Annotated in this window: 38 protein-coding genes and 1 pseudogene; 24 read left to right on the top strand and 15 right to left on the bottom strand. The window is 71.2% G+C overall.

What is annotated here, in order from left to right:
* The first annotated feature begins 425 nt into the window (after positions 1 to 425).
* On the top strand, positions 426 to 1454 hold the full coding sequence (locus AOK17_RS01195) for a LacI family DNA-binding transcriptional regulator (protein ID WP_055610346.1): 1029 nt from the start codon (positions 426 to 428) through the stop codon (positions 1452 to 1454).
* Between the two features lie 55 nt (positions 1455 to 1509).
* Here AOK17_RS01195 and AOK17_RS01190 read toward each other — a convergent pair whose 3' ends face one another.
* The 3 genes from AOK17_RS01190 to AOK17_RS01180 are packed head-to-tail and all read right to left on the bottom strand — an operon-like array spanning position 1510 to position 3496.
* Complete coding sequence (locus AOK17_RS01190; protein ID WP_055610345.1) at positions 1510 to 1977, bottom strand: GNAT family N-acetyltransferase; 468 nt, start codon at positions 1975 to 1977, stop codon at positions 1510 to 1512.
* The gene (locus AOK17_RS01185) at positions 1974 to 2492 is read right to left on the bottom strand and encodes a hypothetical protein (RefSeq protein WP_055610344.1); all 519 of its coding nucleotides are present in this window, start codon (positions 2490 to 2492) and stop codon (positions 1974 to 1976) included. Before AOK17_RS01185 ends, AOK17_RS01190 begins: the two co-directional genes overlap by 4 nt.
* Before the next feature lie 38 nt (positions 2493 to 2530).
* Positions 2531 to 3496, bottom strand: a complete 966-nt coding sequence (locus tag AOK17_RS01180) for an LLM class F420-dependent oxidoreductase (protein WP_055610352.1) — start codon at positions 3494 to 3496, stop codon at positions 2531 to 2533.
* Between the two features lie 81 nt (positions 3497 to 3577).
* Here AOK17_RS01180 and AOK17_RS01175 point away from each other — a divergent pair, with 81 nt between their 5' ends.
* From AOK17_RS01175 to AOK17_RS01155, 5 genes are all read left to right on the top strand, one after another.
* The gene (locus AOK17_RS01175; protein WP_055610343.1) at positions 3578 to 5074 is read left to right on the top strand and encodes a metallophosphoesterase family protein; all 1497 of its coding nucleotides are present in this window, start codon (positions 3578 to 3580) and stop codon (positions 5072 to 5074) included.
* Between the two features lie 167 nt (positions 5075 to 5241).
* Entirely contained in the window at positions 5242 to 5607 is a 366-nt protein-coding gene (locus AOK17_RS01170) for a cupin domain-containing protein (protein WP_055610342.1), read from the top strand.
* Between the two features lie 226 nt (positions 5608 to 5833).
* Positions 5834 to 8182 (top strand): serine/threonine protein kinase, encoded by a 2349-nt coding sequence (locus tag AOK17_RS01165; RefSeq protein ID WP_169801887.1) that lies wholly within the window; start codon positions 5834 to 5836, stop codon positions 8180 to 8182.
* Positions 8179 to 9393 carry a hypothetical protein gene (locus AOK17_RS51185; RefSeq protein ID WP_169801886.1) on the top strand — a complete coding sequence of 405 codons (1215 nt, stop codon included), beginning with the start codon at positions 8179 to 8181 and terminating at the stop codon, positions 9391 to 9393. Before AOK17_RS01165 ends, AOK17_RS51185 begins: the two co-directional genes overlap by 4 nt.
* Positions 9390 to 10676: an extracellular solute-binding protein gene (locus AOK17_RS01155; RefSeq protein ID WP_245696969.1), complete on the top strand. Its 1287-nt coding sequence runs from the start codon at positions 9390 to 9392 to the stop codon at positions 10674 to 10676. The genes AOK17_RS51185 and AOK17_RS01155 overlap by 4 nt, the downstream gene beginning before the upstream one ends.
* Before the next feature lie 25 nt (positions 10677 to 10701).
* Here the strand turns inward: AOK17_RS01155 and kstD are convergent, their stop codons facing one another.
* On the bottom strand, positions 10702 to 12435 hold the full coding sequence (gene kstD / locus AOK17_RS01150) for a 3-oxosteroid 1-dehydrogenase (protein WP_055610341.1): 1734 nt from the start codon (positions 12433 to 12435) through the stop codon (positions 10702 to 10704).
* Positions 12436 to 12896: 461 nt separating this feature from the next.
* Here kstD and AOK17_RS01145 point away from each other — a divergent pair, with 461 nt between their 5' ends.
* The 3 genes from AOK17_RS01145 (at position 12897) to AOK17_RS01135 (ending at position 15932) form a co-directional block, all read left to right on the top strand.
* The gene (locus AOK17_RS01145; RefSeq protein WP_055610340.1) at positions 12897 to 14135 is read left to right on the top strand and encodes an NlpC/P60 family protein; all 1239 of its coding nucleotides are present in this window, start codon (positions 12897 to 12899) and stop codon (positions 14133 to 14135) included.
* Between the two features lie 144 nt (positions 14136 to 14279).
* Positions 14280 to 15029: a 2-phosphosulfolactate phosphatase gene (locus AOK17_RS01140; RefSeq protein ID WP_055610339.1), complete on the top strand. Its 750-nt coding sequence runs from the start codon at positions 14280 to 14282 to the stop codon at positions 15027 to 15029.
* Between the two features lie 381 nt (positions 15030 to 15410).
* On the top strand, positions 15411 to 15932 hold the full coding sequence (locus AOK17_RS01135) for a hypothetical protein (protein ID WP_055610338.1): 522 nt from the start codon (positions 15411 to 15413) through the stop codon (positions 15930 to 15932).
* Positions 15933 to 15990: 58 nt separating this feature from the next.
* Here the strand turns inward: AOK17_RS01135 and AOK17_RS01130 are convergent, their stop codons facing one another.
* Entirely contained in the window at positions 15991 to 16251 is a 261-nt protein-coding gene (locus AOK17_RS01130) for a hypothetical protein (RefSeq protein ID WP_157881260.1), read from the bottom strand.
* A gap of 271 nt (positions 16252 to 16522) precedes the next feature.
* On the bottom strand, positions 16523 to 17173 hold the full coding sequence (locus AOK17_RS01125) for a DUF4360 domain-containing protein (protein WP_055610336.1): 651 nt from the start codon (positions 17171 to 17173) through the stop codon (positions 16523 to 16525).
* A gap of 578 nt (positions 17174 to 17751) precedes the next feature.
* On the opposite strand from AOK17_RS01125, the gene AOK17_RS01120 reads away from it, so the two are divergent.
* The gene (locus AOK17_RS01120) at positions 17752 to 19398 is read left to right on the top strand and encodes an alkaline phosphatase D family protein (protein WP_055610335.1); all 1647 of its coding nucleotides are present in this window, start codon (positions 17752 to 17754) and stop codon (positions 19396 to 19398) included.
* Positions 19399 to 19410: 12 nt separating this feature from the next.
* On the opposite strand, the gene AOK17_RS01115 is transcribed toward AOK17_RS01120, so the two are convergent.
* From AOK17_RS01115 to AOK17_RS01100, 4 genes are all read right to left on the bottom strand, one after another.
* A complete protein-coding gene (locus tag AOK17_RS01115) occupies positions 19411 to 19863 on the bottom strand; it encodes an SRPBCC family protein (protein ID WP_107102264.1) in 453 nt (150 codons plus the stop codon).
* A 67-nt stretch (positions 19864 to 19930) separates the two neighbouring features.
* The gene (locus AOK17_RS01110) at positions 19931 to 20464 is read right to left on the bottom strand and encodes a GNAT family N-acetyltransferase (RefSeq protein ID WP_055610334.1); all 534 of its coding nucleotides are present in this window, start codon (positions 20462 to 20464) and stop codon (positions 19931 to 19933) included.
* Between the two features lie 7 nt (positions 20465 to 20471).
* A complete protein-coding gene (locus AOK17_RS01105; protein WP_063997151.1) occupies positions 20472 to 21347 on the bottom strand; it encodes an SRPBCC family protein in 876 nt (291 codons plus the stop codon).
* A 114-nt stretch (positions 21348 to 21461) separates the two neighbouring features.
* Complete coding sequence (locus AOK17_RS01100; RefSeq protein WP_063997150.1) at positions 21462 to 22421, bottom strand: LysR family transcriptional regulator; 960 nt, start codon at positions 22419 to 22421, stop codon at positions 21462 to 21464.
* 217 nt (positions 22422 to 22638) lie between these two features.
* Here AOK17_RS01100 and AOK17_RS01095 point away from each other — a divergent pair, with 217 nt between their 5' ends.
* The 8 genes from AOK17_RS01095 to AOK17_RS01060 all read left to right on the top strand — a co-directional run bounded on the left by AOK17_RS01095 (position 22639) and on the right by AOK17_RS01060 (position 31252).
* Positions 22639 to 23532 (top strand): FAD binding domain-containing protein, encoded by an 894-nt coding sequence (locus tag AOK17_RS01095; RefSeq protein WP_055610331.1) that lies wholly within the window; start codon positions 22639 to 22641, stop codon positions 23530 to 23532.
* Between the two features lie 5 nt (positions 23533 to 23537).
* On the top strand, positions 23538 to 24038 hold the full coding sequence (locus tag AOK17_RS01090; protein ID WP_055610330.1) for a (2Fe-2S)-binding protein: 501 nt from the start codon (positions 23538 to 23540) through the stop codon (positions 24036 to 24038).
* The gene (locus tag AOK17_RS01085; RefSeq protein WP_055610329.1) at positions 24035 to 26416 is read left to right on the top strand and encodes an aerobic carbon-monoxide dehydrogenase large subunit; all 2382 of its coding nucleotides are present in this window, start codon (positions 24035 to 24037) and stop codon (positions 26414 to 26416) included. The genes AOK17_RS01090 and AOK17_RS01085 overlap by 4 nt, the downstream gene beginning before the upstream one ends.
* The gene (locus tag AOK17_RS01080; protein ID WP_055610328.1) at positions 26413 to 27372 is read left to right on the top strand and encodes an XdhC family protein; all 960 of its coding nucleotides are present in this window, start codon (positions 26413 to 26415) and stop codon (positions 27370 to 27372) included. The genes AOK17_RS01085 and AOK17_RS01080 overlap by 4 nt, the downstream gene beginning before the upstream one ends.
* Positions 27369 to 28268 (top strand): AAA family ATPase, encoded by a 900-nt coding sequence (locus AOK17_RS01075; protein ID WP_055610327.1) that lies wholly within the window; start codon positions 27369 to 27371, stop codon positions 28266 to 28268. The genes AOK17_RS01080 and AOK17_RS01075 overlap by 4 nt, the downstream gene beginning before the upstream one ends.
* Positions 28265 to 29524 (top strand): vWA domain-containing protein, encoded by a 1260-nt coding sequence (locus tag AOK17_RS01070; protein WP_055610326.1) that lies wholly within the window; start codon positions 28265 to 28267, stop codon positions 29522 to 29524. Before AOK17_RS01075 ends, AOK17_RS01070 begins: the two co-directional genes overlap by 4 nt.
* Positions 29525 to 29574: 50 nt before the next feature.
* Positions 29575 to 30363, top strand: coding sequence for a DeoR/GlpR family DNA-binding transcription regulator (locus tag AOK17_RS01065; RefSeq protein WP_055610347.1), 789 nt, complete (start codon positions 29575 to 29577; stop codon positions 30361 to 30363).
* Positions 30364 to 30436: 73 nt separating this feature from the next.
* Complete coding sequence (locus AOK17_RS01060) at positions 30437 to 31252, top strand: DUF427 domain-containing protein (RefSeq protein ID WP_055610325.1); 816 nt, start codon at positions 30437 to 30439, stop codon at positions 31250 to 31252.
* Positions 31253 to 31296: 44 nt separating this feature from the next.
* Here AOK17_RS01060 and AOK17_RS01055 read toward each other — a convergent pair whose 3' ends face one another.
* Both AOK17_RS01055 and AOK17_RS01050 read right to left on the bottom strand, forming a co-directional pair.
* Positions 31297 to 32001: a response regulator gene (locus AOK17_RS01055; protein ID WP_055610324.1), complete on the bottom strand. Its 705-nt coding sequence runs from the start codon at positions 31999 to 32001 to the stop codon at positions 31297 to 31299.
* Entirely contained in the window at positions 31986 to 33368 is a 1383-nt protein-coding gene (locus AOK17_RS01050) for a sensor histidine kinase (RefSeq protein ID WP_055610323.1), read from the bottom strand. The genes AOK17_RS01055 and AOK17_RS01050 overlap by 16 nt, the downstream gene beginning before the upstream one ends.
* 278 nt (positions 33369 to 33646) lie before the next feature.
* Between AOK17_RS01050 and AOK17_RS01045 the strand changes: the two genes are divergently transcribed.
* Both AOK17_RS01045 and AOK17_RS01040 read left to right on the top strand, forming a co-directional pair.
* Positions 33647 to 34339, top strand: a complete 693-nt coding sequence (locus AOK17_RS01045) for an ABC transporter ATP-binding protein (protein ID WP_055610322.1) — start codon at positions 33647 to 33649, stop codon at positions 34337 to 34339.
* Entirely contained in the window at positions 34336 to 36720 is a 2385-nt protein-coding gene (locus AOK17_RS01040) for an ABC transporter permease (protein ID WP_055610321.1), read from the top strand. The genes AOK17_RS01045 and AOK17_RS01040 overlap by 4 nt, the downstream gene beginning before the upstream one ends.
* A 95-nt stretch (positions 36721 to 36815) precedes the next feature.
* Here AOK17_RS01040 and AOK17_RS01035 read toward each other — a convergent pair whose 3' ends face one another.
* The 3 genes from AOK17_RS01035 to AOK17_RS01025 all read right to left on the bottom strand — a co-directional run bounded on the left by AOK17_RS01035 (position 36816) and on the right by AOK17_RS01025 (position 39472).
* A complete protein-coding gene (locus AOK17_RS01035) occupies positions 36816 to 37004 on the bottom strand; it encodes a YbdD/YjiX family protein (protein ID WP_055610320.1) in 189 nt (62 codons plus the stop codon).
* Positions 37001 to 39169, bottom strand: coding sequence for a carbon starvation CstA family protein (locus AOK17_RS01030; RefSeq protein WP_055610319.1), 2169 nt, complete (start codon positions 39167 to 39169; stop codon positions 37001 to 37003). The genes AOK17_RS01035 and AOK17_RS01030 overlap by 4 nt, the downstream gene beginning before the upstream one ends.
* 81 nt (positions 39170 to 39250) lie before the next feature.
* The gene (locus tag AOK17_RS01025; RefSeq protein WP_055610318.1) at positions 39251 to 39472 is read right to left on the bottom strand and encodes a DUF3311 domain-containing protein; all 222 of its coding nucleotides are present in this window, start codon (positions 39470 to 39472) and stop codon (positions 39251 to 39253) included.
* Positions 39473 to 39640: 168 nt separating this feature from the next.
* Between AOK17_RS01025 and AOK17_RS01020 the strand changes: the two genes are divergently transcribed.
* The 4 genes and pseudogenes from AOK17_RS01020 to AOK17_RS51505 form a co-directional block, all read left to right on the top strand.
* On the top strand, positions 39641 to 41203 hold the full coding sequence (locus AOK17_RS01020; protein ID WP_055610317.1) for a sodium:solute symporter family protein: 1563 nt from the start codon (positions 39641 to 39643) through the stop codon (positions 41201 to 41203).
* On the top strand, positions 41200 to 41895 hold the full coding sequence (locus AOK17_RS01015) for a SigE family RNA polymerase sigma factor (protein WP_055610316.1): 696 nt from the start codon (positions 41200 to 41202) through the stop codon (positions 41893 to 41895). Before AOK17_RS01020 ends, AOK17_RS01015 begins: the two co-directional genes overlap by 4 nt.
* Positions 41892 to 42203 (top strand): hypothetical protein, encoded by a 312-nt coding sequence (locus AOK17_RS01010; protein ID WP_055610315.1) that lies wholly within the window; start codon positions 41892 to 41894, stop codon positions 42201 to 42203. Before AOK17_RS01015 ends, AOK17_RS01010 begins: the two co-directional genes overlap by 4 nt.
* Before the next feature lie 94 nt (positions 42204 to 42297).
* A pseudogene (locus tag AOK17_RS51505) lies at positions 42298 to 42615 on the top strand (alpha/beta hydrolase family protein); the annotation flags it as partial.

Raw genomic sequence — 42615 nt, 5'->3', positions numbered from 1 at the left:
CGTCGCACTGCTTGCCGCCGCCCGAGTCGTCTTCCCCCGATCCGCATGCGGTGACCAGGCTCGCGGCGGCAAGCAGTGCGACGGCACCGGTGACGAGGCGGCGTGTGTGTCCAAGCGGTCCGGCCGTGCTCCCCATGGTCGATCCCCCTCGTGTGCGGCGGGCCCAGGGCGGGCCGGCCGGTCGGGACGATGGATGTGGTGGCACTGAACTCTGCGAAGAACCCCGTGAAGGAAACAAAACCGAAAAGGTTTTCTGCGACGCTAGGACGCGACTCACGACCCGTCAATCCCCTTGCAAGTAACGGCTTATGGGGATTCGTCAAACCCGGGGAAGCATCGGGACCGAAACGGTTTCGCGTACTGTTTTCCGGGCGGCGTGCACCCTCAACGGCGTCGGCACGTGACGCGAGACAGGAGTAACCCCCATGGCACAGGCCACCGGCCCCTCTCGTTCGCAGCCCGCCACGCTCAGCGACGTCGCGAGGCTGGCGGGCGTGTCCATCGCCACCGCTTCCAAGGCCCTCAACGGCCGCAGCCAGGTGCGGGCGGAGACGAGACAGCGGGTGATCGAGGCGGCCGAGCGGTTGTCGTTCCGACCCAATCAGGTGGCGCGTGGTCTGCTGGCCGGGCGGACGGGCACGGTCGGGCTGCTCACCAGCGACCTGGAGGGCCGGTTCAGCATCCCGATCCTCATGGGTGCCGAGGACGCGTTCGGCGCCGGCGAGGTCGCCGTGTTCCTCTGCGACGCCCGTGGTGACGCGATCCGTGAGCAGCACCATGTCCGCGCGCTGCTCGGCCGCCGGGTCGACGGTCTCATCGTGGTGGGCAGCCGGACCGATCCGCGTCCGTCACTGGGCCGCGAACTGCCCGTCCCCGTCGTCTACGCGTACGCGCCGTCCGAGGATCCCGCGGATCTGTCGATCGTCCCGGACAGTGTGGGCGCCGGGCGGATCGCGGTGGAGCATCTGCTCGCCTGCGGTCGTACGCGGATCGCGCACATCACCGGTGACCCCGGGTACCTCGCCTCGCAGGAGCGGTCCGAGGGTGCCCTGGCCGCACTCGCCGACGCCGGCCTCGCCCTCGTCGGCGAGCCTCGGTTCGGGGTGTGGTCGGAGGGCTGGGGCCGGGCGGCCACCGCGATGCTGCTCGACCAGCACCCTGACGTGGACGCCGTCCTGTGCGGAAGCGATCAGATCGCGCGCGGTGTCATGGACGTACTGCGCGAGCGCGGCCACCGTGTGCCGGAGGAGGTGGCGGTCATGGGCTTCGACAACTGGCAGGTCCTGACCTCCGCGTCCCGACCGCCCCTGACGAGCGTCGACATGAACCTGGAACAGGTGGGCCGTGCCGCCGCGCACGCGCTGTTCACCGCGATCGCCGGGGCGCAGCGCTCGGGGGTCGAGACCCTGCCCTGCAGGGTGGTCATCAGGGGGTCGACGGCGCCTCTGTCCTGAGCAGGAAGAGTCCGCCCGCGGCGGGCGCGGACGGACGCTTCGGCGACTCGGCGGCTCAGCCCTGCACCGGCAGGAAGTAGCGGAGTTTCTCCTTGGCGCGTGCGCCGAGGCGGTCGTAGAAGCGGATCGCGCCCTCGTTCCATGCGGGGGTCTGCCACTGGACCTCGGTCAGACCGAGGTCCAGCGCCTCGGCCACCACGGCGTCCATCAGCGCGGCGCCGAGGCCCAGGCCCCGGTTGCCGTCGCGAAGGAAGAGACAGTCCATGGTGAGGTACTCGCGGCCCTCCCAGGTGGAGAGTTCGGGCGCACAGGTGGCGTAGCCGACGACCTCGCCGTCCGGCGACTCCGCCACGAGGCACCTCAACCGCGGTGCCGGCGTGCCGAAGAGAAGGACTTCGAGCCGTTCGGCGAGGTCGGGGACCGGCGGTGCGGACTTCTCGTACGAGGCGTGCTCCGCAGCCAGTTCGGCGACACGCGGCAGGTCGGCGGGGCGTGCGTGCCTCACACGTGGAGCGCCCGTCATCGGACGTCCCCGGCCATGGTGTCCGCGCCCCACGCGGCCAGCCGGTCCGCCACCGGGCCACTGCCGTCGAGGACGTGCCGCGTGAACGCGTCGCGCTCATGGGCCAGGACGGCGGCTTCCCAGACGCAGGGCGCGAGCCCCACCCGCCCGGGCCGCAGCAGTTCGGGCTGCCCGGCCGGGCCGGTGAAGACCGCCAGGTCGGACATGTATCCCTCGATCCAGTTGCTGACGAGGACATAGTCCCCGTCGCCTCCCGCGTGCACGAGCAGTACGGCGAGCCCCAGCGACCCACGGGCACGCCCGAGCGCCAGATGCGCTCCGGCGATCCGCAGCGCCGCCGCCCCGTCCCGATCCGTCACGACGCGCCCGGGCGCCTCGATCGCGTACACCTTCACCAGATGACCACTGGCCTCGCGGGTGCCCAACGCCCGTGTCCCGCGCGCGTGGTGCCCCTCGGCCAGCGCGAGCAGCGCCTCCGCGTCGACCGCCGTCGGCAGTTCCTCACGATCACTCATCCGGCCATGATGCAGGGGGCGGGCCTCGTCCGTCTCCCTCACCCGGACACCAGGTCCGCCAACGCCGTCAGCGTCCGCTCCCCCGCCGGGTCGCCCGCCGTGGCCGGGACCACGGCGATCTCGTCGAGGCCGGCGTCGGCGTACGCGTCGATGCGGGCGCGGACGGTGGGGGCGTCTCCCACCAGGGCGAGCGTGTTGGCGGCCTCGGGTGGGACTGCTGCGAGGAGGGTTTCCGGAGTGGCCTCGGAGCGGGCGAGGCCGACCGCCTCGCCGAAGCCGGCCGCGGTGAACACGTCGCTGTATCCCGGGACCGTCAGGTAGCCGACGATGCTCCGCAGGATCTGCCGGAGGGACTCGGGTTCGGGGTCGACGGCCGCGGGCAGCCAGGCGGCCAGTCGCGGCGGCGTCCGGCCGGCGAGTTCCGCGGCGGCGGTCAACTTGGCGCGCAGGGTGCGGACTTGCTCCGGGGAGACGACGTCGAGGAGCATGCGGTCGGCGTGCGCGGCGGCCACGGCGATCGCGCGGTCTCCGAACGCCGCCACGGTGAGCGGGCCTCCGGGCGGCTGCTGACGTCGGCGGAAGGTGCTTCCGGGCACGATCGCTTGGCCGGGTTCGCCGTGCATGAGACCGCGTACCGCCTCGGCTGACTGCGCCAGTGCGGCGGCGGGCCGAGTGCGGGGCCGGCCGTGGACGCCCTCGACCACCCGTTTGCTGGACGTCCCCAGCGCCACCCCGACCGGGCGGCCGATCACCGCGGCGGCCGACGCCGCGCCTCTGGCGATCGTCAACGGGTCTCGTACGGAGACGGGAACCGGCCCGGCGGTCAACGTGACGCGCTCGGTGGCGAGCCCGATCGCCGTGGCGAGCACGAACGCGTCCCAGGTGGGCCCCTCACCGGCCCACACCTCGCGGTACCCGAGCCGGTCGGCCACCGCGGCCACCCGCAACGGCTCGTCGACCGGGCTGTCGTCCTCTCGTGCCGCGGCAACCACGCTGATGTCCATCGGCATCACGGTAGTTGGTGCCCGCCCTCCCCCGACGGCCCCACTTGGATCACCGGACGAGGGCGTTGTTACCGTGCACCGATGTCACACTCTTCACGCGACACCGCCGAGGGCGCCGGCTGGGGCACCGCGGAACGCGGCGACTACAAGCAACTGATGCCGCACCGGGTCGAGAAGCTCTCCTGGCTCAACCCGAAGACGCTCTGGCCCGCCCGCAACGGCGTACTGGCCTCCTGGTTCGGCGACCCCACCGGCCGGACCCGCAGCCGCTGGGTGGAGCAGCGGACAGTCGCCGGGGCACCCGCCGACAAGGTGGTCCGGCGCGACGATCCGGACCACTTCTCCTTCATGGTCATCGGGGACACGGGAGAGGGCGACGACCCCCAATACGCCGTCGTCCCAGGCTTTCTGAAGGTCAGTCAGGACACACGGTTCGCCGTACTCGCCAGCGATGTGGTCTATCCGGTCGGCACCGCCGACGACTACGGCACGAAGTTCCATCGCCCGTACCAGGACTACCAGGCACCCATCTACGCGATACCCGGCAACCACGACTGGTACGAGGACCTGCAGGGCTTCATGCGGGTCTTCTGCGAGGCCCCGCCGCTCACGCCGGAAGCCACTCCGCGCCCGCTGACGCCCGCCTGGCTGCGGTCGCTGCTCTGGCACAAGCCGCGTACCACCGACGAGCAGCGCCTCGCCGAGGCACGGAAGTTGCGCTCGGCACCCGCCCAACAGGCGGTCCAGCCCGGCCCGTACTGGGCCGTCGACGCCGGGCCGGTGCGCATCATAGGCATCGACACCGGTCTGCTGGGGACCGTCGACGCCGAGCAGGGCCGCTGGCTCCGCGAGGTGTCCAAGGGTGACACCCCGAAGATCCTCATCACCGGCTCCCCCTTGTACGTGGACGCCGAGCACCACCCCTGCCTGATCGACGGCGGCGGAACCGTCGACGACATCGTGCGCGACCCGGACCATCACTACGTGGCCGCGATAGGCGGTGACATCCACAACTACCAGCGTTATCCGGTGACGGTGGACGGCCGCACCATCCAGTACGTGGTCGCCGGTGGCGGCGGAGCCTTCATGCACGCCACGCACACCGTCCCGCGCGTCTCCGTCGCCGGTGTCTCCGAGGACGACTTCCGCTGCTACCCGCTGCGCGGCGACTCGCTCGCCTTCTACAGCAGGCTCTACGGACGCCGGCTGCGCATGCGGCGCTTCTTCACCCTCACCGAGGCCGAGGCCACCGCCGTCATCGCGAAGCGGCTCGGTATGCGCCCGACCCGCGCTCAGGTCTCGCCCGCGCGCGTCACCCTGCGTACCCGCCTGGTCGCGAGTCTGCTGGGCGCCGGCGGTCGTCCGGACCGCACCTCCCGATTCCGGCTCCCCGTGCGCAAGGCGTACACGCAGCTGCTGTCCCCGGGCTCGGCGACGTACAGCCCGCCGTTCTTCAAGTGTTTCCTGCGGCTTGACGTCACTCCTGACTCGGTCCGGTTGCGCTGCTTCTCGGCGACGGGCAATCTCCAGCAGGAAATCGACCCGCCGGTCGAGGACGAGGTGACCATCTCCCTGTAGGGGCGACTGCGTCTCCCCGCCTCTGCCTCCCGCCGGGCTTCCGTCCCCCGAATGGCGGAGCCGGGCGCGCGGGCAGACGATGGAGGGGAGGGGTTCGGCCGGGTCGTCGCGAGGCGGTGACCGACCGCCCGCCAATGCTGGGCAAGGCCAGATGGGAAGGAGCCGTCATGATCGAGGTCAAGGCGGTCGAAAAGCCGGACGAGCGACGCGATTTCCCTCGTGGCCACCTCGAAGCGGTCCACCTCACCGGGCTCGACTTCGCCGTGGCGACGTTCGAACCGGGCTGGCGCTGGTCCGAGTCCGTGGCTCCGATCGCGGGCACCGAGAGCTGCCAGGTCCATCACAACGGCTACGTCGTCGAGGGCCGGATGCGGATCCGTATGGACGACGGCGCCGAGAGCGAGGTCGGCCCCGGTGACGTCTTCGTCTGTCCTCCCGGTCACGACGCCTGGGTCGTGGGGGACGAACCCACCGTGGTGTTCGACTTCGCCGGAGGCATGGCGCAGGAGTACGCGAAGGCCAAGGAAGGCTGATCCAACGGGCCGGTGGGCGCCCCGTCGACTCGTAGGGGTGCCAACCCGCCCGCGATGACGCACAGAATCCCCGACTTGCGGAGACGCTGGGAAGCCTCCGTCGGCCCGAGACACCGGGACTCCTCCGCGGGTCCGGGTCGGTGGGTCGTCTCCTCGGCCACTTCCGCACATCATCTTCGCCTCGGCCCGGGGCCATTCAGGGCGCCCGCGTCTATTCTGAGGACGCATGGACGGGGCTGCGGGCAGAGGTGCGACCGGTGAACTGCCGGAATCCAGCGAGCCGTTCTTCATCGCGCCACAGCAATCGGTGATTCTGCGGGCCGCGCGCGTCGAGTTGCCCGAGGAGAGTCCCGATCCCGTCCTGCTGCCCTCGATCACGCTGCTGGAGCGCGCCGCCTCCCGTGGGAGCGACCCGGAGGGGCTGCCACTGCCGCCGCCGCACATGCTCGCGGGGCAGTACCGGATGATGCGCCCCCTCGGCTACGGCGGTATGGGCGAGGTGTACCTCGCGCTCGACACCAAGGTCGACAACCGCGAGGTGGCGATCAAGGTCCTGCGCGGGGAGCAGGCGGCAGCCGCGGCGGATGCCCTGGCCCAGGAACGGCGGGCGCTGGTCGACCTCAGCCACGACGACATCATCCGTGTCTTCAACTACGGGCACCATCCCGAGATCGGGGACTTCCTCGTCCTCCAGTACGTGGACGGGCTCACCCTGGAGGAGGTGCGGGCGCGGGCGCAGGTGAACCCGGCGGAATTCGGTGGCGGCCGTTTCCACGAGTTCGTACTCGCCTACGGGATACGTCTGCTGGCCGCGCTCGGGTATCTGCACGGCGACTGGCCCGGCAAGGTCTACGGCGACCTCAAACCGGACAACGTCATGCACGACGGCACCACCACGAAGATCATCGATGTGGGAAGTGTCCGCATGGTCGGTCTGCCCGGCCACACCACGGAGAGGTACCGCGCCCCGACCGTCGGCCGCAGCGGTGAATCCACCGGCCAGGACGACCTGTTCAGCCTGGGCGAGACACTGCGGCGGCTGAGCGGGCTCGGCGGATCGCCGGACGATCTGGCGGAGCTCGGCCATCTGGACGTGATCGGCGGGCTCGGCGCACAGGGCGGCGAGACCGAGACCGCGCAGACGTATCCGATAACGGCACCCCCTCCCGTGGGGCTCGGTCTGGTGTCGCTCGCCCGGGTGCTGCACCGCGCGACCCGGAGCGAGCCGGCCGAGCGGTTCGCCACCGCACGGGAGATGGAGGAGCAACTGCGGGGCGTATTCCGGGAGTTACGGTCGCTGCGGACCGGCCTGGAGACCTTCGAACCGTCACCGCTCTTCCTCCAGTCGTCGTACGCGCTGGACGCGGCCCTCGGCTCCGCGCCGCCCCTGGCCCGGTGGGCCACCCCGAACGCTTCCGCCCCGTACGCGCCGCCGTCTCCCTCCGAGGCCGCGCAGCGGCTGCCCGTACCGCGGCCCGACCGGCACGACTACCACCACGCGCAGTTGAGCAGGCTGGCCGATGCCGCGCCGGAGGCGCTGCTGCAGCACACCGGGGACTGGCGCGACTCGCCGGAGGTGCATCTGCTGCGCTGCCGGCTGCGGTTGCGCGGTGCCGGGGGCGGGACAGCTGCCGCCGAGAGTGAACTGCGGTCCGCCGAGACGCTGATCGGTGCCGAGCGCGCTCCTCACGACTGGCGGCTCGGCTGGCACCGCGGGCTGCTCGCGCTCGGCCGGGACCAAGTGGCCGCGGCCCGGCGGCACTTCGACGAGGTGTTCGCGGCGATCCCGGGCGAGTACGCGCCGAAACTCGCGCTCGGCTACTGCGCCGAACGGCTCGGCCGGTGGCAGGAGGCGCTGACGTTCTACGAGGCCGTACGGCTGCGCAATCCGTCGCTGGGCAGTGCGGCGTTCGGCGCCGTACGGGCGCGTCTGGCACTGGGCGGTGAGCGGGCGTGGGACGACGCGGTGCGGGCCCTGGACGTGGTGCCGCAGCATTCCCGGCACCGAACCGCCGCGCGTACGGCCGCCGTTCGCGTCTGCGTCGAGCATGTGCGGACCGCCGAGCGCCCCGACGAGGTGACCGAGCGGCTCCGCGAGGTGCTGGAGCGGCTGACCCGGCTCTTCCACGCGCACGGGCTGACGGACGAGCAGGCCCGGGTCCGTATGACGGCGGAGGTGTGGGAGGCCGTACAGGGCGCACTCGCCCGCGGTGCCGTCGACGCCGCGGGCCTGGCCGCGCTGGCCGCCGGCGCCGACGAACGGCTCGGCCTCCCGTCCGACGGGCCAGGTCTGCGCAAGGCCCTCTCCCGCCTCTATCTCACCCTCGCCCACCAAGCCGCCCGTTCCGCCTCGCCCGAGGACGCGGCCGTCGCCGAAACACTCCTGGACCGCGCCTACGAGGTCCGTCCGCTCGCCTTCCGACACCACAGGGACAGCCCATGGCTCGGAAAGAGAGTCACGACCTGGCTCCGGACGATCGCACGTACGCCGACACCTCCACCGCCACCGGCACCACCACCGGGACCGACCTCGGTGCCGCCACCCGGGGAGAGCGCTCGGGCGGCCCGCGAGTGAGTGAAGCCGCGCGCCCGCAGCCCACGGAGGACGATGCCGCACCGCCCGCACGGGTCCTGCGTGCCGCGCGGGCGGCACGTCTCGTCGCGGCCGAGCTCGCCCGCCGGGTCTGGCTCTACGTGTGGCCGTCGGCGGCCGGCCGTCGCAACCGCGCGTATCTGCGGGAGCGGCTCGTCGCGCTGCCGCTGCTCGCCGTGGTGGCGTTCGGGACTCTCGGGTGGGCGTACTCGGGTGTGCGGGACGACTCCGCGTATGTGCGGGACCGGCTGGCGCCCGCGCTGGTCGGTCTCGCGAACGCCAAGGCGTCGCTGTTCATCGCACAGGGCGAGGCCGAGGAGAACCTCGCCGAGGGACGGGCCTCCGAGCTGAGCGGGCTCAGCGAGCGGTACCGGACGCGGGTGGCGCGGGCCACGCAGAGCCTGAACCAGGTCACGCGCAGCGGAGCCCTGACCGTGGCCGAGGAACAGGAACTGCGCGTCGTCTCCGCCCTGGTGGTGGACTACACGGGCTGGATCGGGCGGGCGCAGAACCACGTGGCCGATCCCGTGCTGCGGGACGCGGAGCTGACGTACGCGCGCAGCATGCTCTGTTCGACGCCGGTCGCCGCCGCGGACCGGCAGGACCGCTATCCGCCGTGCAGTCCCACGGTCGGTTCCGCCGCGACCTCCATCGTGGACCGGGTCGCCGGGCTCGAACGGCAGTTGCGGGAGCGGCTCGCGGACCGGGCCGCCTGGAGCGGGCCCGTGCTCGTCGCCGCCGTGGTCTGCGGAATCGCCCTGGTGCTGCTCGCCGCCGGACTCTGGCGCACGGTGCTGTTCCTGCGGCGCCGTTTCCGGATCCGGCTCAGTGTTCCGCTGGCGGTCGCCGCCCTGCCATTGCTCGCCGTACCGCTCCTGACAACCGACGCGCTGCTCGCGCGGCACGCGCAGAAGGAGGCCGTCCCCGTGGCGGACGCGCTCGCGACACGGACCTCGCCCCGGACGGAGACGATCGCGGAGGAGCGCCCGTTCGACGGACCTGATCCGCAGGCGATCGAAGTGCTGAAGGCGCGCATCGACGACGGGCTGTCCAGCGGTCGGCTCGTCTTCCTGGACGGGGTCGCGCCCTTCGTGTTCCCCGCGGGCCTGGTCGGCGCGGTCGTCGCCGGCGCCGCGCTGCACGCGTACCGGCGCGAATATCTGGTCGTCGCCCGCCCGGGAGCCGTGTCGTGAACGGAGCCGTGAACCGAGCCGTCAGCCGTGGCCTCCGCTTCCTCCTCGCGGTCTGTCTGCTCGCCCTCGTCCCCGGCTGTACGTCGGACACCCCCGACCCGCTCGTCGTGCTGGGCCCCTGGACCGGCAAGGAGGGCAAGGCCTTCGAAGCGGCCCTGAACCGGCTCGACGACGGGACCGGCAGGACGTACACCTACGAGGGCACCCGCTCGCTGCGCGAGACGCTCGTCTCGCAGCTGGAGGCGGACGCCCCGCCGGACGTGGCGATCCTCAACAGCATCGGCGAACTCACCGAGTACGCGCGCCGCGACAAGCTGAAGCCCCTCGTCGAGGAGGCCGCCGAGCGCGCGTACGCGCCCTGGGCACCGACGCTCCTCGTGGACAACAAGCGCCGCACCTACTGGGTGCCGCTGAAGGTCGATCTGAAGAGCCTGGTGTGGAGCAAGGAGGGCACGTCCAGCGACGATCCGACCTGGTGCGTCGGGCTCGCCTCGCAGGCCACCTCGGGCTGGCCCGGCACCGACTGGATCGAGGACATCCTGCTCCACCAGGCGGGCCCCGACGTCTACGAGAAGTGGGCCACCAGCCGGCTCAGCTGGCGCGATCCGGCCGTGCGACGCGCCTGGACGACCTGGGCGGGGCTGCTCGGCAACCGCTCACCGAAGTCGATCGAACGGTCCCTGACCACGTCGTACGAGGGCACGCCCGGGCCCGACGAACCCCTCGGACTGCTGGCCTCCCCCGGCTTCGACTGCACACACGAGCACCAGAGTGCCTTCATCCGGTACGTGTACACGGGCGACGACGTCCGGGTGGAGCCGTCGGCCCGGTTCCTGGGCGGGTCGGCCGAGTACCGCGACGCGTACGAGGTCGCGGGCGACATGGCCGCCGTCTTCAGCGACGACCCGGCGGCCCAGGAACTGGTGGAGCGGCTGTCGAGCCCGGCAGGCCGGGAGCGCTGGCAGGCGGAGGCGGACCCGGCGGTGCGCCCACTGTTCCCGAACACCACCGGTCTGCCGCCCACCACGCCCGCGAACCCCGTCGAGCAGGAGATCGACGGCCTGCTCAACTCACGCGCCCGTACCCTCTGCTTCGACGCCTCGGACGTGATGCCGCCCGAGCTCCGGGACGCCTTCCACCGCGCCGTCCTGGAGTTCTTTCGGGACCCTGCGGAGAAGCATCTCGCCTCGCTGTTGCGGCAGTTGGAGACAGTACGCGCCCAGGTGGACAAGGAGTCTGCGGACGACCGTTCGTTCCGGCCGCCCGAAGACATCTGCGCGTGACGCGACGGACCCCTCCCTCGCGCTTTCAGGCCCGGGCCGCTGCAGCGATGTCCCGTGCCGCGATGTAGCCGAAGGTCATCGCCGGTCCGATCGTCGAGCCCGCGCCGGCATAGCTGTGGCCCATGACCGCCGCGCTGGCGTTTCCGGCGGCGTACAGGCCGGGGATGACGGATCCGTCCGGGCGCAGCACGCGGGCCCGGGCGTCGGTGCGCAGACCGCCCTTGGTGCCCAGGTCACCCGGGACGATCTTGAAGGCGTAGTAGGGGGCCAACCACAGCGGTGCAAGGCAGGAGTTGGGGAGGATCGCGGGGTCGGTGTAGTAGTGGTCGTAGGCGCTGTCGCCGCGGTGGAAGTCGGCGTCCGTGCCGTTGCGGGCCAGGCCGTTGAAGCGGTTGACCGTGGCCCGCAGGGCTGCCGCGGGTACGCCGATTCCCGCGGCGAGGGCGTCCAGGGTCCAGGCCTTGTGGGCGGCGCCGGACGTGTACCAGGCGTCGGGGAACGTGAACGTCGGTGCGATGTCCCTGAACAGGTAGCGGTTGCGGTAGTTCTGGTCGACGATCAGCCAGGCCGGGATGTCAGGGTCGGTCGCGTTGCGCTCGTACATGGTGTGTACGACATCGCTGTACGGGGCCGCCTCGTTGACGAAGCGGGCTCCGGCGGCGTTGACGAGGAGCCCGCCGGGCAGGGTGCGTTCGGCGAGGCAGAAGTAGGGCTCGTCGGGCAGGGGGATCGCCGGGCCCCACCAGGCGTCGTCCATCAGGTCGAGCGCGGCACCGGCCCTGCGGCCTGCCTGGATTCCGTCGCCGGTGTTCTCCTTGGCTCCCACGGTCCACTCGGTGCCGATGGGCTGTTGCTGGTACTGGGCTCGCATGGCCGCGTTGTGCTCGAAGCCGCCGGAGCCGACGATCACTCCGTGCCGGGCCCTGATCAGCCCCGGGGTGCCGTTCTTCGTGACGACCGCTCCCGCGGTGGTTCCGTTCTCCGTGTAGAGGTCGGTGAGCGGGGTGTTCAGCCAGAGGGGCACCTGGGCCGCGAGCAGTCCCGCGCGCAGGCCGGCCGCCAGTGACTGGCCCATGGTCAGGGGCTTCTGGCCGAGGAGGGCCGCCCTGGTGCCGCGGGCCAGGCACTCGGTGGCGACGGCGGCGCCCTTCAGGCTGACCGCGGAGAGCGCGAGCCACTTGTAGTCGGCGCTGAAGACGACCATGCCGCTGGGCACCGTCAGGTACGGCGGGTTCAGCCGGGCGAGTTCGGCGCCGAGGATGTTCCCGTCGAGCTGGGCGGGTTCGATGGAACGGCCGCCGGGCAGCCCGCCGGGCAGCTCCGGGTAGTAGTCGCTGTACCCCTCCATCCAGCGGAAGCGCAGCGGGCTGTTGGCCAGTACGAAGGAGATCATGGCGGGGCCCTGTCCGAGGAAGGCCTGCCGGCGTTCCGCGGAGACGTCAGGGCCGACCACCGCGGCCAGGTAGGTGGCGGCCTTCGCCGGGGTGTCGGGGACCCCGGCGGCGAGGATCACCGGGTTGTTCGGGATCCAGATTCCCGCGCCGGAGCGGGCGGCCGAACCGCCGAAGGTGGGCGCCTTCTCCACGACGACGCAGCTCAGTCCTTGTTTCGCGGCCGTCAGCGCGGCGGTCATCCCGGCGGCTCCGGATCCGATCACGACGACGTCGTACGTGCCGAGCAGGGGCAGTTCGGCCGCGTCGGCGGCGCTCGGGAGGCCGGCCGCGAGGGCGAGCCCGCCCGCCGTCGCGGCGCCGAGCACCCGGCGCCGCGACGGGCCGGGATGTGAAGGGCCGGGCTGTGAGGGGCCGGGTCGTGAGGGAGCTTCGGTACGTCTCGCAGGATCCGCGGTTGTCGACATGGCAGCACTCCAACAGGGCGAAGGAAGACGAGGACGTGCTGTGCCCCGGGAGGCAACAAGCCTGTGGGGTCCCGGTTCTGATGCGGAGTCAGGAATCTGGCGCGAGGGTCTTGTGAAGTCAAGAGGCACGCCGATCCCGCAGTTGGGGAGCGGGCGGGTCGCACCCTGACAGATGACAGGGACCGGCAGGCGGGTGGAGTCCGTACGTTCACGGGAGACCACCGAGACCAGGGGGAGGGCGTGCCGTGATCAACAGAGTTCGCAGAATCCGAAGAACCGGAAGAACAGGGCCCGGAAGGACGGACTCCGGGAGAACAGGGTTCGGACGAACCGGGTGGGGAGCGCGGTCATGGGGGCGCCGGGTGCGGCTCCTCGTGGCCGCGCTCGTGACGGTGGTGAGCCTCGGTCTGCCGGCCGTCTCGGCCACACCGGCGACCGCCGCCACAGGGTGCGCGCCGCTCCAGTCCGGTGCGAGCGCGGCGGCGGAGGCGGCCGTCGAGGTCGCGTGCCGGTACGTCGGCAAGCAGTACGCCTGGGGTGGCGGTCACGCACAGGGCATGCCCGGTCCGAGCCAGGGCCAGATCGACCGCACGGATCCCGCCTCGTACGCGGACCCGGAGCTGTGGAGCTTCGACTGCATCGGTCTGGTGCGCTGGGCCTGGTACAAGGCGACCGGCCGGGACCTCATCACCGAGCGCACGACGCAGGCGACCTTCGCGGCGCCCGGATACGCGCACACGAAGTTCCTGAAGTCGCAGGGGTCGGGTGTCCTGCTGCCCGGCGACATCATGTACTTCGGCCCGACCGGCTTCGGCCCGACGCACGTCGCGATCTATCTCGGCAACGGCAAGATGGTCGAGGCGCCGCAGTCCGGCGCGCAGATCCAGGTCAACAACATCAGCGCCCGCTGGGAGCGCTACCAGGGCGCGTTCCGCCCGCACGCCGACGTCACGCCGGGGGTCTGGTCCTGGGACGGCCGCGGCTCGTACCACAAGACCTGGGGCCAGCCCAACCTGCGGCAGGACTCGAACACGAGCAGCCGCATCAACTTCACCAACGGCAACGGCATCTCCGTACAAGCGCGGGTGCTGTGCCAGCGGGTGGGCGAACGGGCCACGGTCGACGGCATGGTGAACAACGTCTGGTCGTTCCTGCCGGACTACCACAGCTGGATCAGCAACCTGTTCGTGCAGGGTCCGGCCGTGCTCAAGGATGTGCCGTCCTGCGGTGACTTCCCGGAGATCGGCGGCACACTGGCCGGCGCGGAGAACAACACGTCCTGCGGCGACGGTACGGAGCCCAACTCCACGGGCGCCTGGACGGCCAAGTCGACCACCGTCTTCGGCCGCACCGTGGAGCTTCGCTACAACGGCACCACCGAGTGCGCCTGGGGTCGCATCACCGGTGGCGCGCCCGGTGACGAGATCTGGGTCGACCGCAGCGCCGACGGGGGCGCGACCTGGTCCCCGATGCTCGGCTTCACCACCATCACCTCGGGCAACGACGCGTACACCACCCAGTGGAACGACTCCGGCCTCGTCATGCGGGCCTGCGGCACCAACGGCCCGGGCGGCGCCATCGAGTGCACCGGCTGGTTCTGACCCACCGACAGCCAGGCCGGCCGGTTCCGGAAGTGGCCCCATCCACCCCTGGATCCGGCCGGCCGCTCCGCGCGGAGGGGCCGACGATATGACGCGTACCACTCCCGGGGTTCTTCGGATCGGCCATGCGCGATCATGATCCGAATGGACACTCGTTTCCTTGGCATCGCCGAGCTGGTCGACACCCCGTCCGTGGCGGTCGTGGTCGACGTCATGCGGGCATTCACCGTGGCCGCCTGGGCCTTTGCCCAGGGCGCGGAAAAGATCGTTCTTGCCGGGTCGCTGGACGAAGCCCTGGCGCTCAAGGCCGACAACCCGGACTGGGTGGCCCTCAAGGACGGTCCGCCCGCGCCCGGGTTCGACACCGTCAACTCCCCCGGCCTGCTGCGGTCGATCGACCTCGGCGGACGGACCGTTGTGCAGAAGACCACGGCCGGGACGGTCGGCGCCCTGGCGGTCAAGGATGCACCGCTGGTGCTGTGCGCGAGCTTCGTGGTGGCGGAGGCGACGGCTCAGCTCCTGCGGGCGCGCGGGAGTGACAGTGTCACGTTCGTGGTCACCGGCGAGGACGGGCAGGCCGACGAAGATCTGGCGTGTGCTCAGTACATCGCCCGGAGAGCCACCGAGCCCGGGACGGATGCTGCCGGGTTCCTCCGCCGCGCCGCGCAGTCACGCGCCGCCGCCGAACTGGCGCAGGGGGTGCGCCAAGGAGTCCATGCCGATGACGTCGGGCTCTGCCTTGAGCTCGACCGCTTCCCCTTCGCCATGGTGGCCACCTTGGAAGACTCACTCATGGTCCTGCGGGGGCGGGCGGTCCCGGCCGTGGGGTCGCACATCCGTCAGCCGTCGTCGTCATCCGCGTCGACCGGGCCGAGGAACTCCCCGGCGCCGTAGTTCAGGCTGTGCGCGGTTCTCACCAGCGGCGCCAACGGGTCTCTGCGGGGAAGCGCAAAGCGGGGAAGCCCGAAGCGAGCTAATCGGAAGCGGGGAAATCCGAAGCGTCGAGGGAGACTTCGACGGCAGGTTCGCGCCAGCAGGACCAGCCAGGAGACCGCGGCCATCACGACGACGCTCCCAGCCATACGCGCGGATCGCACTCTCGTCCGAAGTTCGGGTGTTCTACGGACAAACGCCACGGCGCGCCACCCCTTCCACTGGATAGATATATCTACGAATATGACTCTGGGCATCGCCTCGGGAATTGCACACGGAGCCGCGCCCGGGGAGGGGGTATCACTGTCCGCTCACCCGGACCAGCGGTCGAAGAGGAGAGACATGAGAAGCGCTCCCCACCAGCAAGCCGTGGAGTGGCTCGCAGCAGCCGCGGTGGACCCCCGGGCCTGCAAGCGCGAATGGGAACACGGGGCGAGCGGCGCCGCGCTGCTGCCGGCCGGCCGGTTCTGGGACGTCCTCAGCGTGCCGGAGGAGATCGGCCTGTTCGCCCTGGACGCCCTCCTGCGCCTCCCGCTGCCGATGCCCGGCCCCACGCTCGCCGATTTCGGCGCCCACCGGGTCGGGTTCTTCCTTCCCCCGGACCCGGAGAGCTACTGGGTGGGGCAGGACATCCGCTACTCCGGGAAGGGATCCTGGATCGCGGTGCCCTCGCCCCGCCGGACAAGCGGCACGCTGCGCTGGCTGGTTCCGCCCGACGGCCAGGGCGCCCTGCATCTCCCGACCGCTCTGGAAGTGGCGCTCCATCAGGCCGCCGAGATGCTCTCCGCCCTGGTGAACGGGGAACGGGCACGCCCCGTCGGCAACGCGGTGCGTCCCGGGCCGGGTCCCGATCGACTCGGCTGAGACACCAGAGGCGGCCGGGCCGGCCGGACCGGCCGAGCCGGTGGCCGGGCGGAGCCCCTCAGGATCCGCCCACCCCCTGACCGTCGCTTCGACGCCGACCGGGACCGGGGAGGCGAACGTCGGTGGCGCGCAGGGCGGCGAAGCCAGGCCGACGCATCTCGTGCCGCCGGGGCACCACGCGCCCGCGGGCCTGCCAGTCGGCGACCAGCGCCGCGTAGATCGGCGGGTCCGTCCAGTGGGCGCCGGCGAGTTCGACGGACGGCCGGTCCTGACCCTCGCGGCCCAGGAAGGACCCCGTTGTGGCGAATGTGCTGTCCATGTCCGTGCAACGGGGCGCATGCGCCGGTGGTACGCCCTCACCCACCAGGGGCACCGGATCGAGCGAGCGCACACCCCTCGTTCGGGGCCATGTTCTCATCGGACCAGACGATGTATCCGTCGGCCCGGACGCTGAATTCGCCGGACCGGGCGATGCATTCGTCGGCCGGACGACGCATCCTGTCGGCGGCCACGAAGGCCGACAAGATCGTACGTGCTGAGGCCGCGCCTTGGCCGACTCCGGTGCGGTGGAGCCGGCCAAGGCGGTCGGGTCAGGAGCTGGGGCACTCCTTCCAGGCCAGGTGGTAGATGGTGCTGATGTCACCGTCGGTCGAGTCCATGGTCATGAAGCTGGTGGTGCCGGGAGCGGATGTGCCCGCGTTCACGCGGAGTTCGGTGTTGATGTTGAAGTTCCGCTGCACACCGCAGGGCGCCCAGACCAGCTGCGCCCACTCCGTCGTGTCCGTGGCCTGCCAGTTGTCGTCGTAGGGGCCTCTGAAGGGGTGCGTGATGGAGGCCGTGTTCGACGAACCCTGGAAGTAGTACGAGGCCTTCTCGGTGCTGGTCGCCCCCGCCTTGAGCGAGGCGAAGCCGCGGTAGTCCGCACTGGCGATGGCGTACGTGAAGCCCCCCGGCACGGCGACCGTCAGGTTGAGCTGGCAGTTCTTGCGGAACGCGGTGGGATCCGAGTTGCCTCCCACCTGGGCGAGATAGTCGCTGTAGGTGACCGTGAACGCGGTGTTGTCCGGGGACACGGCGATGGCGGCGGTGCCCTGGGGGCAGCCGGAGCCGTTCACCGTGGCGACCTTGATGACGATCTTGTCCGGGGGCGGGTCGACGATCCCGGTGGACGGGTCGTGCGCGGGGAGTGCGGTGGCGAAGAGAGCGGCGATGGCACCGCTCAGAAGCATCGCACCAGCCATGGTGCTCCAATCCGTTGCGTCGGTGTTCCGGCGGCGGGCGAATGTGTCCCGCCGCGAATTGGGGGGTGCGGCCTTCGCGTACGCGAAGGGCCGTCGCGGACCAGGTGCGTTGGATCAGACATGGATCAGGCATGGATCGGACATCGAGCACAGCCATGCAACGGTCATGCACATGCCAAACGCATGACCGCATGAACCCCGGCCCTGTGAAGGAGCTGTGAAGACCGGAGCGGTCGCATCGTATGTACGTCCGGTGGAAGCAGCCAGGGCGAACTCCGGCCATTCCTCGCTGTCTTCCAAGCCACAGGGACCTTTCGTCCGAGCCACGGGGCTACTCGTTCAAGTCCCGGGTCCCGGACACCGTGCCCATCCGGTCGCATACCCCGGGCGTACCGGGTCGGCGCTCCGCGCGCCGCAGCGGGCCGGTGGGCCCTCGGCGAGCGTCGACCGTTACGCCGCCTGCGCTTCGAGAGGCCGCGCCTGCCGGGTTCGTGATCTTCATCTGATTAGCATTCACAAGCCCCGCAGCACCCGTTGCCGGGGCTGCCCCGCCGCCATCACCGTGAGGGGATAGAGCCATGCCCCCGGGCCGCCAGAGTCCGTCGTCGCAGCACGCCCCCGAACTGCGTGCGGCAGCACGCCATCTCGCACGCCGCCGCTTCCTGACCGTCACCGCGGCAGCCGCCGCGCTCGCCTTCGGCACACATCTGCCCGCCACGGGCGCCGCGAGCGCCGCCGAGCTCGACGCGGCGAGGATCACCGACGACCCCTTCACACTCGGCGTCGCCTCCGGTGACCCGTGGCCCGGCTCCGTACTGCTGTGGACACGGCTCGCGCCCGAGCCGTACGAGGCCGACGGCGGCCTGGCCCAGCAGCGTGTCGTCGTCGAATGGGAGGTGGCCGACGACGAGCGGTTCGGCACGATCGTCCGGCGCGGCGCCGCCATCGCCCATCCCGAGGTCCACCACACCCTGCACGTCGAGGTGGACGGTCTCGCCCCCGGTCGCGTGTACTACTACCGCTTCAGGACGGGCACCTGGATCAGCCCGACGGGCCGTACGCGCACCGCTCCCGCCGCCATCGGCCCCGCCTCCGCGCTCACCTTCGCCGCCGTGTCCTGCCAGGCCTACCAGGAGGGGTACTTCACCGCCCACCGGCATCTCGCGGGCGACGACGTCGACGTGGTCCTCCACCTCGGCGACTACCTCTACGAGTACGCGGTCGACGCGGCCGGCGGCGCCCGTAAGTACACCGACCGTGTTCTGCCCGACCTCTTCAACCGGGAGACCGTGACGCTGGAGGACTACCGGCTGCGCTACGCCCTCTACCACCGGGACCCGGACCTGCAGGCCGTGCACGCCATGCACCCGTTCGTCGTCACCTGGGACGACCATGAGACCGAGAACAACTACGCGGCCGACAGCGACGAGAACGGCACCCCGCCGGCCGCGTTCCTGCTGCGGCGCGCCGCCGCCTACCGGGCCCACTGGGAGAACCAGCCGCTGCGCGCCTCCCAGCTGCCCAACGGGCCCGACGCCCAGCTCTACCGCCGTCTGCACTGGGGAACGCTGGCGCAGTTCGACGTCCTCGACACCCGCCAGTACCGCTCCGACCAGGCCTACGGCGACCGGCCGCACATCCCCGGCCCGGAGTCGGACAACCCGGCACGCACCATCACCGGCGCCACCCAGGAGCGCTGGCTGCTCGACGGATGGCGCACCTCCGACGCCGTGTGGAACGTGATGCCGCAACAGGTCTGCTTCTCCCAGCGGAAGCTGGACCTCAGCCCTGTCGCCAAGGTGTCCATGGACGCCTGGGACGGCTACCGTGCCTCGCGCGACCGGGTCCTGGCCGGGGCGAAGGCGGCGGGCATCGACAACCTCATGGTGCTCACCGGGGACGTCCACGTCGGGTACGCCTTCGACATCAAGGACGACTTCGACAACCCCTCGTCCAGAACCCTGGGCACGGAGATCGTCACCCCGTCCATCGCGAGCGGAGGGGACGGCATCGTAAGACCCACGAACTGGGCCACCTATCTGTCCGCGAACCCCCACCTGAAGTTCTACAACGGACAACGCGGCTACGTCAGGGTGCGGCTGACGCCGGAGGCGGCGCGGGCGGACTTCAAGACCGTCTCCGCCGTCACCACGCCCGGGGCTCCGATCACGACCGCCGCGTCCTTCGTCACCGAAGCGGGCGCCCAGGGGCTCAAGCCCGCCTGAGACCGGCAGCCCTCAGGTCTCGGCCCGGCGGCGGACCGCCGCGAGCAGGCGCCGCACGCCCACCGCGTGCCCTCCTGTCCCGAGGACGAGCAACCGGTAGAGGCCACCGGCCGGGCCGGGGAAGGTGGCCCGGGTCTCGGCGGTCAACCGTGACCGGCCCGGACCCGCGGGCTCCAGGCGAAAGATCAGCGCGTACGACGAGAAGCGGTGGCGCCCGCCGAGGATCAGCTCCCGCCCCGGGACCGCGGTGGCCACCCGGAACCCGGGAAACGTCGAGCCCTCGGCGAGCGGCCGTGGACCCGACGCCGTGCGGTCCGCGCATCCGACCAGCCGCGCGTAGCGGCTCGCGCCGGGGCGCGAGAAGGACCGGTCCAGGGTGTCGCCCAGACTGCGCCAGACGTCATCGGCTCCCGCCGCGACGACGGTGGTGTGCTCATCGCGGTACGGCAGCGAAGGGATCTGCATCATGGCCTCCATGGCGGTCCGGTCACGGTCGGCCGCCCGGTCGTTCGGCGCGCCACCGAGGGACCGGTCAGCCCTCGAACTCCGTCAGGTCGATCCCGTAGATCCGCACGTCGTGCGCGTAGGCCGGGTCCACTGTCGCGCCTTCCGCCTGCATGCCGAGCTTGTCCAGCACGTTCGACGACGCGGTGTCGGCCGTTCGGCACACGGCGACGATCCGGTCGATACCGCGGTCCTGCAGAGCGAATTCGAGTGTGGCGTGGGCCGCCTCCGAGGCATAGCCCTGGCCCCAGAAGACACGCGCCATCCGCCAGGTGATCGCCACCTGCCCCGCCACCTCGGGCGGGGAATCAGGAACGTACAGCCCGACCGCCCCGGCCAGCTCCCCCGATCCGAGGAGTTCGACGGCGAAGACCCCGAAGCCCTCCTCGTCCCACTCCTCCTCCCAGGCCTCGATGTCCTCGGCGGTCTGTTCCAGGGAGCGGGGCGTGCCGTCACCGACCCATCGCATCACCGTCGGGTCGGCGTGGATCTCGGAGAGGGGCACGAGGTCGTCGTCCTGCCAGCGGCGCAGCAGAAGACGGGGGGTATGGATCTCGGTCATGCCCCCATCATCGCGTGAGCCAGACGACAAGAACGACCACGACCACGGCGAGGACGATCGCCGCCGGAAGAGCGCGTTTGAGTACGGCACCGCGTGCGACGCTCATAAGGTCCAGAGGTTCGGGTTCGGCCGGGGCCTGCGTACGGGAAACGGCGGGCGCTTCCGCGGGGCGGACGCCGTTCGAGGCGGGGGTGGCCGGAGCGGCTGGAGAAGTTGGAGCGGTTGAAGAGGTTGGAGCGCTGGGAGCGGCCTTCCTCGGGGCTTCGGCGGCAGGGGCGTTGTCCACGGTGGCGCCTCCGGCGGAAGCGGGTTCCGGCGTGGCACTCGATGCGATCCGGGCGCCGGCCTCGGGCTCGGCTCCAGCTCCAGCTCCAGCTCCAGCAACGGCCGTCACCCCGGCCTCTGGCATCGGTGCGACCGATTCCTGCGCCTGCTCCTTCTCCGTCGCGAGTTGCCCCTCCAGGTTGTCGACGAACTGGGCAAGGAGCTTCCCGCTGACCTCCTCGATCACACCTCGGCCGAACTGCGCGATCCTGCCGGTGATGGTGAGGTGGGTGTCCACCGTCACCCGCGTCCCGTCGCCGTCCGGGACGAGCCGGGCGGTGACGCGGGCGTCGGCGTTTCCCTGGCCCCGGGTGTCACGGCCGCGCGCGTGGAGTACCGCCGTACGCGCTTCGTCGTCCTTCTCCTCGAAGGAGACGACGCCCTTGTACTGGACGGTCATGGGGCCGACCTTCACCTTGACGACGCCGTTGTAGGTGTCGCCGTCCACGCCGGTGAGCTGGGCGCCGGGCATACAGGGGGCGATCCGCTCCACGTCGGTCAGCAGGGACCAGGCCTGGTCGGGCGGCAGGTTCACTCGGAACTCGTTGGTGAAGTCCATGACGGACACACGATGGGCGTGGGCGGCCGGACCGTCAATGAGCTCTTCAGGGTTTGCTTAAGTCGCCGTTCCCAGGACGCCGGAACCCGTGATCCGCCGGCTCCCCGAGGCCAGTCAGCTCCAGATCGTGACGTGGACCGGTGGTCGGAACTCGTTCATCGGAACGCCCTTGGACCGGGTCAGCACCGCCTGTGTCGCAGCCGGTGTCGTGACGAAACGGCACAGCGCGGCGGCGGTCGTCGAGCGCCGTTCCCCGTTGAGCGCGCTCGCGTACAGCATGCCGCCGAGCCGGGCGCCGGAGACGTCGAGCACGGCCAGTGACCCGCGGCGCAGCTCGTCGCGTACGACGTGGAGGAAGGCTATGGACAGCCCGGCCCCGCCTGCCACCGCGTTGAGAGAGGCCGTGACGCTGGGGAACGCCTTGGCCTTGGCGGCTTCGACTCCGGCATGGGCGAGAAAGGCGCCGGAGAGGGTGTCCGGGTCCAGTCCGGCCGGGCCCAACATCCATGGCTCGTGGGCCAGTTGGGTGGGTGCCAGCCGCTTCCGGTGTCTGAGCGGGTGGTCCGGGGCCGCGACGACGACCAGTTGGAAGCGCAGGAAGGGGATCGACTCGATACCCGGTTCGGGGCGGGGCGCAGGACCGATCGTGACATCGGCTCGGCGGTCACGGAGCAGGTCGCCGAAGACCGCCACCGGCACGGCGAGGGTGTCGACGTCCAGGTCGGGCTGGCGGCGCCCGAAGGCCGCGAGCAGGGCGGGGAGGACCTGTTCGGCGCCGGCTTCGGTGGACGCCACCCGCAGTTGGGCGGTGCCCGAGCCGGCCTGGCGGACCCGGTGGCGGGTCTCCTCGGCGAGGCCGACGATCTCGGCGGCCCCTGCGGCGAGGCGTCTGCCGCCCGGGGTGAGACTGATCCCGCCGGCGGCCCGGATGAAAAGAAGGTCACCGAGTTCACGGCGGAGCGCGGCGACCGCGCCGGAGACCGCGGCCTCGGTGACGCCGAGCGACCCCGCGGCGGCCTTGACCGAGCCCAGACGGGCCACCGTGACGAAAGCGCGGAGCTGAGTCAGCGTCATGTCCGCCATTACAACGGCTGTTCGACCGGTAGGACCCCCTCCGGTACCCAGGTCTCTTAAGCATTCGCTTGAGTCGCCGTTGACCGCCCCATCCCTTCGCGCAATTGTTCCCCCGGACCGCCGGAAACCGGCCAGGTCCCCAATCGACGGACGGTTCCCCCGCGCGCGCTGCCTCGCCCGGGCGTGCCGGGCGGCCCGGTCCGGGAGGGAGCGTGCCGTGCAGGTACCCGCTTCGTTCGACTACCAGCGCGCCGAGAGCGTGGACGAGGCGCTGGAACTGCTGCGGCGCTACGGCGAGGAGGCCCGGGTCGTGGCCGGCGGACACAGTCTGCTGCCGATGATGAAGCTGCGCCTGGCCGCCCCCGAGGTCCTCGTCGACATCAACGACCTGCACGAGCTCGACCACATCGTCCTGGTCGGCGACGAACTGCGCGTCGGCGCCCTCACCCGGCACCGCACACTGCTGGAGTCGGAGCTGGTCGGCCGGTACTTTCCCATCGTCCACGACGCGGAGAAGGTGATCGCCGACCCGCCGGTCCGCAACCGCGGCACGATCGGCGGCTCCCTCTGCCAGGCCGACCCTTCCGAGGACCTCTCGGCGGTGTGCGGCGCGCTGCACGCCCATGCCGTCATCCGCGGGGCGGGCGGCGAACGGATCGTCTCCATGGCCGACTTCCACCAGGGCCCGTACGAAACGGCCGTGGGCGTCGGCGAGATGCTGACCGAGGTGCGGCTGCCGGTCCTGCCGGGTGCGGGCAGCGCGTACGAGAAGGTCGAGCGCAAGGCCGGGGACTGGGCCGTCGCCGCGGCCGGGGTCGCCCTGACGCTGCGCGAGGGGCGGATCGCCGACGCGGGCGTGGGTCTGGCGGCGGTCGGCGCCGGGGCGCTGAACCTGCACGCGGTCCAGACGCTGCTGAACGGCAGCGAACCGTCCGAGGCCCTGTACGAGGAGGCGGGCCGGGTGGCGTCGGACAGCTGCTCACCGGTCACCGACGGGCGGGGCAGCGCCGAGTACAAGCGGCATCTGGCCGGCGAACTCACCCGGCGGGCACTGCGGCGGGCGGTCGCCCGGGCCGGGCGGCCCATCGGGTCCACGGCAAGGGAGGCGTGAGGCGCATGCGGATCACCGTCAACGTCAACGGCGACGACCACACCCGGGAGGTCGAGCCCCGGCATCTGCTCGTGCGCTTCCTGCGCGACGACCTGGAACTGACCGGCACCCACTGGGGCTGCGACACGAGCAACTGCGGAACGTGCGTTGTGCTGATGGACGGGGAACCCGTCAAGAGCTGTACGGTCCTGGCGGTCATGGCGGCCGGTCACGAGATCCGTACGGTCGAGGATCTGGCGGACGGAGACCAACTCGACCCCGTTCAGCAGGGGTTCATCGAGCAGCACGGTCTGCAGTGCGGGTTCTGCACCCCGGGGATGATGCTCACCGGCCGGGCGCTCCTGGACCGCAACCCGGATCCGTCCGAGCAGGAGATCCGCGAGGCCATCTCCGGCCAGCTGTGCCGGTGCACCGGCTATCTGAACATCGTCAAGTCCATCCAGTGGGCGGCGAGGAACCGGGCCGAGGCCGACGGAGTCACGGAGACCGCGGGGAGCCAGACATGACCGCCGTCGACGAACCTCCAGTCGCCCCCGCGCCGGACGAACGGCCCATCGGCTTCGGCCGGATGAAGCGCAAGGAGGACCCCCGCTTCGTACGCGGCAAGGGCCGCTACGTCGACGACATCCACCTGCCGGGCATGCTGCACGGCGCTGTGCTGCGCAGTCCGTTCGCGCACGCGCGCATCGTCTCCATCGACACCTCGGCCGCCGAGGCGCACCCCAAGGTCAAGGCGGTGATCACCGGTGAGACGCTCGCGGGCCTGGGACTCGCCTGGATGCCGACGCTCTCGATGGACACGCAGGCCGTACTCGCCACCGACAAGGTGCGTTTCCAGGGGCAGGAGGTCGCGTTCGTGGTGGCCGAGGACCACTACGCGGCGCGCGACGCCATCGAGTTGATCGACGTCGAGTACGAACCGCTGGACCCGGTGGTCAACGCCCGCCATGCCCTCGGCCCCGGCGCGCCCGTCATCCGCGACGACCTGGAAGGCCGTACGGACAACCACATCTTCGACTGGGAGGCCGGCGACAGCGCGGCCACCGACGAGGTGTTCGCGCGGGCCGACGTCGTGGTCGAGCAGACCATGCTCTATCCGCGCGTCCACCCGGCCCCGCTGGAGACGTGCGGCGCGGTCGCCTCGATGGACCCGGTCGACGGCAAGCTCACCCTCTACTCCACCACCCAGGCCCCGCACGCCCACCGCACCCTCTACGCAATGGTGGCCGGGATTCCCGAGCACAAGATCCGGGTCGTCTCCCCCGACATCGGCGGCGGATTCGGCAACAAGGTCGGGATCTACCCGGGTTACGTGTGCGCGGTCGTCGGCTCGATCGTCACCGGGCGGCCCGTGAAGTGGATGGAGGACCGCTCCGAGAACCTGATGAGCACCTCCTTCGCCCGCGACTACCACATGACCGGCGAGATCGCCGCGACCCGGGACGGCAAGATCCTGGCCGTACGGGTCAAGGTCCTCGCCGATCACGGCGCCTTCAACTCCACCGCGCAGCCCACCAAGTACCCAGCCGGCTTCTTCCACATCTTCACCGGCTCGTACGACATCGAAGCCGCGCACTGCTCGGTCACCGGCGTCTACACCAACAAGGCACCGGGCGGAGTCGCGTACGCCTGTTCGTTCCGGGTCACCGAGGCGGTCTATCTGATCGAGCGGATGGTGGACTGCCTGGCGGCCGAACTCGACGCCGACCCGGCCGAGTTGAGGATGCGCAACCTGCTGCGGCCGGAACAGTTCCCCTACGAGAACAAGACCGGCTGGACGTACGACTCCGGCGACTACCCCGCCTGTCTGCGCAAAGCGTTGGACCTGGCCGGGTACGAGGAACTGCGCAAGGAGCAGAGCGAGAAGCGGGCCCGGGGCGAACTCATGGGCATCGGGCTGTCGTTCTTCACCGAGACGGTCGGCGCCGGGCCCCGCAAGCACATGGACATCCTCGGCCTCGGCATGGCCGACGGCTGCGAGCTGCGCGTCCATCCGACCGGCAAGGCGGTGGTCCGGCTGAGCGTGCAGACGCAGGGGCAGGGCCACGAGACGACGTTCGCGCAGATCGTCGCCGAGGAGCTGGGCATCCCGCCCGAGGACATCGACGTCGTGCACGGCGACACCGACCAGACGCCGTTCGGGCTGGGTACGTACGGAAGCCGGTCGACTCCCGTGTCGGGAGCGGCTGCTGCCGTGGTGGCGCGGAAGGTGCGCGACAAGGCGCGGATCATCGCCGGGGCCATGCTGGAGGTCTCCCCCGACGACCTCGAATGGACCAAGGGCCGCTGGTCGGTCGCGGGTGACCCGGCGATAACGAAGACGATCCAGGAGATCGCGCTCGCCGCGCACGGGTCGCTGGAGCTGCCGGACGGTGTGGAGGGTCATCTGGAGGCGACGACCGTCTACAACCCGCCCAATCTCACCTACCCGTTCGGCGCGTACGTCTGCGTGGTCGACGTCGATTCCGGGACGGGCACGGTGAAGGTGCGGCGCTTCATCGCGGTGGACGACTGCGGGACCCGTATCAACCCGATGATCATCGAGGGGCAGGTGCACGGCGGGCTGGCCGACGGGGTCGGTATGGCGCTGATGGAGCTGATCAGCTTCGACGAGGACGGCAACTGTCTGTCCGGGTCCTTCATGGACTATCTGCTGCCGACCGCGCTGGAGGTCCCGGCCTGGGAGCTGGACCACACCGTCACTCCCTCCCCTCACCATCCGATCGGCGCGAAGGGCATCGGCGAGTCGGCGACGGTCGGTTCGCCGCCGGCCGTCGTCAACGCGGTCCTCGACGCGATCGGCGTACGCCACGCCGACATGCCGCTGACCCCGAGCCGGGTGTGGCAGGCGCTGCACCGGGGCGAGGTGGAGGCACCGCAATGAGCCCCACCGCACCCCCACTTGAGGCACGCATGGCCGAACTGACGGGCCGCCACGTGCCGTTCGTGAAGGCCACCGTCGTTCGCGCCCGTCGCCCTGCGAGCGCGCGGCCGGGCGACACCGCGCTGGTCCTCGCCGACGGCCGGGTCGAGGGCTTCGTCGGGGGCGCCTGCGCGGAGGCCACCGTACGGGTGCAGGCGCTGCGGACACTGCGCAGCGGGGAGTCGCTGTTGCTGCGGATCTCGCCGGAGGAGACGGCGGACGGCACAGGGGAACCCGTCGTCGAGGAGGGCGCGGTGAGCGTCGCCAATCCATGCCTGTCCGGCGGCGAGTTGGAGATCTTCCTGGAGCCGTTGCGGCCCGCACCGCGCGTGGTGGTCCTGGGTGAGTCCCCCATCGCCCGCGCGTTGGCGGCCTTCGGCCCGGTGCTCGGTTACGAGATCACGGAGGCGTCCGGCGCGGACGGGATCACGCCGGAGGACCTGGCCGGGAGCCAGGCGCTGGTGATCGCCTCCCACGGCCGGGGCGAGGAGCCGGTACTCGTCTCGGCCGTGCGCGCGGGGGTGCCGTACATCGGGCTGGTGGCCAGCCCCAGGCGCGGAGCGGCAGTGCTGGACGCCCTGCCACTCGATGCCGAGGAGCTCGCGCGGATCCATACGCCTGCCGGTCTGTGGATCGGTGCCCGCACGCCGGGCGAGATCGCGGTGTCGATCCTCGCGGAGGTGATTCAGGCGGTGAGGGGGCGCTCCGTGGAAGTGGAGGTGGAGGCGCCTCCGGAGTCTCCGGAGACCGGCTCGGTGACCGCCGTCGACCCCGTGTGCGGGATGACGGTCTCCGTCACGGACAGCACCCCGTACTCCGACGAGGGCGGCGACGAGCGCCGCTGGTTCTGCTGTGCCGGTTGTCGTGCCGCGTACGAGACGGACCCCGCCCGCTACGCGAAGGCCGACGCCTCGTGAGCGAGTACGTCGAGCGCTGTCTGCCGGGCGTGGAGAGCCTGCGCGCCGCGCTGGACTCGCTGGGCTATCTCGCCGACGACGGTCTGGCCACCGCGCTCTTCCTCGCCCTGCGCCTGCCGCAGCCGCTGCTCCTGGAGGGCGAGGCGGGCGTCGGCAAGACCGAGGCGGCCAAGGCGGTGGCCGCGATCCTGGGCAGCCCGCTGATCCGGCTGCAGTGCTACGACGGCCTGGACGCGGCCGAGGCGCTGTACGAGTGGAACTATCCGCGCCAGCTGCTCGGGATCCGCCTGGCCGAGTCCCGGTACGAGCAGCTCAGTGAGGCCGATCTGTTCAGCGAGGAGTACCTGCTGCGGCGGCCCGTGCTCGCGGCGCTCACCCACCCCGGCCCGGCCCCCGCCGTGCTGCTCATCGACGAGATCGACCGCGCCGACGACGACTTCGAGGCGTTCCTGCTAGAAGTGCTGGCCGAGGCGGCAGTGACGATCCCGGAGATCGGCACCATCCGGGCCGCCGTGCCGCCCGTCGTGCTGCTCACCTCCAACCGCACCCGTGACCTCCATGACGCGCTCAAACGCCGGTGCCTCTACCACTGGATCGACTATCCCGACACGGAACGGATCGTCGAGATCGTCCGCCGCCGGGTACCCGGGACGTCGCGGGAACTGGCGGTCGCGGTGTCGGCGGCGGTTCGGCGGCTGCGGGCCCTGGACGTGCAGAAGGCACCGGGCGTCGCCGAGACCATCGACTGGATCTCCGCGCTGAACCTGCTCGGCGTGCCCCGTCTCGACGCCGAGATCGCCGGGCGCACGCTCGGCTCTCTGCTGAAGTACCGCGAGGACCAGGAGCTGGTGCGGGAGCGCGGCCTGGACTGGCTGGTCGCGGGCCGACAGCCGTGACGGCGACGGCGGTTCCGCTCTTCGACCGGGCCGAGTTCGCGGGCCGGCTCGGCGCGGAGCTGCGGCGAGCCGGGGTGGCGGTGACTCCGGAGCGGTCGGTGCGGTTCCTTCAGACGCTGGTGCTGCTGCCGCCGGTGGACCGTACGGCGCTGTACTGGGCGGCGCGGCTGGCGTTCGTGACGGATCGCGAGCAGATCGAGCTGTTCGAGAGGGTCTTCGACGCGGTCTTCGTGGGCGGGCCGCGCTCGGTGGCAGTCCGCGGAGCCGGTGCCGATTCCGAGCCGGCGCCAGGCACCGCCCCCGAACCAGGTCGGCCCCCACCGCTCTCCGGCCTCGGCCCGGATCCCACCCGCGCTCCCCTGCCGGGCGGCGCCTTCGGCGAGGCATCGGACCGCGACCGTGCACAGCCCCCGGACGAGGACCGGCGGACCGAGGAGGTGCCGACGGCGGGCAGTACGGCCGAAGTCCTCTCCCACAAGGACTTCGCCGCCCTCGACCCCGCCGAGCTGGCCGAACTCAACCGACTCCTCGCCCTGTTGACGCTGAAGGCGCCACTGCGCCGTGGCCGCCGCCAGGAGACCGACCGTCGGGGCCGCCGCATCGACCTGCGCCGAACCCTGCGCACCGGCCAGCGCACCGGCGGCGAGGCCGTACTGCTGGCCCGCACCCGCCACCGCCTACGACGGCGACGACTGGTGCTGCTGTGCGACATCTCCCGCTCCATGGAGCCGTACACACGGGCCTACCTCCGCCTCTTCCCACGAGCGGCGGCCGGCGCGGCGGCGGAGGCGTTCGTCTTCGCCACCCGCCTCACCCGGCTGACCCCCGTCCTGCGGCACACCGGCCCGTCCGGCGTGGACGCGGCACTGCGCCGAGCGGGTGCCGCCGCCTCCGACTGGTCCGGCGGCACCCGCATCGGCCACGCACTGGCCGAGTTCAACAACCGCTTCGGCCGCCGGGGCATGGCACGCGGCGCCGTCGTGGTCATCTTCTCCGACGGCTGGGAGGGCGAGGACCCGGCGGCCGTCGCCCGCGAAATGGCCCGCCTCTCACGCCTCACCCACCGCATCATCTGGGTCAACCCCCGCAAAGCGGCCCCCGGCTACACCCCACGCACCGCCGGAATGACCGCCGCACTCCCCTACTGCGACGCGTTCATCAGCGGCCACAGCCTGGCGGCTCTCATGGAGGTGGTGGAGGCGATCGCGGGCAACGAGACGGCCGTACGGCAGCGCGTCGACGTCGGCCGAAAGTGAGCGGAAAGTAGGCAGATTACGCCTGGTGATGGTGTGTAGTGTTCCGTCGCGTGCTGGCTGAACAACGACACCAACTCATCCTGCGGGCCCTGCGTTCCGGCGGCACCGCCTCCGTGATCGACCTCTCCGAGCAACTGGACGTGAGTGCGGCAACCGTCCGCCGCGACCTCCTCAAGCTGGAAGGGGACGGGCTGCTCAGCCGCGTGCACGGCGGTGCGGTCATCGAGGAGGACCGTGCGCCGTTCGACGAGGCCGCCGAGGTCCAGGTGGCCGAGAAGGACGCGATAGCCGCCCGCGCGGCCGAGCTGATCGAGGACGGCCAGTCGGTCATCCTCGACAGCGGCACGACCGTCCACCGGCTGGCACGCCGACTGCACGGGCGCCGGCTCACCGTGATCACCAACAGCCTGGCCGTGTACGAGGAACTCACCGCGGACGAGAACATCGCCCTGATGCTGCTCGGCGGCATGGTCATACGCGAGTCGCGCATGCTGGACGGCTTCATGGCCGAGGACAACCTCCGCCAGGTGCACGCCGACTGGACCTTCATGGGCGCCTGCGGCGTACGCTCCGGCGGCCAGGTCATGGACACCGCCGTCGCCGAGGTTCCCGCCAGGCGCGCCATGATCGCCGCCGGCGACAAGGTGGCGCTGCTGGCCGACCGGAGCAAGTTCCCCGGAAGCGGCATGGTGAAGATCTGCGGCCCGGAGGACCTGGACGTGCTCATCACCACCGCGTCGGCAGACGACACGACCTGCACGACCCTGCACGAGGCGGGCGTGAGAGTGATCACGACACCTCCGTCGACGGTCGACGGCTGGGCCGAGGTCGGCGTCTAGGCTGCTGTCCGAGGCACCCTGTGCCCGGCCCGAGCCACACGTTCGACGCCCCGTGTTCGGCAAGGAGGCAGTCATGAACTCCCCCGGCAACAGCTCTGAGAATGTCCCGGTACTGCGCCACCCGCCTGCCCCCTCCGACAGCCTCCTCTGGGAACCCGGCGAGCGCTGGGTGCGCGGCACGAAGGGTGATGTCACCGTCGTCGACAGTCGGCGGCCGGTCCTGGTGTGGGAGCCCGGGCGGCCGGTGCCGTTGTACGCGTTTCCGCGTGAGGATGTGCGTGCGGATCTGTTGCGGGAGACGGAGAAGTCCGCCGGGCGGCCGCACGCCGGGACGACGCGCTTCTATGACCTCGACATCGGCGGTGAGACCATCGCCGGCGCGGCCTGGACGTATCCCGGCGAGGAGTTGGGCTCGTACATCTCGTTCGAGTGGTTCGGGCGGGAGGTGCTCGACCACTGGTACGAGGAGGACGAGGAGATCTTCGTCCATCCGCGTGACCCGCACAAACGGGTGGACGCGCTGCCCAGTTCGCGGCATGTCCAGGTCGAGATCGACGGCACGGTCGTCGCGGACACCCGCGCGCCGGTCCTCCTCTTCGAGACCGGTCTGCCCGTGCGGTACTACATCCCGCGCGAGGACGTACGCCTCGATCTGTTCACGCCCAGTGACCTCACTACCCGCTGCCCCTACAAGGGCGTGGCGACCGAATACTGGTCGTGGCCCGGCGAGGACGTACCGCCGAACATCGCTTGGAGCTATCCCGATCCTCTTTCCGCCGTGAGTGTGGTCAAGGACCGTGTGGCCTTCTTCAACGAGGCCGTCGACATCACGGTCGACGGGGAGCGGCTCGAGCGGCCTGTCACCGAATTCATCAAGCCTCGGAAGTGATCAAGCCCCGGGAGTCGTGAGGGCGGTCTGGGGCTGCGTCGTCGTCAGCCTGTCTCGGGTGTTGGGTCTCCTGGAGCGATCAGGCCGGTCTCGTAGGCGAGCACGACCGCCTGGACGCGGTCGCGGAGGTCCAGCTTCGACAGGATGCGGCCGATGTGCGTCTTGACCGTGGTGGGGCTGAGGAAGAGCCGGTCCGCGAGTTCGGCGTTGCTGAGGCCGGTCGCGAGGAGCCGGAGCACCTCCAGTTCGCGTGGGGTGAGGCCGGACAGGTCTCGGTGGAGGGTCGGCGGCCGGGGCTCCTCGCGGTGGGCGAAGCGTTCGATCAGGCGGCGGGTGATGGTGGGCGCGAGGAGCGCGTCGCCGGACCGCACCAGGCGGACTGCGGCGACCAGGTGCTCGGGCGTGACGTCCTTGAGCAGGAAGCCGCTGGCGCCTGCGGTGAGTGCCGCGTAGACGTAGTGGTCGAGGTCGTACGTGGTGAGGATGATGACCCGGGTGTCGCCCGGGCCTTCGTCTCCGAGGATCCGCCGGGTCGCCTCGATGCCGTCCATCCGCGGCATCCGGATGTCCATGAGGACGACGTCGGGGCGGGTCCGCCGGACGGCGGCGACCGCTTCGGCCCCGTCCGCCGCCTCCGCCGTCACCTCGATGCCGTCGGCGGCGAGGATCATCCCGAAGCCCGTACGGACCAGGGCCTGGTCGTCGGCTATGACGGCGCGCAGGGACGGCCCGTTCACGCGGTCCGCCACGGGACTCGGGCTCTGATCCGGTATCCGCCGGCGAGGGTCGGTCCGGCCGTCAGTTCGCCGCCGTAGACCGTCAGCCGCTCGCGCAGTCCGATCAGCCCGCGGCCGTTGCCACCGCCGGTGCTAGCGCCTGTGCCGTTGGCTCCCGTAGACGGGGCGTCATGGGCTGCTCCGGTGTCGATGACCTCGATCTCCAAGCAGTCGTCGGTGTGGCCGATCGTGACGGAGGCGTCGGCGCCGGGCGCGTGCTTGATCGTGTTGGTCAGCGCCTCCTGCACCACGCGATACGCCGCGAGGTCGACCCCGGGCGGCAGCGGCTCCGGTGGCAGGGACACCGCGATGGCGACCGGTGTCCCGGCGGCGCGTACGCGTTCGATCAGGGCGTCGAGGTGTCCGAGACCGGGCTGCGGTTCGAGCCCGTCGGCGGGGCTGTCGGGGCGGCCGGTGTCCGGGGCGGCGAGCAGTCCCATCACATGCCGGAGTTCGGACATGGCGGCCCGGCCCCCGGCCTCGACCGCCAGCAGTGCCTCTTTCGACCGCTCGGGCGCCGTGTCCATCACTTTGCGGGCCGCGCCCGCCTGGATCACCATCACGCTCACATTGTGGGTCACGACGTCGTGCAACTCAGCGGCTATACGGGCGCGTTCCTCTTCGACGGCCCTCCGCATGGCCTCTTCCTGGGCACGCTGCAGCTGGGTGAACCGGTCCCGGCTGGCGGTCAGACGTCGGCCGCCGACGCGGACGAGCCCGGCCAGCACTCCGGCGACCAGCAGGACGACCGCGGGGCTCGACCAGCCCGGGAGTACGGGATCCGTCTCCCGGAAGGCGAATCCGGCCAGCACGGCGGCCACCACCATTCCGGCCAGGGCCCGCACTTGGTAGCGGCTGTACATGACTGCGCTGTAGGCGCCGATGACGCAGGTCAGCACGTTGATCCAGGAGGCGTCGTCGCCGATCGGGAGCGCCGCGCCCATCACGATCCCGAACGTGACCAGCGGATACCGCCGCCTGGCCGCGAGAGGCAGCGCCGACAGGACGACCAGCGGCCACGGCACGGTGCGGGGCTCCGGCATCACCACTCCCACGCCGGGTACGGGCGGTCGTGGCGGGACCGGCGGGACCGGCGGGACGGGCGGTACCTCGGTCCGGTGGTCGGTCCGTTGCTCGGTCCGCTGCTCACTCTCGGCCGAGACGCGGGCCGGCCCGTCACCGGGAAATTGTGCCGCCACGATCAGCGCGATGACCGTCAGCACGATCGCCAGCACCACGTCGGCGCGTACCGCCCACCGCGACAGCGGGGCGGGCTTCTCCTCCGGCCTTAGCGCGTCGCGCAGTTGCCGAAGCCTGTCGCGGCGGTCCTCCGTCTCCATCGGCTCATTGTGTGGCTCCCCGCCCCGGTCCGCGTCCGTCTGCGCGACCAGAGTCCCGTCCCGCAGGTGTACGTCGCAGGGATGACCTTGCGACCGGGTCCTTCGCTGGGAGGTCCTGATGTCGGTGCCGCGGCCGACGCGCCCCGACACCCCGCGCTCCTAGGTTCGCTGAGCCCGGCAACGCGCCTCATGTACCGGCCCCGACCGGACCGAGCCGGACCCAGCCCGACCAACCCACCCGAAGCGAACCGATGCCATCCGAAGGACGGTCGACTCCCATGACTCAGGTGATCCAACTGGAGGGCGTGGCCAAGCGCTACGACAGCGTCGGCACGCCGGCGCTGGGCCCTCTCACGCTCTCCGTCGAGAAGGGTGAGGCCCTTGCCGTGACGGGCCCGTCCGGCAGCGGCAAGTCCACGCTGCTGAACCTCGTCGCGGGCCTGGACAAGCCGACCGAGGGCACCGTGTCCGTGGGCGGCCGGCGGCTGAACGATCTCAGCGAGCACGCGCTGGCCCGGTTCCGCCGCGAGCAGATCGGCATGGTGTTCCAGTTCTTCAATCTGCTCGACGACCTCACCGTCGCCGACAACATCCAGCTCCCGGCCCAACTGACCGGCACCGCACGGCGCAAGACGGCGGCCCGCGCCGATGAGCTCATGGAGGTGCTCGGCATCCAGAAGCACGCCCGCGCCTACCCGGGCCGGCTCTCCGGCGGCGAACGCCAACGCGTCGCGGTCGCCCGGGCCCTGGTCAACCGGCCCGCGCTGCTGCTCGCCGACGAGCCGACCGGCGCCCTCGACACCGCCTCGGGCCAGGACGTACGGGAGCTGCTGGTGGACCTGCACCGCGGCGGCCAGACCATCGTGCTGGTCACGCACGACCTCGCGCTCGCCGAGGCGTGTGCGAGCCGGACGATCCATCTGGTCGACGGTCATCTCGCCCTCGACACGCGGGCGGAGGCCGTCCGATGACCCGCTTCGGCGGCGGTGCGCTCGGCCGGGTCATACGTTCCGGTGTGGGGCGGCGCCGGGTGCAGACCGTGGTGATCGCCGTGGCCACGATGATGGCCGTGGCCTCGGCGGTGGTCGCCGGGTCGCTCGTCGTCGCCGCGAACGCGCCCTTCGACCACGCCTTCGCGAAACAGCAAGGAGCCCATCTGACCGCCCAGTTCGATCCGGCCAAGGCGAGTGCGGCGCAGCTCAAAGCCACCCGAGAACAGACGGGCGTCACCGCGAGCGCGGGGCCGTACCCCTCCACGACGATCCAGCCGGAGGACTCGGAGGGCCGGCGGATGCCGAAACTGACGCTCGTCGGACGGTCCGATCCGAAGGCCGACGTGGACGATCTGGACCTCAGGTCCGGCCGGTGGGCGACGAAGACGGGCGAGATCGTGCTCAGCGAGTCGTTCGCCGGCCCAGCCTTCGAACTCGGCTCCACTCTCAGGACCTCGGACACGGAGGGCAGTTCGACCCTGACCGTCGTCGGTCTCGCGCTGTCGGTCAGCAAGACCGCCGACGCCTGGGCAACCCCCGCCCAGACCAGGGCTCTCGCGTCGGCGGACAACCCGCTCACCAGTCAGATGCTGTACCGCTTCGACTCGGCCGGGACGGACAAACAGATCACCGACGGCCGGAAGACGCTCGCCGCGGCCGTGCCGTCCGGTGCGCTGCTGGGCAGCCAGTCCTATCTGGACACCAAGCGCGCCGCCGACCAGGGCGCCGCCCCGACCATCCCCTTCCTCATCGCCTTCGGAGTCCTCGGCATCGTGATGTCGGTGATCATCGTCGGCAGTGTGACCAGCGGCGCGGTCGGCTCCAGTCTGCGCAGGATCGGCATCCTCAAGGCCATCGGCTTCACGCCGCGCGAGGTCGTACGGGCCTATGTGGCCCAGGCGCTGATCCCGGCTGCCGTCGGTATCGCGCTGGGCGTCGTGCTGGGGAACCTGCTGGCCGTGCCGCTCCTCGACGACACCGAGCAGGCGTACGGCACCGCCTCGCTGACGGTGGCGTGGTGGGTGGACATCGTGGTGCCGGTCGCCGCGCTGGTGGTCGTCGGGGCCGCCGCGCTGGTTCCCGCGCTGCGGGCCGGGCGGCTGCGTACGGTCGAGGCGATCGCGGTCGGCCGGGCCCCGCGCACCGGTCGCGGCCAGTGGGCACACCGGGCGGCGGGGCGGCTGCCGCTGCCGAGGGCGGTGACGTACGGCCTCGCGAGCCCCTTCGCGCATCCCGTCCGCACGGTCGCGATGCTGCTCGCGGTGGCCTTCGGTACGATCGCGGCGACCTTCGCGGTGGGGCTCACCGCGTCCCTCACCGCGGTCGGCGAGGCGCAGGATCCCGAGGACCGCGCCGCGGTCACCGTGTTCGCTGGCGGCCCCGGCCCTCAGCCGGTCGAGGTCGAGCCCGGAGCCTCGGCCGAGGGCAACTCCGAGGCCCCGCCCGCCGATCCGGCACGGATACGCGCCGCGGTCGAGGCTCAGGAAAGCACCGCTTCGTACTACGCCACGACCCAGGAGGAGGACGTCAGCGTGGCCGGGGTCACCGGCTCGGTCGCGATAAGCCTCTATGAGGGAGATTCCCGGCCCGGCAACTACGAGATGATCACCGGTCACTGGATCGACGGTACGGGGCAGGTCGTAGTGGCCTCGGGCTTCCTGGAACGGACCGGTACCAAGGTCGGTGACACCGTCCGGGTAACCCACCAGGGAGACACCCGGACCCTGCGGATCGTCGGCGAGGCCTTCGACACGGAGGACGACGGCATGCGACTCCACGCGGGCATGGCCAACTTCCCCAAGGCCGAACCCCGGACGTTCCTCGTCGAGGTGAAGTCGGGTGTCTCTCCCGCCGACTACGCCGAAAAACTCGCCGAGGTGGTGCGACCGCTCGGCGGCGACGCCATGGCCAACTCCCCTTCGGAACAGGACAACTTCGCCCTCATCCTGCAGTCGATGGCGGCCCTGCTCACCCTCATGCTGGTCTCCGTGGCCGGCCTCGGTGTGCTCAACTCCGTTGTCATCGACACCCGGGAGCGCGTCCACGACCTCGGCGTCTGCAAGGCGCTCGGCATGTCGCCGCGGCAGACCGTGGGCCTCGTACTCGCCTCGGTGGCCGGGATCGGTGTGCTCGGCGGTCTGATCGGCGTGCCCGCCGGCTTCGCGCTGCACAGCATCGTGCTGCCGGTGATGGGACATGCCGCGGGCACCGATCTGCCGCCCTCGGTCCTCGATGTGTACGTGCCTTGGCAGTTGGTGCTGCTCGGACTGGCCGGGATCGCGATCGCGATGCTGGGCGCCCTGCTCCCGGCGGGCTGGGCGGCCAAGGCCCGTACGGCTGTGGCTCTGCGTACGGAGTAGCGGCCTCGGCGGCCCGGAAGTGAAACCGGCAGTTGGAAGGGCGGCCCGGCGTTCTTGGCACTCCGGGCCGCCTCGGCCCTCCTGTGAACTCTGGGTCAGCAGCAGCGGCTCTGCGGATGGTCCTCCCGGTGCCGGGCTCGCAGTGCCTGGTACTCACGTGGTGTCGGTACCGGGGCGAGTGGGTGGTGGCGCAGATGGCGCTCGCAGTAGCGGTCGTACTCCGCCTCTCCTGTCAGCTCGCGCAGGTACCAGCGCACGGCCCGTGCCCACCGCCGGACGCTCATGTCCGGGCTCCCGCCAGGGGTTCGGCGGACTGCTCCGGGAGGTCGATGCGGGACTCGACGTACGGCGTCTCGGTCGTCGGCAGCGGGACGGGCGACCGTACGGCGCGTACGCACACGATGGCCGCGTTGACGATCACCACGGCGACCAGGAGCAGGAACAGGGCGATCAGGACGCCGTCGACCGTGGAGTTGGTGACCACGGTGTGCATGTCGTCGAGGGTCTTGGCGGGCGGCAGGACCTGACCGGCGTCGATGCCGTCGGCGTACCGCTCGCGCTGGGCGAAGAAGCCTACGCGCGGGTCAGCGGAGAAGATCTTCTGCCAGCCCGCGGTGAACGTGATCGCGACCACCCACGCCAGCGGGACCCCGGTGACCCAGGCATAGCGCAGCCGCCCGGACTTGACGAGGACGGTCGTGCAGACGGTGAGGGCGATGGCGGCGAGGAGCTGGTTGGCGATGCCGAAGAGCGGGAAGAGCTGGTTGATTCCGCCGAGCGGGTCGGTGGCGCCGGAGTGGAGGAAGTAGCCCCAGGCCGCCACGACGAGTGCGCTGCACAGCCAGATGCCCGGCTTCCAGTTGACCCGGCCGATGGGCTTCCAGACGTTGCCGAGCATGTCCTGGAGCATGAAGCGTCCGACACGGGTGCCGGCGTCGACCGTGGTCAGGATGAACAGTGCCTCGAACATGATCGCGAAGTGGTACCAGAAGGCCTTCATCGCGCTGCCGCCGAAGACTCCGGAGAAGATCTCCGACATGCCGACCGCGAGGGTGGGCGCTCCGCCCGAGCGGGCGATGAGGGTCTGTTCCTCCACCGCCTTGGCCGCCTGCGTCAGTTGGTCGGGGGTGATGGTGAAGCCGAGGCCCGCCACCGCCTGGGAGGCGGACTCGGCCGTCGTGCCGAGCAGCCCGGCGGGCGCGTTCATCGCGTAGTACAGGCCGGGTTCCAGGGTGGCGGCTGCGATCAGCGCCATGATCGCGACGAACGACTCCATCAGCATGGCGCCGTAGCCGATCATGCGGACCTGGGATTCCTTCTGGATCAGTTTCGGGGTCGTCCCGGAGGCGACCAGCGCGTGGAAGCCGGAGAGCGCGCCGCAGGCGATGGTGATGAAGAGGAACGGGAAGAGGGATCCGGCGAAGACCGGGCCCGTGCCCGAGGAGGCGAAGTCGCTGACCGCGTCGGTCCGCAGCACGGGCGCGGCCACGATCACACCGACCGCGAGCAGTGCGATGGTGCCGATCTTCATGAAGGTCGAGAGGTAGTCGCGCGGTGCGAGCAGCATCCACACGGGCAGCACGGAGGCGACGAAGCCGTAGCCGACGAGACAGAAGACGAGGGTCGTCGGGCTGAGGGTGAAGGTGTCGGCCAGCGAGGATTCCTGGACCCAGCTGCCGCCGACGATGGCGAGAAGCAGCAGCGCCACACCGATCAGGCTGGTCTCGACGACCCGGCCCGGCCGGATGCGGTGCAGCCAGAAGCCCATGAACAGGGCGATGGGGACGGTCATGGCGACCGAGAAGGTGCCCCACGGGGAGTGGGCGAGCGCGTTGACCACGACCAGGGCCAGCACCCCGAGCAGGATGATCATGATGGCGAAGACGGCGATCAGGGCCGCGGCCCCGCCCGCCCTGCCGATCTCCTCCCGGGCCATCTGCCCGAGCGACTTGCCGTCCCGCCGCATGGACAGGAACAGCACGACCATGTCCTGCACCGCCCCGGCGAAGATGACTCCGGCGACGATCCACAGGGTGCCGGGCAGGTACCCCATCTGGGCCGCGAGCACCGGCCCCACCAGCGGCCCGGCGCCGGCGATCGCCGCGAAGTGATGGCCGAGCAGTACCCGGCGGTCGGTCGGCTGGAAGTCGACTCCGTCCTCCAGGCGTTCGGCGGGGGTGGCCCGCCGGTCGTCGGGCTTCAGTACACGCCGCGCTACGAAGCGGGAGTAGAAGCGGTAGGCGATGGCGTACGAGCCGAGGGCGGCCACCACCAGCCAGACCGCGGAGATCTCCTCACCGCGGGCCAGCGCGAGGACACCCCAGCCGATCGCGCCGACCAGGGCGACCGCGGCCCACAGGAGCATCGACCGCGGTGTCATCCGGGAACGTGCGGGCGGCGGCTCTTCCGGCGCCGGGCGACCGGATTCGGGCATGACTGACGTGGGCATGGCGGCTCCTCACCTCTACGGTGATGTGTGGTGGGACGGATGCGTACGGGTCGGCGGTGCGGGTTGCGGAGCGCGTACGAGCTAGGGGTCGTGGCGGTCGTGCCTGGTCAGCGCGTACGCGGCCAGGAGGCACAGGGCACAGCCCGGCACCCAGGCGAGCTGGTACCAGTAGAAGAAGGGCGTCCCGGCGAGCCGTGGGCCCTCACCGGCGTACCAGGGGACCCACAGCAGACCGGCGGCGGGCGCGAGGAGCAGTACGGCGATCGCGACGCGCCGTAGCCGGTGATGATCCGTGGGTGCCATGACCTGCGCTCCTCTCCCCGTGCTTGTCGGTCTGTGCAAGAGTTGCCCACCGGCCGGAACTGGTTGACAGCGAATTTCCAGAAGATTTCCCGCCGGTTCCCTGTCCTCCGAGTGGGGTGCCCGCGCAACTCTCCGGCAAGGGCACAGGCACACCAAGGACGGTGACCCATGGCGGATGTCGCCATGACCGCGACGTTTCTCGCCGTGATCGGCGGAGCGTCGCTGCTCGCCGTCACGGCGCGCCGTCTGCGCCCCACCGACCGGCTGCCGTCCCTGGAGGGCTGGGCGCTGGCCGACCGGAGCCTGGGCCCGGTGTGGACCTGGCTGCTGCTGGGCGGCACGATCTTCACCGCGTACACCTTCACCGCCGTCCCCGGCCTGGCGTACGGCAACGGGGCGCCCGCCTTCTTCGCGGTCCCGTACACGGTGATCGTCTGTCCGCTGGCCTTCGTCCTGCTGACCCGCCTGTGGGCGGTGGCCCGCCGCCACGGCTATGTGACCGTGGGCGACTTCGTCCGGGGACGGTACGGTTCACCGCCGCTGGCCCTGGTCGTCGCGCTCACCGGGATCCTCGCGACGATGCCGTATCTGGCGCTGCAGTTGCTGGGGATACGAGCGGTGCTCACCGCGGGGGGCGTCTATCCCCGCGGCGCGGCGGGCGATCTGGTGATGGTGGCGCTCTTCGCGGGTCTCGCGGTGGCGACGTACCGGCACGGTCTGCGCGCGCCCGCGGTCATCTCCGCGCTCAAGGCGGTGGCCGTCTTCGTCTCGCTCACCGCGGTCTGCTGGCTGGTCCTCGACCGGCTGGGCGGCCCCGGCCCGCTCTTCGACCGGGCCGCGCAACGGCTCGGCGGTACGGACACGGCGCACTCCGCCCTGCTCCTCTCCCCCGAGCAGCAGCCCGCCTACGCCACCCTCGCCCTGGGCTCCGCGCTGGCCCTGCTCATGTACCCGCACGTGCTCACCGCCGGATTCGCCGCCGACAGCCCGCGCACCCTGCGCAAGGTCGCCGTGGCCCTGCCCGCCTGGACGGGCCTGCTCGCGCTCTTCGGCTTCCTCGGCGTCGCGGCCCTCGCGGCGGGCGTCGAGGCCCCGGAGGGAGGCGCCGAGGCCGCCGTGCCGATGCTGGTCGACCGGTTGATGCCGGGGCCGCTGGCCGGGCTGGTGTTCGGCGCCATCGTCGTGGGTGCGCTCGTCCCGGCCGCCGTGATGTCGATCGCCGCCGCGACCTGCTTCGTACGCAATGTGTACGTCGAGTACGTCCAGCCGACCGCCACACCCAAACGCCAGGTGCGGATCGCCAAGGCGGTCTCGCTCACCGCGAAGGTGGGGGCGGTCGCCTTCGTGTTCGGGCTGCGCGACCAGGACGCGATCAACCTCCAACTGCTCGGCGGCGTATGGATTCTGCAGATCTTCCCCGCCGTGGCCGTCGGGCTGTTCACCGGCCGGTTGCATCCGCGGGCGCTGATCGCCGGGTGGGCCGTGGGCATGACGGCCGGCACGTTCCTGGTGGTCCGCGAGGGGTTCTCGTCGATCGTGGCCTTCGGTTCCGCCGACCGGCCACTGGAGATCTACGCCGGGCTCGCGGCCCTGGTCCTCAATCTGGCCGTCGCCCTGATCGGCACCGCGGCCCTCGAACGGCTCGGCGTCCCACGCGGCGCCGATGTCACCGACCTACCGTCGCGCCTGACCGTCAGGCGACGCCCCGAGACGGGAGCCACCAACCCGTGAGACGCAGACAGCACACCCGCTCGACGGTGGCGCAGGCTGTTCCGCCCGCCGTCCCCGAGCCACGCGTTCCGCGCGCGGCGACGGCCCGGCCGCCGGGCGCGGGCCGTCCCGGCCTCGATGAAGAGTCCCGCCCCGACGGCGTACGCGAAGGGGCGTCCGAGGAGACGACACCCCTGTCCCCCGCGGTCGGCGATCCGGTCGACCTGGAACGGGAAGCCGCCCTGGCCCGGCTCTTCGAGGTGCACTACTCCTCGATGCTGCGCCTGGCCGTACTGCTCGGCGCCGACGATCCGGAGAACGTCGTGGCCGAGGCGTACTACCAGATCTACCGGAAGTGGCGCCGACTGCGGGACGCCGGGGCGGCGGAGGCCTATCTGCGGTCCACGGTGTGCAATCTGACGCGGATGCGGATACGCCACCTCCAGGTCGCGCGCAAGCACGTCGAGAACCCGCCGAGCGACGTCGTGGCCTCCGCCGAGAGCACCGCACTGCTCCACGACGACCAGCGCGTACTGATCGACGCGCTGCAGCAACTGCCCGCGCGGCAGCGCGAGGCGCTCGTGCTGCGCCACTGGCTCGGCCTGAAGGAGAGCGAGATAGCCGCCGCGATGGGAATCTCCTGCGGATCGGTCAAGACACACACCGCACGCGGCATCGCCGCCCTGACCCAGGCGATGGAGGCCCGGCGATGAACGACACCTCTCCGGACCGTACGGAACACGAGCCGGACCGTACGGAACAAGAGCTGCGCGAGGCCCTGGAGGCGCTGGCCGGCGGGGTGCACCCGGCCCCTGACGCCTACCGCACGGCCCGCGGCGACTGGCTGCGCCGCGAGCGGCGTCGTCGGCTCGTGCTCGCGGTCCTGATCGCGGTCGTCTTCACGCTGGCCACCCTGATCGGTCTGTGGGTCCTGAACCAGGCGCCCTCCGAACCCGGGGTCATCTTCTCCGACACGGGGAGCCAGGTCACTTCCAGCGGTGCGGCCGCCGTCCCGGGGTGATGGACGGCCGCGGGGTCGTGCCCTCCCGGCCGTCCCGCAGTCGAGAACTCGTACGGCACCTCTCGTAGCGGCCGATCGGGGGGATACTGGCCGTATGCGGTTTCGGAGCGTGGCCTGTGGTGCCGCGGGGCTGGTACTGGTGGCCGCTGTCGGCTGCACCGGGGACGGCGACGCCGAGCCCACAGGTCCGGCGACGTCGGCCCGCGCTTCCGCCAAGACCCCCAGCGCGACGCCCACCCCCACCCCGACTCCGGCCAACCCCGTGTCGATCCCGGGGCTGATCCAGCGCGAGCACCGGGGCTCCGACCTCAGGCTCGGGAACGTACGCGTGCGGACCGACGCCTACACCCAGTACGCGGTCACGTACGAGGCCAACGGGCTGACGATCTCGGGGATCATGAACATTCCCAGG

It is taken from the genome of Streptomyces phaeochromogenes (genome assembly GCF_001418655.1).
Taxonomy (GTDB): Bacteria; Actinomycetota; Actinomycetes; order Streptomycetales; family Streptomycetaceae; genus Streptomyces; species Streptomyces phaeochromogenes.
This window is presented reverse-complemented; position numbering and strand designations above follow the sequence as displayed.

What these genes read in the sequence shown, in the direction of transcription:
- AOK17_RS01195 (WP_055610346.1), top strand. Translation starts at nt 426, where the DNA reads ATGGCACAGGCCACCGGCCCCTCTCGTTCGCAGCCCGCCACGCTCAGC.
- AOK17_RS01190 (WP_055610345.1), bottom strand. Translation starts at nt 1,977, where the DNA reads ATGACGGGCGCTCCACGTGTGAGGCACGCACGCCCCGCCGACCTGCCG.
- AOK17_RS01185 (WP_055610344.1), bottom strand. Translation starts at nt 2,492, where the DNA reads ATGAGTGATCGTGAGGAACTGCCGACGGCGGTCGACGCGGAGGCGCTG.
- AOK17_RS01180 (WP_055610352.1), bottom strand. Translation starts at nt 3,496, where the DNA reads ATGGACATCAGCGTGGTTGCCGCGGCACGAGAGGACGACAGCCCGGTC.
- AOK17_RS01175 (WP_055610343.1), top strand. Translation starts at nt 3,578, where the DNA reads ATGTCACACTCTTCACGCGACACCGCCGAGGGCGCCGGCTGGGGCACC.
- AOK17_RS01170 (WP_055610342.1), top strand. Translation starts at nt 5,242, where the DNA reads ATGATCGAGGTCAAGGCGGTCGAAAAGCCGGACGAGCGACGCGATTTC.
- AOK17_RS01165 (WP_169801887.1), top strand. Translation starts at nt 5,834, where the DNA reads ATGGACGGGGCTGCGGGCAGAGGTGCGACCGGTGAACTGCCGGAATCC.
- AOK17_RS01140 (WP_055610339.1), top strand. Translation starts at nt 14,280, where the DNA reads ATGGACACTCGTTTCCTTGGCATCGCCGAGCTGGTCGACACCCCGTCC.
- AOK17_RS01135 (WP_055610338.1), top strand. Translation starts at nt 15,411, where the DNA reads ATGAGAAGCGCTCCCCACCAGCAAGCCGTGGAGTGGCTCGCAGCAGCC.
- AOK17_RS01130 (WP_157881260.1), bottom strand. Translation starts at nt 16,251, where the DNA reads ATGGACAGCACATTCGCCACAACGGGGTCCTTCCTGGGCCGCGAGGGT.
- AOK17_RS01125 (WP_055610336.1), bottom strand. Translation starts at nt 17,173, where the DNA reads ATGGCTGGTGCGATGCTTCTGAGCGGTGCCATCGCCGCTCTCTTCGCC.
- AOK17_RS01120 (WP_055610335.1), top strand. Translation starts at nt 17,752, where the DNA reads ATGCCCCCGGGCCGCCAGAGTCCGTCGTCGCAGCACGCCCCCGAACTG.
- AOK17_RS01115 (WP_107102264.1), bottom strand. Translation starts at nt 19,863, where the DNA reads ATGCAGATCCCTTCGCTGCCGTACCGCGATGAGCACACCACCGTCGTC.
- AOK17_RS01110 (WP_055610334.1), bottom strand. Translation starts at nt 20,464, where the DNA reads ATGACCGAGATCCATACCCCCCGTCTTCTGCTGCGCCGCTGGCAGGAC.
- AOK17_RS01105 (WP_063997151.1), bottom strand. Translation starts at nt 21,347, where the DNA reads ATGGACTTCACCAACGAGTTCCGAGTGAACCTGCCGCCCGACCAGGCC.
- AOK17_RS01100 (WP_063997150.1), bottom strand. Translation starts at nt 22,421, where the DNA reads ATGACGCTGACTCAGCTCCGCGCTTTCGTCACGGTGGCCCGTCTGGGC.
- AOK17_RS01090 (WP_055610330.1), top strand. Translation starts at nt 23,538, where the DNA reads ATGCGGATCACCGTCAACGTCAACGGCGACGACCACACCCGGGAGGTC.
- AOK17_RS01085 (WP_055610329.1), top strand. Translation starts at nt 24,035, where the DNA reads ATGACCGCCGTCGACGAACCTCCAGTCGCCCCCGCGCCGGACGAACGG.
- AOK17_RS01080 (WP_055610328.1), top strand. Translation starts at nt 26,413, where the DNA reads ATGAGCCCCACCGCACCCCCACTTGAGGCACGCATGGCCGAACTGACG.
- AOK17_RS01060 (WP_055610325.1), top strand. Translation starts at nt 30,437, where the DNA reads ATGAACTCCCCCGGCAACAGCTCTGAGAATGTCCCGGTACTGCGCCAC.
- AOK17_RS01050 (WP_055610323.1), bottom strand. Translation starts at nt 33,368, where the DNA reads ATGGAGACGGAGGACCGCCGCGACAGGCTTCGGCAACTGCGCGACGCG.
- AOK17_RS01045 (WP_055610322.1), top strand. Translation starts at nt 33,647, where the DNA reads ATGACTCAGGTGATCCAACTGGAGGGCGTGGCCAAGCGCTACGACAGC.
- AOK17_RS01040 (WP_055610321.1), top strand. Translation starts at nt 34,336, where the DNA reads ATGACCCGCTTCGGCGGCGGTGCGCTCGGCCGGGTCATACGTTCCGGT.
- AOK17_RS01035 (WP_055610320.1), bottom strand. Translation starts at nt 37,004, where the DNA reads ATGAGCGTCCGGCGGTGGGCACGGGCCGTGCGCTGGTACCTGCGCGAG.
- AOK17_RS01030 (WP_055610319.1), bottom strand. Translation starts at nt 39,169, where the DNA reads ATGCCCACGTCAGTCATGCCCGAATCCGGTCGCCCGGCGCCGGAAGAG.
- AOK17_RS01025 (WP_055610318.1), bottom strand. Translation starts at nt 39,472, where the DNA reads ATGGCACCCACGGATCATCACCGGCTACGGCGCGTCGCGATCGCCGTA.
- AOK17_RS01020 (WP_055610317.1), top strand. Translation starts at nt 39,641, where the DNA reads ATGGCGGATGTCGCCATGACCGCGACGTTTCTCGCCGTGATCGGCGGA.
- AOK17_RS01010 (WP_055610315.1), top strand. Translation starts at nt 41,892, where the DNA reads ATGAACGACACCTCTCCGGACCGTACGGAACACGAGCCGGACCGTACG.